Consider the following 57,447-nt stretch of genomic DNA (forward strand, 5'->3'; position numbering starts at 1 on the left):
CTGCTGGTGCTGGCACCGCGCAGGTTCCCGGTGCTGACCAAGGAGTGACCTGGGCTGGTCGAGGGCTGGCCCACGGCCGGCCAGGAGTGGAGCGGGATCGGCCCAGGGTCGGCCCCGAGTAGCCCCGGATCGCCCCAGGGCGGCCCCGAATGGCCCGGGATCACCCCAGGGCGGCCCCGAGGTGGCCCGGGATCGGTCCAGGGCCGGTCAGAGAGGACCGAAGAGGCATCGGGCGGCGACCCGCACAGGGCCCCTGCCCAAGGAAACGCCCCGCCGACTGGCACCCCGACCATTCCCCCTGTGGAAAACCTCCGCACCCCCAGGCCCCCGAGTAGCGTGCGTGGCTCCCCCCACCCTCCCTGCGGTCCGCCGCACCGGACCCGAGCCGCGCAAGGAGCCCCGGGATGTCCCACGACCCGCGCACATCGCACCGGTACCACCCGCCCCACGACTCCTCCCCGTCGTACCTCACCTACCCCTGGCAGCCAGGCCCGCCCCCGCCCCCGCACCGGCCGGCCGCTCCCCCGGCCGCCGCCCCGTCCCCGTACCGCACGCCGCTCGGCCACCACCGGGACCTGCGGCACCTGCGCACCGCCTACCGCCGGCAGCGGCGGACGGCCACCTTCGCCGCGCTCGGCTACTTCCTGGTCTTCCTCTGTCTCGCGGCCTTCGCCCCGGCCGCGCTGACCGGCACGGTCACCCCCGGCCTCTCCGTCGGCCTGCTGCTCGCCCTGCTCCAACTGCCCGTCACCTGGCTGGCGATCGCCCTGTACGAGCGCACCGCGCGCCGCCGCGTCGACCCGCTCTCCGACCGCATCCGCGCGGAGAGCGCCGGTCACGCGCACCGGGAGGCGGGACGGTGACGGGGTTCAGCGACGGCGCCCAGGCGATGGCGCTGGTGGGGTTCTCGGCCGTCGCCACGATCACGCTGCTGCTGTGCGTGATGACCGGCCCGGACCGCGACGACCTGGACGAGTTCTACACCGGCTACAGCTCCCTGTCGCCGATGCGCAACGGCCTGGCCATCGCCGGCGACTACATCTCCGCGGCGACCGTGCTGGGCACCGGCGGGGTGATCGCCCTGTTCGGCTTCGACGGGGTCGTCCTGGCCCTCAGCACCGCGCTCTCCCTGCTGCTGCTGATGTTCCTGATGGCCGAACCCCTGCGCAACGCGGGCCGGTTCACCATGGGCGACGTACTGGCCCGGCAGACCCCCGGCCGGGGCGTGCGCGTCACGGCCTGCGTGGTGACCATCGCCGCGCTGCTGCCGATGATGCTGGTGCAGCTCGCCGGCACCGGCCAGCTCATGTCGTTCCTGCTGGGCTTCAGCGGCGAGACCCTCCAGACCGGCTGCATCATCGGCGTCGGCGCGCTGATGATCAGCTACGCGGCGATCGGCGGGATGAAGGGCACCGCCCTGATCCAGATACTGAAGATCGTGATGCTGCTCGGCTCGGGCGCCGTGGTCACCGTCCTGCTCCTGTACCGCTTCGACTGGAACCCGGGCGCCCTCTTCGACGCCGCCGCCCGCAACAGCGGCGCGGGGCAGGCGTTCCTGCACCCCGGCCTGGAGTACGCCGCCGGACCGCGCCCCGGACTGGACATGCTGTCCTCCCAGTTGGCGGTGGTGCTGGGCGGCGCCTGCCTCCCGCACGTCACCATGCGCATGTACACCGCCTCCAGCGCCCGCCAGGTCCGCCGGTCGATGTCCTGGGCGGTCTCCCTCGTCGCGCTGTTCGTGCTGGTCGTCACCGTCGTCGGGTTCGGCGCGACCGCCCTGGTCGGCCGGGAGACGGTCGCCGCGACCGACGCGGCCGGCAACACGGCGTACCTGCTGGGCTCCCGCGCCGCCTTCGGCACCGACGTGACCATGGTGGAGACGGTCCTGTTCACCACCGTCGGCACGGCGATGTTCCTCACCCTGCTCGCCTCGGTCGCCGGCATGATCCTGGCCTGCGCCAACTCCCTCGCCCACGACGTGTTCGCCCAGCGGGCCCGCGCGCTGTCGCCCCGCCGGGAGATGACGCTGGCCAGGCTGTCGGCGGTCGCGGTCGGCATCCCCGCGATCGCCCTGGCCACGCTGGTGCAGCACCGCAGCCTCCAGCCGCTGGCCACGCTCTCCTTCTGCCTGGGCGCCTCCGCGCTGTGCCCCGCGCTGGTCTACAGCCTCTTCTGGCGCCGCTTCACCCGCACCGGCCTGCTGTGGACGCTGATCGGCGGCAGCCTCGCGGTGTTCGCCCTGATCCCGGGCACCAGCCTGGTCTCCGGCACCCCCGTCGCCGCCTTCCCCGACGCCGACTTCAACTGGTTCCCGTTCACCACCACGGCCCTGGTCTCCGTCCCGGCCGGCTTCGCCGCGGGCTGGCTCGGCACCCTCGCCTCCGGCCGCCGCCGCACGGAGGAACAACGCCGCAGGTACGAGGCGGAGGAGGCGGGCCTGCTGGCGGGAGCGGTACGGAAGGGGGGCTGAGGGGGCATCAGGGGCCGCCGTGCGCCGGTACGCCCGTGCGCCGGTACGCCCGTGCGTCGGTACGTCACTCCGCCGCGCGGCCCGTCAGTGCGCTGATGCGGCTGCGGACCTGGTCCATCTGGGCCTGGACGGCGTCCCACCGCTCACCGTGCTCGCGCAGCACCCGCTCGGTCTCCCGGGCGATCCGCTCTCCCCGGGCCCGTGCCTCGGCGACCACCTCGGCCGCTCGGGCGCGGGCCTGCGCCGGCCGGTGCCGGGCCCACTCCGCGGTCTCGGCCAGTTCCCGTTCGGCCTCGGCCGCCGCCCGCTCGGCCCGCGCCACCGCCTCCGTCTCCCATTCCTGAAGGGCGGCCACCCGCTCGGCCTCCTCGGTTTGGGCCGCCGCCCACCGCGCCGCGTGCTCCCGGGCCTGCTCGGCGAGCATCGCGGAGCCGCGCCGCCGCACTTCGCGCAGCGCGGCCAGCGCCTCGCCCCGGCCGGCCTTCACCTCGCGCCGGGCCGCGATCCGCGCCTCGTCGGCCTCGGCGCGCGCCGCGAGCAGCCGCTGCCGGGCCCGCTCGTCGGCCTCGGTGCGCACAGCGTCGGCGTGCGCCCGCGCGGCCTCCTCGACACCGGCGGCGTAGGCGCGGGCGTCCCGCTCCACCCCGGCGGCGTACGCCCGCGCGTCCTCCCGGAGGGCGGCGGCCTCCTCCCGGGCCAGCCGGAAGAACCGCTGGGCGCGTTCCCCCAGCGCCGCGTAGTCCTGCGGGGCGAGCCCGGCCACCACCTCCCGCAGCTCGGCCAGTTCCTCGTCCATCTCCCGGGCCAGCACGGTGAGCCGGGCGGCCCGCTCCCAGGCGGCGTCGCGCTCCTGGGAGAGGGCCGCGGCACACGCCTCGACCTGCTCGGGACGGTAACCGCGCCCCCGTACGGTCACGAAACCGTGGGGCGGCACCGGTGCGCTGCTCATACTGGGACCCCTGTTCGCCCGATCCGTCCAGCTTGCGTAGTTATTGTTCGGACTTTACGGACTTTATGGATCAGAGGCTGGTGTTCTTAACGCGACACTCCGCACGCGAAAAGGGCCGGGCTCCGGTCGTATCCGACCCGGCCCGGCCCCTCCCGTCCGCGCGCCTCAGCGGCGCCGGATCACAGCAGCCCGTCCCACATCTGCTCCAGCAGCACCGACCACCAGCTCTCCGGCGACCCGAGCGCCGCCGCGTCCAGCGCGGCCAACTGGGCCTGGAAGTCGACGGTCCAGCGGCCCGCCTGCTCCTGGTTCAGTCCGTACCGCAGCCGCCACATGCGGCCCAGCAGCGCCAGGCAGCGCGCGAACTCCGGCAGCCCGGTGTTCACGAACTGCGGCGGCACCGGCGCCCCGCCCGGACCGGCCTCCACCGGCACGGCCACGATGTTCGCCGTGCCGTACTGCACACAGATCGCCTTGCCGAAGTCGCTGCCGACCACCAGGTACGACCCCGCGTCCGAGGCCGGCTGCACCCCGCGCTCGGCCGCCAGCTCCGCCAGCGTCGGCACCGGACGGCCGGGCTGGGCCTGCGCCCAGAAGAACGGGCCCATGTCCATCGGCAGCCCCGCCACCACCAGGGTGTGCGCCACGATCGGCGGCACGCCCTGCCGGGACACCGCCGCCTGGTCGAACCGGAACACGCCCGGCCCGAACGCCGCGGCCAGCTCCTGCGCGATGCCCTCCGGCGGCACCGGCGGCGCGGGCGGCACCGGCGGCAGCGGCACGCGCACCGGCGCCGGACGCGCGGGGCCGTCGGCGACCTGGTGCAACTCGCCCTGGTGCGCCAGGAGTTCCCGCATCCCCTGCTGGCGGCTCGCGTGATCGGTGCCGTACGGGGCGATCGACGTGATCCGCGCCTGCGGCCACTGCTCACGGATCATCCGCGCGCAGTACGCGCCCGGCAGCTCGCAGGACTCCAGCTCCGTGTGCAGCTCCAGGACCTGGTCCGGGGGCACGTTCATGGCCCGCAGCTCGTGGAAGATCTGCCACTCCGGATGCGGGGTGCCCGGCGCGGAACGCCGGATCACCTGCTGCTCGGAACCGTCGTGCGCCCGGTACCGCAACACGGCCTGATAGCCGGGCCCGACGGTCGGCTGCCCCGGCACCTGCGGCGGATAGCCGTAGGCGGGAGGCATCCCCGGGGGCGGTACGGCTCCTGAGGGCGGTACGGCTCCCGGGGGCATCCCGGGATGCGGGGCGGCACCCGGGGGCACGGCACCGAAGGGGGGTGCGGCGGCCGCGGGGGGCACGGGGCCGGGGGCTCCGGGGGGCGGCGGTACGGCTCCGGGGGGCGGGGGCGTGCCGGGGGCGCCCGCGGGGGGCTGGGCCAGCACGGTCGCCGCGTGGTGCACACCGTCCTGCCCGGGGGCGGGGGCGGGGGCGCCGGGGGTTCCGGGAGCGCCGGGGGGCTTGGGGGCGCCGGGTACGCCGGGAGCGGCGGGGGCCCCGGGTACGCCGGGGGTGCCGGGGGCCCCGGGTACGCCGGGGGTGCCGGGGACGCCAGGGGTGCCGGGCGTACCCGGAGTTCCGGGTGCGCCGGGCTTGGCCGCCGCGCCGCCGGGGACACCGGGCGGGCCCGGCGGGGGCGGGGTGGTGCCCGGCCGGCCGGGGTCGGACAGCATCGTCGCGGCGTGGTGGACGCCGCCCGGGGGCGTCCCGGGCGTGTTCGGAGGGCCGGGCGGCTGCGGCGGTCCGGGGTTGTCCGGGCCGCCGAGGGCCGACGCGAGCTGCGTCGGCACATAACCGCCCGGCGCGGAGGCGGACGGCGGGGGCGTGCTGCCGGGCCGTACGCCCGGCGGCGCGCTCGGCGGAGGCGGCGTCGACGCGCCCCCGCCCCGCTGCGGCGAAGGCGCCGCCTTGCTGGTCGCGGCGTCGGCGATGTCCCCGGCATGCGGCGCGAGCGACCGACCGGGCACCCCCGGCGACGCGGGCGCGGGCGGCACGGGCGGCGTACCCGGCGCAACGGCACCACCGTCCACCGCTCCACCGGCACCACCGGCACCACCGGCCGTCCCCTGCTCCCGCTCCTCCACCGCCGGCGCCACCGCCGTGGGCGGAAGCTGGCTGCCGCCCGCCATCAGTGCCGTCCTGGCGTCCGGCGCGACCGACCCCTCCTCGGCCAGCGGCGGTGCGAACACCGTATCGGGCAGGGGTACGGAACGGTCGTCACCGTCGTCCCCGGTGGTGTCGGTCCCGGCCCAGGGCGTGGCCCCGGCCGGCGCCCCCGGCGCCGCGCCGCCACCGCTCCCACCGGCCACCGGCCAAGCGGCCCCGGAGCCCGGCACCGACGCACCGGCCCCGGAAGCCGAAGCACCGGAAGACGAGGCACCGGACGCCGAAGCACTGGACGCCGAAGCACCGGAGGACGAAGCACCGGACGCCGAAGCACCGGAGGACGAAGCACCGGACGCCGGAGTCGCCCCACCGCCCCCCGAAGCCGACCCACCGGCCTCCGAAGCCGACGCGCCACCCCCCGTCGCTGCCGTCCCCGTCCCCTCCCCCCGGCGGCCATCCGGAATGCCCAGCTTGTCCGCCGCCTCCTGCAACCACTCCGGAGGACTCAGCAGGAACGACGTCTGGTTGAGGTCGACCCGCGCCGAAGGGGCGGGCACCGGGGCCGGTTCCGCGTCGGCGCCGCCGTACTCCTCCTCGTACCGGCGGATCACCTCGCCCACCGGCAGCGACGGCCACAGCGTGGCCTCCCCGCTGTCCCGGGCGATGACCAGCTTCTGCGCGCCCCCGTCCGAGCGCGGCCCCTCCGCCCGGTCCTCGGCCCAGACCACGAACCCGAGCCCGAACTCCCGTACCCGCACCTCCCGGTGCTGGTACGCCGGCACGTCGCCGTTGATCCATTCCTCCGCGCGCTCCTGCGCCTGCGCGAACGTCACCATCAGTCAGCTCACTCCCCGGACACCGCGACGGACCGCGCGAACCCGCCGTCCACCATCAGGTTCGCCACCGTCTCCAGCTCCGGCGGCGAACCCGCCAACCGCGACAGGAACACGTCGAAGTCCTCACCGCACGGCATCAGCAACCGCTCCACCCGCTCCGCCGGCGACCACGCCGGATCGACGTCCCGCGCGTCGTCGTACGCGCAGAACCACACCGAACCGGTCCGCTCGCCCTTCACCTTCACCGCCAGCAGCCCGCCCTGCACGAAGGCGACACCGAGGTAGTCCTTGGTCAGGTGGTCGCGCAGACACTTGTTGACGTAGACCAGATCATTGACCGCCGCCTCCTCACGCACCGTGAAGAACGGCTGGTCGATCAGCAGCCCCAGCTCCGCGTCCAGCGCCGTCCCCACCGGCGCGCACCCGCCCGCCGCCTTCAGGAACGACCGGTACGCCCCCGGCAGCCGGTACCCGAGGTCCTCCTCGACCCCCAGCACCTGCTGCTCCGACACCGCCACCCCCGACTTCGGCAGCCCGAAGTGCGCCGGCCGCGTCTCCCGCAACGGCCGCGTCCCCCGCTTGCCCTGCTCCACCCGGGCCGTCGCGATCCCGCCGTGGTGCCGCAGCAGCGCCTTCACCTCGACCGGTACCAGTTCCAGCCGCCGGGTCCCCGCCACGTGGTGCCACGTCCAGTTGTGCGGTGTCGCCACCGCCGGCACCGTGTCCCACAACGGGTGCCCCGACGCCGACAGCGCCGCGTTCGCCGACACGTAGTCCGTCAGCCGCAGTTCGTCCACACCGAAACCCTCCGGCGGGTCCGCGATCTCGGCCGCAGCCCGCGCGTACGGGGAGAAGTCCGGGAACCCGGCCTCGTCCACCCGCACCCCTCGCGGATGGCGGGCCGCCCGCACCGGGTCCGGGAAGTGCACGACCTGTCCGGCGTAGGCCGCGTTCGGCGGCGCGGCCCGCTGCCCGAGCCGACCTGTCGTCATGGCGGTTGCCCCCTGCGGCGTGAAGTCCGTACGGACTGTCCTGTCGGTCCAACTGACCCGGTCCGGATCAACCCAGCCGACCCGGTCCGGATCACCGCCCGATCGCGGTGCCGACAGCCTATGCGGTACGACGACACCGGTCACCGGCACCGGCGACCGACCCCTCCGCTTCCGTGACCAGCCGTCACCCCACCGTGACGGAACGCCCATACCCGGGCGTGTCGCCACGCCCCAGCTTCCGCAGCCGCCACGCCATTTGGCACTCTGTGAACTCCGGGGGGATGCTCAGGAGGGGAAGATGATCATGAGTGCGACGCAGACGGGACCCCAGGCGGGCCGGTCCGACGACCCCCGGACCGGCGACCCGCGCATCAACTGGAGCAGCACCGACACCCTGGCCACCCCCGCCCTGCGCCACCGCCGCGACGGCATCCTCCCCACCGTCGCCGCCGCCCTCTCCGTCCGCGGCACCACCCTCACCGGCACCGCCGCCCGCGGCGACAACCCGCCCGCGCTGCACCCCCTGGTCCGCGACTTCCTCGACGCCCTCACCAGCGGACAGCGCGACCGGTTCACCGGCCGCTGCGCCGAGACCATCCTCATCTCCCGGCACATCACCGCCGCCGACGCCGCCCGCAGCAAGCGCGCCTCCCGCAGACCCATGACCAACGGCGAGGCCCGCAAGGCCCTCAAGCACGCCAAGCTCACCGCCCGCCGCATCCGCGAGGACGGCGACCCCCTCCACGGCACCTTCGCCGCCCCCTGCCGCGCCTGCACCGCCCTCGCCGCCCACTTCGGCGTCCGCGTCGTCGACCCCACGGCCACGGACGGCTGACCACCCCGCCCCACCGGCACGCACCACACCCACGGACGACGAACGAAGGCCGATGCACGCCGCCGACCGCACCTCCACCACCCGGTTCCCCGTCCCCGTCGACGCCGCCCTGCGCGACGCCGGCTGGCAGCCCGGACGCTGGGACATCAGACAGGCCGAGATCTGGGCCGACGCCCTGCGCGAGCACACCTCACCGGCCGGCCACCGGCACAGCGTCTTCCCCGCCGCCGTGGAAGCCTGGGCCGAGTTCGGCGGCCTGCACATCACCCCCACCGGACCCGGCCGCCAGGTCGCCCCCGCCACCCTGCACCTCGACCCGCTGCACGGCCTCCACCTCGCCCGCACCCTCGGCGACCTCGGCCGCGCGCTGGGCACCGAGGTCTGTCCGCTCGGCGCCGAGACCGACACCCAGGCCCTCATCGCCATCGACACCGGCAGCCGCGTCTACGCCCTCGACCACACCGGCGACTGGTACCTCGGCCCCGACCTCGACCACGCCCTCACCACCCTGATCACCGGCACCGAACCACCCCGCCTCACCACGAACTGACCCCCGGCACCCAGGACTCCGCCGGCCAGACGGGCACGACGGCCACCCCGGCAACGCGGTCACGCGGTCACGCGGTCACACCAGTCACACGGTCATCCTGGTCACCCGGTCACCCTGGTCACCCGGCAACGCGGCTACCCGGTCACGCGGTCACCCCAGTCACGCAGTCACCCTGGTCACCCGGTCACCCTGGCCACCCGGTCACCCTGGCCACCCGGCCACCCCAGTCACCCGGTCACGCCGCCCGCGGCGCCGACGGAATCACCGCCGACACCCGGTAACCCCCCGCGTCCGTCGGCCCGGACACGAACACCCCGCCCAGCGCCGACACCCGTTCCTTCATCCCCACCAGCCCGTTGCCCCCCGACGGCAACCGCGCCGAGGACGCGGACCCCGGCTCCGGCGGCGGCTCGTTCTCCACCTGCATCGCGATCTCCGACACCCGGTGCGCCAACCGCACATACGTCTTCGCCCCCGACGCGTGCTTGTGCACGTTCGTCAGCGCCTCCTGCACCACCCGGAACGCCGTCTGCTCCACCTCCGGCGGATACGGCCGCGCCTGCCCCTCCACCCTCAGATCCACCACCATCCCCGCCGCCGCCGACTGCCCGATCAACTCGTCCAGCTCCGACAGCGAGGGCCCCTCACCCTCGTCCAGCACCGCCCGCGAGGCCGCCGCCGCGGCCGCCGCCCCCACCGCCGCCAACGGCACCGACGCCCGATCCCGGCGCTCCTCGCCCCCGCTGCGCAGCACCCCCAGCATCTCCCGCAACTCGGTCAGCGCCTGCCGCCCCATGTCCCCCACCAACGCCGCGTTCTTCACGGCCTTCTCCGGGTCCTTGCGCGCCACCGCCTGCAACGCCGCCGCGTGCACCACCATCAGGCTCACCCGGTGCGCCACCACGTCGTGCATCTCCCGCGCGATCCGCGTCCGCTCCTCGTTCCGCGCCCACTCGGCACGCTCCTCCGCCCGCTCCGCGAGCAACTGAAGCTCCCGCTCCAGCGAATCCGCCCGCTCCCGCAGGCTCTCCATCAACCGCCGCCGCGCCCCGACGTACAGCCCCAGCAGCACCGGCGGAGCGGTCAGCCCCAGCGAGATCGTGATCGCGGCGAACGGGATGAACCAGTCCCCGATCCCCAGGTCCCCCCGCGCCATGTCCTGCCGCACCCGCACGAACGTCACGATCATCGAACCCAGCAGCGACATCCCCGCCAGCGCGCCGATGATCCGCCGCGGCAGCTCACACGCGGCCAGCGTGTACAGCCCCACCACGCCCATCAGGAAACCCATCTGCGCCGGCGTGACCGCGATCGCCACCAGCACCACCGCGATCGGCCACTTCCGCCGCACCGCCAGCACCGCACCGGCCAGCGCCCCGAAGACGACCCCCGCCGCCCACGGCACCCCGGCGTCCGCGGCGAACGGAATCCCCTCCACCGCGCACTCCAGCGCCGACACCGCGGCCAGGCCCGCATCGAGCACCGCACCGCGCCGCCGCTCCCACCACAAAGGCCCACCCCGGGCCGTTACATGGTCTTCCCCCGTCGTGGTCATGCCTCCAGCCTACGGGCGCGAGCCGCTCCGTTTCCGGGGACTTTTCCCGGACCGGCCTCCACCACAGAGGGTGACCGAACGGAAGCGATACGACGCGATACCCCTCGAACGATTGAACCGAACGCCGTTCACCCCCGGAGCCGCCCATTCCGCCCGGACGCTGGCCCCATGACCACACACCCACAGGGCAAGTACGCGGACTTCGAGGGCCTGCGGGAGCAGGCGCTGGGCCTGCGCCGCGCGGGCCTCAGCCGACGCCAGATCCGGGACCGCCTGCACGTCGACAACAACGACATCCTCAACCGCCTCCTGGAGGGCGAGCCCCCTCCGGAATGGACCAGGCGCCCCAACGCGAAGGACGACCTCCGCGACAAGGCGAGGGAGCTACGGCTCCAGGGCTGGACCTACGACCGCATCCAAGTCGAACTCGGGTGCTCGAAAAGCTCGATCTCCCTGTGGGTACGGGACCTTCCCAAGCCAGAACGCCGCTCCCCCTCCGAACAGGCCAGGCTGGCGGGCCGCAAACGATGGGAGCACGAGCTGGCGGTCCGGGACGAAGTCCGGCAACGCACCAAGGCCGCCGCGGAACAGCAGGTCGGCCGACTGAGCGAGCGCGATCTGCTCATGACGGGAGTTGCCCTCTACTGGGCCGAGGGCGCCAAGGACAAACCGTACGACCGCCGGGAGCACGTCCTCTTCGTCAACAGTGACCCCGGCGTGATCCGGCTCTTCCTCGCCTGGCTGGACCTGGTGGGGGTGGACCGCGAACGTCTGGCGTACCGCGTGATGATCCACATGACCGCGGACGCGGAGGGAGCCGAGCGCTACTGGGCGGACCTGGTGGGCGTCGACGTCTCCGGCTTCCAGAAGACGACGATCAAGAAGCACAACCCGAAGACGGTGCGCAAGAACGTCGGCGACGACTACCGGGGTTGCCTGGTGATCCGGGTGTCGCAGTCCGCCGAGCTGTACCGCAGGATCGAGGGCTGGTGGAAGGGAATGGTGGCCCAGGCGTCCGAACGTCTCAGGTAAGGTCTGACGCAGCGATCCGCCATGGGGTAACTGGTAGCCCGCGGGCCTTTGAAGCCCTGTAGTGCTGGTTCGAATCCAGCTGGCGGAGCTGCTTGGTGCGGGCCCTGACCGCCGGCGGTCAGGGCCCGTCAGGGCCCGCACCCATGTCCCTCACAAACCCCCCGGTATCCTGCGGATGTCCATCCCCTCCCCATGAAGCCGAAGGGCATCCCGTGAGTGCCAACCGCCCGGCAGCCGTCGTCGTCCTCGCAGCGGGTGAGGGCACCCGTATGAAGTCGGCCACCCCGAAGGTCCTGCACGACATCTGCGGCCGCTCCCTGGTGGGTCATGTGCTCGCCGCCGCCGGTGAGCTGGAGCCCGAGCACCTCGTCGTCGTCGTGGGTCACGCCCGCGAGCAGGTCACCGCCCATCTCGGCGAGGTCGCCCCGCGGGTGCGTACCGCCGTGCAGGAGCGGCAGAACGGCACCGGGCACGCCGTCCGGATGGCGCTGGAGGAGCTGGGCGGGTCGGTCGACGGGACCGTGGTCGTGGTCTGCGGGGACACTCCGCTGCTGACCGGCGGGACGCTGACGGACCTGGCCGCCACCCACTCGGCCGACGGCAACGCGGTGACCGTGCTGAGCGCCGAGGTGCCGGACGCGACCGGTTACGGCCGGATCGTGCGGGACGCGGCGTCGGGCGCGGTGACGGCGATCGTGGAGCACAAGGACGCGACCGAGGACCAGCGGGCGATCCGGGAGATCAACTCGGGGGTGTTCGCCTTCGACGGCCGGTTGCTCGCGGACGCGCTGGGCAAGGTGCGGACGGACAACAGCCAGGGCGAGGAGTACCTGACCGACGTGCTCGGCATCCTGCGGGAGGCGGGGCACCGGGTGGGGGCCTGTGTGGCCGCCGATCACCGGGAGATCGCGGGGATCAACAACCGGGTGCAGCTCGCCGAGGCGCGCCGGACGCTGAACGAGCGGCTGCTGACGCGGGCGATGCTGGCCGGGGTGACGGTGATCGATCCGGCGTCGACCTGGGTGGACGTCACGGTGACGTTCGAGCAGGACGTGATCGTGCATCCGGGGACGCAGTTGCACGGGGCGACGCATCTGGCCGAGGGCGCGGAGGTCGGGCCGAACTCGCGGCTGACGGACACCCGGGTGGGGGCCGGCGCGCGGGTGGACAACACCGTGGCGCTGGGTGCGGAGGTCGGTGCCGAGGCGTCGGTGGGTCCGTACGCGTATCTGCGGCCGGGGACGAGGCTGGGCGTCAAGGGCAAGATCGGTACGTACGTGGAGACGAAGAACGCGTCGATCGGCGAGGGTACGAAGGTGCCGCACCTGTCGTACGTCGGGGACGCGACGATCGGCGATCACACGAACATCGGGGCCGCGAGCGTGTTCGTGAACTACGACGGGGAGCACAAGCATCACACGACCGTCGGCTCGCACTGCAAGACGGGTTCGGACAACATGTTTGTGGCGCCTGTCACGGTCGGGGACGGTGCGTACACCGCCGCCGGCTCGGTGATCACCAAGGATGTGCCGCCCGGTTCGCTGGCCGTGGCCCGTGGCCAGCAGCGGAATATCGAGGGTTGGGTGGCTCGTAAGCGTCCTGGGAGCGCGGCCGCGAAGGCGGCCGAGGAGGCGGCCAGGGAGCCGGGCGCCGAAGGGTGACCGGAAACCGGTGCGTCGAAGTCGTCGTACCGTGATAGTGCAGACCCGCACCCTTACCAGCCGGGACGTCCGCTCCGCACCGGCTGAAAAGACCTCTGAGGAGACAGTGCTGTGACCGGGATCAAGACGACCGGCGAGAAGAAGATGATGTTCTTCTCCGGCCGCGCCCACCCCGAGCTTGCCGAGGAGGTCGCCCACGAGCTGGGTGTCGGGGTCGTCCCGACGAAGGCCTTCGACTTCGCCAACGGTGAGATCTATGTGCGTTACCAGGAGTCCGCGCGGGGCGCGGACTGCTTCCTGATCCAGAGCCACACGGCTCCGATCAACAAGTGGATCATGGAGCAGTTGATCATGATCGACGCGCTGAAGCGCGCGTCGGCCCGCTCCATCACGGTCATCGTGCCGTTCTACGGTTACGCGCGGCAGGACAAGAAGCACCGTGGCCGTGAACCGATCTCGGCGCGTCTGGTGGCGGATCTGATGAAGACCGCGGGTGCGCACCGCATCCTGGCGGTGGATCTGCACACGGACCAGATCCAGGGCTTCTTCGACGGGCCGGTGGACCACCTGTTCGCGCTGCCGCTGCTGGCGGACTACGTGGGCGCGAAGGTGGACCGGGCCAAGCTGACGGTGGTGTCTCCGGACGCCGGCCGGGTGCGGGTCGCGGACCGGTGGTGCGACCGGCTGGGCGCGCCGCTGGCGATCGTGCACAAGCGGCGGGACAAGGACGTGGCGAACCAGGTCACCGTGCACGAGGTCGTGGGTGATGTGGAGGGCCGGATCTGTGTCCTGGTCGACGACATGATCGACACGGGTGGCACGATCTGTGCCGCGGCGGACGCGCTGTTCGCGCACGGTGCGGAGGACGTCATCGTGACGGCGACGCACGGTGTGCTGTCGGGTCCGGCGGCGGACCGGCTGAAGAACTCGAAGGTGAGCGAGTTCGTGTTCACGAACACGCTGCCGACGCCGAGCGAGCTGGAGCTGGACAAGATCACGGTGCTGTCGATCGCGCCGACGATCGCGCGTGCGGTGCGTGAGGTGTTCGAGGACGGTTCGGTGACGAGCCTGTTCGACGAGCAGTAGGTCTCGTAGATCGTTTTGGGTGCGGCCTTCCGTGCCGAGTAGACTGCTGGAGTTGCTCGGCGAGGGAGGCCGCACTCGTGTGTTCGCGAGTGGGCTGTCCGTTATCGACGCGCTCTTCGTAGCAGGCCGTTCGTGGCCGGGTGACCACGTCCGTTTCTGGTTCTCTACGAGGAGTGATCATGTCCGAGGTGAAGATTTCCGCCGAGACGCGCACGGAGTTCGGCAAGGGTGCCGCCCGTCGTATCCGTCGTGCCGACAAGGTTCCCGGTGTGCTCTACGGCCACGGTTCCGACCCGATCCACCTGACCCTGCCGGGTCACGAGCTGCTGCTGGCGCTGCGTACGCCGAACGTGCTGATCGCGCTGGACATCGACGGCAAGAGCACCGAGCTGGCGATTCCGAAGTCCGTGCAGCGCGACCCGCTGAAGGGCTTCCTGGAGCACGTCGACCTGCAGTTGGTGCAGCGTGGCGAGACGGTCAGCGTCGAGATCTTCGTGCAGACCGAGGGTGAGCTGGCGCCGGGCGGGAACCTGCTGGAGCACGTGCTGAACGCGCTGCCGGTCGAGGCCGAGGCGACGCACATCCCCGAGTCGGTCACGGTCTCCGTCGAGGGCCTGGAGGCCGGTGCCTCCATCCTGGCGAAGGACATCCCGCTGCCGTCCGGCACCAAGCTGGCCGTGGACGAGGACACCGTGGTGCTCCAGGTGCTGGCCGCGCAGGCCGAGGAGTCCGCGGGTGAGGGCGAGGCCGAGGGCGACGAGGCCGCGGAGGCCTGAGCCCCGTAGATCACGCTGTGGCCAGCCGCTGTTCCCTTCGGGGGGCAGCGGCTGGCGCGTATGTGAGGAGACATGGACGTGACGACCGATTCTGACGCCCCCTGGCTGATCGCGGGGCTGGGCAATCCGGGGCCGGAGTACGCCGGGAACCGGCACAACATCGGTTTCATGGTGGCGGACCTGCTGGCGGAGCGGCTCGGGGCGCGGTTCAAGCGGCACGGGAAGGCGCAGGCGCAGGTGGTGGAGGGCCGGATCGGTCCGCCGGGGCCGGGCAGCCGGCGGGTGGTGCTGGCGAAGCCGATGTCGTACATGAATCTCTCGGGTGGTCCGGTGACGGCGCTGCGGGACTTCTACAAGGTGCCGACGGACCGGGTGGTGGCGGTGCACGACGAGCTGGACATCGACTTCGGGGTGCTGCGGCTGAAGCTGGGCGGCGGGGACAACGGGCACAACGGGCTGAAGTCGATGACGAAGGCGATGGGTGCGCAGTACCACCGGGTGCGGTGCGGGATCGGCCGGCCGCCGGGGCGGATGCAGGTGGCGGACTTCGTGCTGAAGGACTTCTCGTCGGCGGAGCGCAAGGAGCTGGACTGGTTCGTGGACCGGGCGGCCGATGCGGTGGAGTGTCTGGTGGCGGAGGGGCTGGAGCGGGCGCAGGGGTCGTACAACTCCTGACGTTTCCGCCGTCTCTTCGCGGCGAAGTTGACCCGTGGTGGAGGCATGGCCAAGGATCGCGGCCATGCCTTCTGCGGTGGTGTCGTTCGGGCGGGTCGTGGTGATGGGGACGGTCGCCGTGCTGATCCTCGTCGCCGGGGTGTGGGCGTCGTGGGGGTCGGCGCAGCACGTGATGCTGACCAAGGGGCGGGAGCGGGGCACGGTCGAGGTGACGCGGTGCGGCGGGGGGACGTGCGGTGGTCCGTACACGCCGGTGTCGGTGGGGTCGCGGGCGCGGGCGCGGGTGGTCCTGGAGGACTCGGTGGCCGTGGCGGCGGGGCGGACGTATCCGGTGGTGGTGAAGCCGGGCAGTGACGAGGCGGTGCGGTCGGGTCCGGCGGGGGTGCTGTACGCGTGGGTGCCGCTGGGCGGTGCTCCCCCAGTGCCTTAAGGGCCTGGGAGGTACCCCCATCTGCTGGCGTCGGTGGTGGTGGCGGGCGGGCTGCGGCGGACGCGGGCGGCGTGGGTGCTGGCCGGGTCGGGGGCGGTGCTGGTGACGGCGGCTTTCGTGGCGGTGTGACGGGCGATGCCCCCGGGCCGCGGGTGCGGCGCGGGGGCATCGTGCGGGTCGTGGGTCGTCAGCCGGTGTTGCGCAGGCCGGCGGCGACGCCGTTGACGGTGAGCAGCAGGGCGCGGGCGAGCAGCGGGTCGGGGTCGGTGCCCGCGGCGGCGGTGTCGCGCTGGCGCTTGAGCAGGGCGACCTGGAGGTAGGAGATCGGGTCGAGGTAGGCGTCGCGGATGCTGAAGGTCTGCTTCAGTACCGGCTGGGCGTCGAGGAGTTCGCTCTCGCCGGTGACGCGGAGGACCTCGGCGACGGTCAGCTCGTGCTCGGCCTTGATGGCGTCGAAGACGTGCTTGAGTTCGTCGGGGACGAGGGTGTCGACGTAGTGCTGGGCGATCCTGAGGTCGGTCTTGGCGAGGGTCATCTCGACGTTGGAGATGAAGTTCCGGAAGAAGTGCCACTGCTGGTGCATCTCGTCCAGGACGGTGTCGAGGCCGGCCTCGCGCAGCGCCTTGAGGCCGGAGCCGACGCCGAACCAGCCGGGGACGATCTGCCGGGACTGGGTCCAGCCGAACACCCAGGGGATGGCGCGCAGTCCGTCGAGGGAGACGCCGGAGCCGGGGCGGCGGGAGGGCCGGGAGCCCAGGTGCAGGTCGGCGAGCTGGTCGACCGGGGTGGAGGCGAGGAAGTACGCCGGGAGGTCGGGGTCCTCGACGAGCTTGCGGTAGGCGGTGTGGGCGGCGTCGGAGGCGACGTCCATGGCGGCGTCCCAGCGGGCGAGGGCCTCGTCGGACTGGCGGGGGGCGGTGTGCAGGGCGGACGCCTGGAGGGTGGCGGCGACGGTGAGTTCGAGGTTCTCGCGGGCCAGTGACGGGATGAGGTACTTGTCGGAGATGACCTCGCCCTGCTCGGTGACCTTGATCTCGCCTTCCAGGGTGCCCCAGGGCTGGGCGAGGATGGCGTCGTGGGAGGGGCCGCCGCCGCGGCCGACGGTGCCGCCGCGGCCGTGGAAGAGGCGCAGGCGGACGCCGTAGCGGTGGGCGACGTCGCGCAGCCGGCGCTGGGCGCGGTGGATCTCCCACTGGCTGGTGGTGATGCCGCCGAACTTGGAGGAGTCGGAGTAGCCGAGCATGACCTCCTGGACGTCGCCGCGCAGGGCGACCAGGCGCCGGTAGGAGGGGTCGGCGAGCAGGTCCTCCAGGATGGTGTCGGCGGCCTTGAGTTCGTCGGTGGTCTCCAGCAGCGGCACGATGCCGATCCTGGCCCAGCCGGCGTGCAGGTCGATCAGGCCGGCCTCGCGGGCGAGGACGGCGGCGGCGAAGACGTCGTCGGCGCCCTGGCACATGGAGATGATGTACGACTCGATGACCTCGGGTCCGAACACCTCCAGGGCCCGCTTGACGGTCCGGAAGACGCCGAGGGTCTTGGTGCCGGCCGCGTCGACCGGCGCGGGGGTGGGGGCGAGGGGGCGGCGGGAGCGCAGTTCCTTGGCGAGCAGCTTGGCGCGGTACTCGCGGGGCATGTCGGCGTAGCGCCAGGATTCCTCGCCGAGCCGGTCGAACAACTGGCCGAGGGCGTGGTGGTGGGCGTCGGCGTGCTCGCGGACGTCCATGGTGGCCAACTGGAGGCCGAAGGCGGCCAGGGTGCGGATGGTGCGGGCCAGCCGGCCGTCCGCGAAGAGGCCGCCGCGGTGGGCGCGCAGCGAGGTCTGCAGCAGGCGCAGGTCGTCGAGGAGTTCGGCGGTGCCGAGGTAGTCGCGGCCGTCCTCGTGCGGGGTGTTCCTCGCCAGCCGGGTCTTGGTGTTCTCCAGCTTCTGGCGGATCGCGGTGGCCTTGAGCCGGTAGGGCTCCTCGGCGTTGAGCCGCTTGTAGCGGGGGCTGATCTCCGGCAGGCGGTCGAGGTCGGCGGTCAGGGAGTCCAGCAGTTCCTGGGTGGCGCCGGTGTAGCGGATGGAGTTGGAGAGGAAGCCGCGCAGTTCGTCGATCATCTCCAGGGCGTCGTTGATGCCGTGTTCGTGCTGGAGGATGAGGACGTCCCAGGTCACCTCGGGGGTGACGTTGGGGTTGCCGTCGCGGTCGCCGCCGATCCAGGTGCCGAAGGTGAGCGGCCGGGTGTCGTCGGGGAGCTTGACGCCGACGCGCTCCAGTTCGGCCGTGAGGTCCTCCAGGACGTCGCCGACGGCGCCGGCGTGCAGTTCGTCCAGGTAGTAGATGGCGTTGCGGGCCTCGTCGGCGGGCTCGGGGCGGACCACCCGGAGTTCGTCGGTCTGCCAGACCAGGTCGATGTTCTCGGCCAGCCGGGTGTCCAGGCGGCGCCGGTCGGTCTCGATCACGGGGGTGTCGAGGAGGGCGGCGATCCGGCGCAGCTTGTTCAGCACCGAGCGGCGGGCGGCCTCGGTGGGGTGCGCGGTGAAGACGGGCCGGACGTTGAGGTTGGCGACCGTCTGGCGCAGGTGCTCGGGGTCGGCGTCCTTGAGCCGGTCGGCCGTACGGGCGAGCAGACTGCCCTCGGCGGCGCGACGGGCGCGCAGTTCCCGGCCGCGGTGCACCTGCTCGGTGACGTTGGCGAGGTGGAAGTAGGTGGAGAAGGCGCGGACCAGCTTGGCCGCGGTCTGGAGTTCGGTGCCGCGCAGCAGCTCCGCGGCGGCCTCGCCGTCCTCGCGGGTGAGGCGGCGTACCTTTTCGACGAGTTCCAGCAGCTCCGGGCCTTCCTGCCGGACCAGGGTCTCTCCGAGGAGATCCCCCAGCCGGCGGATGTCGGCGCGCAGTTCGGTGCTGCTCGTCGTGGTCTGGTCGTCGGCACTGCTCACAGGTGCGGCTCCTTGCAGTGTTGAAGCTCGTCTGGGAGGGAACCCGGACGAACGTCTCGCGCGGCGGGTGCCGCTTACGGGGCCGGGCGTCCGGGAAAGAGTCAGAGCGGACCGCGCTGTCCGACCGACTCCCAGGATAGGTGTCCACCGGGACGCGCAGGCTCACGGGCTCTTGCCGCGGGGCTACGCACTGCCATACTTACGTCGCCGTAGGTTACGGAACCGTAGGAAACCGGTACGGCTCCGCCACCCGGTACCCCCGTCTCTGCCCCCGACCCCCCTGAGGACGCGCATGACCACGAGTTCCGATGTGATTCCGGATGCACCGAAGACACCGGACGGCTCCCCCGTCCCCTCCGCGACGCTCGGCGGTGAGCGGAAGCGGTCGATCGAGCAGATCACGCTGCTGCTGTTCATCACCGTGCCGTTCCTGGCCCTGGTGGCGGCGGTGCCGCTGGCCTGGGGCTGGGGCGTGAGCTGGCTGGACCTCGGCCTGCTGGTCTTCTTCTACTTCCTCGGCTGCCACGGCATCACCATCGGTTTCCACCGTCACTTCACCCACGGCTCGTTCAAGGCGAAGCGGCCGCTGAAGATCGCGCTGGCGATCGCGGGCTCGATGGCGGTCGAGGGGCCGCTGGTGCGCTGGGTCGCCGACCACCGCAAGCACCACAAGTTCTCCGACGCCGAGGGCGATCCGCATTCGCCGTGGCGGTACGGGGAGACGGTCCCGGCGCTGCTGAAGGGCCTGTGGTGGGCGCACCTCGGGTGGATGTTCGACGAGGAGCAGACGCCGCAGGAGAAGTACGCGCCGGATCTGATCAAGGACCCGGCGCTGCGGGCGGTCTCCCGGCAGTTCGTGCTGTGGACGGCGGTGTCGCTGGCGCTGCCGGCGGTGATCGGCGGTCTGGTGACGATGTCCTGGTGGGGCGCGTTCACCGCGTTCTTCTGGGGGTCACTCGTCCGGGTGGCGCTGCTGCACCACGTGACCTGGTCGATCAACTCGATCTGCCACGCGGTGGGCAAGCGGCCGTTCAGGTCGCGGGACCGGTCGGGCAACGTGTGGTGGCTGGCGGTGCTGTCCTGCGGGGAGTCCTGGCACAACCTGCACCACGCGGACCCGACCTCGGCGCGGCACGGGGTGGAGCGGGGGCAGCTCGACTCCTCGGCGCGGCTGATCCGCTGGTTCGAGCTGCTCGGCTGGGCGTACGACGTGCGCTGGCCGTCACGCTCGCGTATCGATTCCCGGCGTCACGAGGGTGAAGACAGCTCCCGCCGCCGGAGGGAGACGGCCGAGGCGGCATGATTGACGCCGTGGCGACCGACTCCAGCAGTACCCCGAGCAACGAGAAGCCGCGGCGTGCGCGTCGCACCCGGATGACCGGTGCCGAGCGCCGCCAGCAACTGCTGGAGATCGGTCGCACCCTCTTCGCCTCGAAGGGCTTCGAGGGCACGTCGGTGGAGGAGATCGCCGCGAAGGCGGGCGTCTCCAAACCGGTGGTGTACGAGCACTTCGGCGGCAAGGAGGGGCTGTACGCGGTGGTGGTCGACCGCGAGATGCGGCGGCTGCTGGACATGGTGACGTCGTCGCTGACCGCGGGGCATCCGCGGGAGCTGTGCGAGCAGGCCGCGTTCGCGCTGCTGGACTACATCGAGGAGTACACGGACGGTTTCCGCATCCTGGTCCGTGACTCCCCCATCCCGCAGTCCACGGGTTCCTTCGCCTCCCTGATCTCGGACATCGCCACGCAGGTGGAGGACATCCTGGGCCGGGAGTTCAAGAACCGCGGCTTCGACTCCAAGCTGGCCCCGCTGTACGCGCAGGCCCTGGTCGGCATGGTCGCGCTGACCGGCCAGTGGTGGCTGGACGTCCGCAAGCCGAAGAAGGCGGAGGTCGCGGCGCACCTGGTGAATCTGGCCTGGCACGGCCTGGACGGCCTCAATCAGAAGCCTCGGCTGATCGGGCATCGGAAGTACTGATCTTCGGGGCCGCCGCCGCGGGCGGCCCCGGCACGATGCAGATCCCCGTGGCCGACGGCCTGGATCACCGGCCGGCCTCCTTCCGGGCCACCGCGAAGACCCGGCGGAACGGGAACGGGGTGCCGTGGGGACCGGCCGGATAGGCGGCGCGCAGGGCGGTGCGGTAGGCGGTGAGGAAGGCGTCGCGTTCCTCCGGGGCGTCGGCGAGGGCGTCGAGGGCGGGGCGCAGTCCGGTGCCGCGCACCCAGTCCAGGACCGGGTCCTCGCCCGGCAGCAGGTGGACGTAGGTCGTCTCCCAGGCGTCGGTCGCGCAGCCGAGGCCGGTGAGGAGCGTGAGGTACTCCTCCGGTGTGCGGACGGCGTCCTCGTGGCGCAGGACGCCGCCGAGGCGGGGGTACGAGGACGCCAGCTCGCGCATCAGGCGGTGGCTGGGGGCGTCGAAGTTGCCGGGGACCTGGAAGGCGAGGGTGCCGCCGGGGGCGAGGGCGTCGATCCAGGCGGGGAAGAGGCCGGTGTGGCCGGGCACCCACTGGAGGGTGGCGTTGCTGACGATCAGGTCCAGGGGCGCGTCGGGCGTCCAGGTGCGGACGTCGGCGCGGGCGAAGCCGAGGCGGCCGCCGCCCGGGGTGGGCCCGGCGTGGGTCCGGGCGCGTTCCAGCATCTCGGGTGAGGTGTCGTAGCCGGTGACGCGGGCGGTGGGCCAGCGGTCGGCGAGCAGGGCGGTGGCGTTGCCGGGGCCGCAGCCGAGGTCGGCGATGCGGGGCGGGTCGCCGGGCAGGCCGGGGACGCGGGCGAGCAGGTCGGCGAAGGGGCGGGCGCGCGGGCCGGCGTGCCGCAGGTACTGGGCGGGGTCCCAGGTGGGGGCGGTGGCGGGCATGGAGACCTCCCGGGGGTGGCCGCGAGGGGCGGGTACCCAGCCTCACCGGGCAAGTATCTCGATGTCAAGAGACTTTACGTCGACAGAACAACTACACTGATCGTCATGGAGGACGAGGTCGATCGGCTGGTCGCAGCGTGGCGCCGGGAGCGCCCTGACCTCGACGTGGAACCGCTCGAGGTGCTCAGCCGGGTCAGCAGGCTGGCCCGGCACCTGGACCGTGCGCGCCGGCTGGCGTTCGCCGAGCACCACCTGGAGCCGTGGGAGTTCGACGTGCTCACCGCGCTGCGCCGCGCGGGCACGCCGTACCAGCTCTCGCCCGGCCAGTTGCTGACCCAGACCCTGGTCACCTCCGGCACGATGACCAACCGGATCGACCGCCTGGCGAAGAAGGGCCTGGTGGAGCGCCTCCCCGACCCCAGCGACCGGCGCGGGGTGCTGGTCCGGCTGACCGACGAGGGCCGGGACCGCGCCGACCAGGCGCTGGCCGGACTGCTGGAGCAGGAGCGGGCCATCCTCGGGGAGCTGTCCCGCACGCAGCGCGGGGACCTGGCGGGACTGCTGCGCCGGCTCACCGCGCCGTTCGACAACATCCCCGGCTAGGGCCTGTTCTCAAGCGCTGTTGCTCTCCTCGGAGCCGATCCGTCCGCCGGTCCGGAGGTCGACCGGGCCGACGCCGGCCCGCCGGGCGAGGGCGACGGCGGCGAGGGTGGAGTGCACGCCGAGCTTGCCCAGGACGTTCTGCATATGGGTGCGCACGGTGTGCGGGGAGAGGTACAGCCGCTCGGCGACGGCCTTGCGGCCGAGCCCGGCGACCATGCAGCGCAGGACCTCCCGCTCGCGCGGCGTCAGCGACTCCACCAGCCGCTCGCTCTCCGTGCGGTGCCTGCGGGCGGCGGTCAGCTCGCGCAGTACGCCGGTGAGCAGGGCGGGCGGCAGATGCGTCTCGTCGCGGAGCACGCCCCGGATGACGGTGAGCAGCCGGGAGAGCGAGCAGTCCTTGGCGACCCAGCCGGAGGCGCCCGCCTGCAGGGCGAGGGCCGCGCGCTGCGGGTCGTCCTTCTCGGCCAGGACGACGGTCCGTACGCCGGGGTGCGCGCCGCGCACGCCGGTGACCAGGGAGATGCCGTCGACCAGCCGTTCCTCGTTGCCGTCGCGGACCGGCACCGCGGGCCGGGCGGGCGGCACATCGCCGCCGAGGTCGGCGTCGACGAGCAGCACGTCGAACCGCCGGCTCTCGGCCGCGGCCCGCTCCAGGCAGCGCAGGGCGGCCGGGCCGCTGCCCGCCGCGGAGACGTCGACGTCGGGCTCCGCCGCCAGGGCCGCGGCGAGCGACTCGGCGAAGATGCGATGGTCGTCGACGACCAGGACTCGGATGCGAACCACGTAACCCCCTTCCCCGTGCTCCTGGGAGCCGGGGATTCCCGATACCGGAGGACGACGAGGACGACCACCGCGCGGGTACGGCGCCCGGACCCCGTGGAACCGTCCGTGCGTCCGACACCGGGGTCCGGGACGGGCCGCCACCACCGCACGGCCGCCGCCGTGCTGGACCGCTGCCCCCACCCGAGGCGTCGTACCCGGCTGTCTCGCCCCCTGATCGGCACCGACCCCCACCGGTGCTGCTCATCAGGGTACGGACGAGGGGCGGCAGCGGAAGGTTATTTGCAGAACTGGCACCCCGGCCCGTTTATGGTGAGCCGCATGTTTCGCCTTGAGACGGAAGTCGACCCGGTACGACGCGACATCCTGCACAGTCGTCTGCGCGAGACGAACACGGCGGCCTCGGCCGTGCTGCGCGCACTGCGCGGGACCCCTCACGAACGCGAAGTCCCGCTGCACGTCTGGCTCATGGACGGACGCGACCAGGTGGCCGGCGGCCTGGTCGGCCACACCTGGGCGTCCTGGCTGCACGTCACCTACCTCTGGGTCGACGCCCGCCACCGGGGCGCGGGCCTCGGCTCCCGGCTCCTGGCGGAGGCGGAGCGGCTCGCCGCCCGCCACCGGGGCTGCCGCTCCGTCCGCCTGGAGACCTGGGACTTCCAGGCCCCCGACTTCTACCGCCGGCACGGTTACGAGGTGGTCTGCGTGATCGAGGACTATCCGCCGGGGATCACGGAGTACACGCTGGTCAAGCGCCTGCGCTAACCGAGCCGCCGCGCCCCCGCCTCCGGTACCGCCGCGAAGACCCGGGGGGCCTCGAAGCCGGCGGCGGCGAAGGCGTCTTCGACGGCCCCGGTGACGCGGGGCACGTCGGCCGCCTCGGTCAGGACGATGGCCGAGCCGCCGAACCCGCCGCCGGTCATCCGGGCGCCGAGCGCGCCGGCGCCGACGGCGGTGTCCACGACCAGGTCGAGTTCCGGGCAGGAGATCCGGAAGTCGTCGCGCAGCGAGGCGTGGCCCTCGGTGAGGACCGGACCGATGGCGCGGGGGTCGCCCGACTCCAGCAGGGCGACGACCCGTTCGACCCGCTCGTCCTCGGTCACCACGTGCCGGACCAGCCGGAGGATCTCCTCGTCGTCGGCCAGGCGTTCCAGGGCCGCGTCCAGTTCGGCGTACGGGACGTCCCGCAGGGCGTCGACACCGAGCAGGGCGGCACCTTTCTCGCAGCCGGCGCGGCGCTTGCCGTACTCGCCCTCGCTGTGGGAGTGCTTGACGCGGGTGTCGACGACCAGCAGGCGCAGGCCCTCGGCGGCCAGGTCGAAGGGGATCTGCCGCTGGGAGAGGTCGCGGGTGTCGAGGAAGAGGGCGTGCCCGGCCTCGCAGCAGGCGGCGGCGGTCTGGTCCATGATGCCGACGGGGGCGCCGACGTAGACGTTCTCCGCGCGCTGGCAGAGCCGGGCCAGTTGCCGGCGGCGCAGGCCCAGTCCGTACAGGTCGTTCAGGGCGAGGGCGATGACGACCTCCAGGGCCGCCGACGAGGACAGGCCCGCGCCCGCGGGGACCGTGGAGGCCAGGTGGACATCGGCACCGGTGATCTCGTGCCCGGCCTCGCGCAGCGCCCAGACCACCCCGGACGGGTACGCCGTCCAGTCCTTGTCGGTCCCCGGCTCCAGGCCGGCCACCCGCAGCTCGGTGACGCCGCCCTCGACGTCGGCCGAGTGCAGGCGCAGCACGCCGTCGTCCCGCCGGGAGACGGCGGCCACCGCGGTGTGCGGCAGGGCGAACGGCATGACGAAGCCGTCGTTGTAGTCGGTGTGCTCGCCGATGAGGTTGACGCGGCCGGGTGCCGCCCACACTCCTTCCGGCGCCGACCCGTACAGCTCGCCGAACCGCTTCGCGACGGCCTCGCTCATGTGCTGCTCCCTCACCCTTCCGATGTGTTGCGCCGCGCGAACTCCCAGGCGTCCGCGACGATTCCCGCGAGGTCCGCGCGGGTCGGGTTCCAGCCCAGCTTCTCGCGGGCGGTGGCGGCGGAGGCCACCAGGGCCGCCGGGTCGCCGGCCCGGCGGGGGGCGGTGACCTCGGGGACCGGGTGGCCGGTGACCCGGCGGACGGTGTCGATGACCTCGCGGACCGAGAACCCGTTGCCGTTGCCGAGGTTGCAGATCAGGTGCTCGCCGGGCGCGGCGGCGGCCAGGGCCAGCAGATGGGCCTCGGCCAGGTCGGCGACGTGGATGTAGTCGCGGACGCAGGTGCCGTCGGGGGTCGGGTAGTCGTCGCCGTAGACGGAGATCGCCTCGCGCCGGCCCGCGGCGACCTGGAGGACCAGCGGGATGAGGTGCGACTCGGGGTCGTGGCGCTCGCCGTACTGCCCGTAGGCGCCCGCCACGTTGAAGTAGCGCAGCGAGACCGCGCCCAGGCCGTGGGCCTTCGCCTCGCCGGTGATCATGTGGTCGACGGCGAGCTTGGAGGCGCCGTAGGGGTTGGTCGGCCGGGTCGGCGCGGTCTCGACGATGGGGACCTGCTCGGGCTCGCCGTAGGTGGCGGCGGTGGAGGAGAAGACCAGCCTGCCGACGCCCGCCGCGCGCATCGCGTCGAGCAGCGCCATGGTGCCGCCGACGTTGTTGTCCCAGTACTTCTCGGGCTTCGCGACGGACTCGCCGACCTGGGAGAACGCGGCGAAGTGCAGGACGCCGTCGTAGGAGGCGTCCAGCCACTTGGCGGCGTCGCGGATGTCGCCCTCGATGAAGGCGGCTCCGGCGGGGACGCCCTCGCGGAAGCCGGTGGAGAGGTTGTCAAGGACGGTCACCTCGTGGCCGGCCTCCAGGAGGTGCTGGGCCACCACGCTGCCGACATAGCCCGCGCCGCCCGTCACCAGGTACTTCCCGCTCATGAACTCGCTACCTCTCGCAGTCGCTCGGCCGCGCGCTCCGGCGGCACGTCGTTGATGAAGACGTTCATGCCGGACTCGGAGCCCGCGAGGAACTTCAGCTTGCCGGACGTGCGGCGGATGGTGAAAAGCTCCAGGTGCAGCGCGAAGTCGTCGCGCGTGACGCCGTCGAACCGCTCCAACTGCCCGAACGGGGCCTGGTGCCAGGCCGCGATGTACGGGGTCGGAGGCTCACCCTCGCCGAAGATCCGGTCGAAGCGCTGCAAGAGTTCCAGGTAGACCTGTGGGAACTCGGTGCGCGCCGCCTCGTCCAGGCCGAGCAGGTCGGGCACCCGGCGCTTGGGGTAGAGGTGCACCTCGTAGGGCCAGTGCGCGGCGTACGGCACGAAGGCCGCCCAGTGTTCACCCTCCAGGACGACCCGCTCGCCCGCCAGTTCCCGCTCCAGGACGGCGTCGAAGAGGTTCTCCCCGCCGGTCGCCTCCTTGTGGGCGGCCACCTGGCGGAGCATCAGGGCGGTGCGGGGGGTGGTGAAGGGGTAGGCGTAGATCTGCCCGTGCGGGTGACCGAGGGTCACACCGATCTCGGCGCCCCGGTTCTCGAAACAGAAGACCTGCTCGACGGAGGGCAGATGCGACAGCTCCGAGGTGCGGTCCGTCCACGCGTCCAGGACGAGCCGGGCCTGCTCCTCGCCCAGCGAGGCGAAGGAGGCGTGGTGGTCGGAGGTGAAGCAGACGACCTCGCAGCGGCCGGAGTCGCCGGCCAGCGAGGGGAAGCGGTTCTCGAAGACCACCACGTCGTACGAGGAGTCCGGGATCTCGCTCAGCCGCTCGCCCCGGGAGGGGCACAGGGGGCACTCGTCGGCGGGCGGGTGGTAGGTGCGGCCCTGGCGGTGCGAGGCGATGGCGACCGCGTCGCCCAGCAGCACGTCCTCCCGGATCTCGGAGGAGGTGACCGTCGGCTCCAGCGGGCGGCGGTCGGGCGCGTCGCGCACGGTGTCGTCGCGCAGGTCGTAGTAGATCAGCTCACGACCGTCGGCCAGCCGGGTCGAGGTCTTCTTCACTGCCGGACTCCTCTGCGCCTCTACAACAGCCCGCATCCAACACAATCAAACATAACACATCACAACTCACCAGCCTCGGCTTTCATCACAATCAAACAAAGAACACCTCGTGAAGTGTTCAATTACTGAACACGGAGGCGTAGGTTCCGCTCCGGATCAGTTCGCGCAACGAAGCGAGTGCTTATGCATACCCCCACATACCTGGCGGCGGAGCTACGGCTCCCCACCAACTGGCTCGACTACTCGATCCTCGCGATCTACTTCGTCGTCGTCCTGGGCATCGGCTTCGCCGCCCGCCGCTCGGTCAAGACCAGCCTGGACTTCTTCCTGTCCGGCCGGTCGCTGCCCGCCTGGGTCACCGGCCTCGCCTTCGTCGCGGCCAACCTCGGCGCCACCGAGATCCTCGGCATGGCCGCCAACAGCGCCCAGTACGGCGTCTACACCACGCACTGGTACTGGATCGGCGCCATCCCGGCCATGGTCTTCCTGGGCCTGGTGATGATGCCGTTCTACTACGGCAGCAAGGTGCGGTCGGTCCCGGAGTTCCTGCTGCTCCGGTTCGACAAGGCCGCGCACATGCTGAGTTCGATCCTGTTCGCCTTCGCGGCGATCCTGATCGCCGGGGTCAACCTGTACGCCCTCGCGATCGTCGTGGAGGCGCTGCTCGGCTGGCCGGAGTGGGTGGCCATCGTGGTCGCGGGCTTCTTCGTGCTCGCCTACATCACCCTCGGCGGCCTCTCCTCGGCGATCTACAACGAGGTCCTCCAGTTCTTCGTGATCCTGGCGGCCCTCATCCCGATCACCATCCTCGGCCTGCGCAAGGTCGGCGGCTGGGACGGCCTGTCCGACACCCTCTCCGGCCGGCACGGCGGCGACTTCATGACCTCGTGGGGCGGCACCGGCATCGGCAGCGCCAACCCGCTGGGCGCCAACTGGCTGACCATCGTCCTCGGCCTCGGCTTCGTCCTCTCCTTCGGCTACTGGACCACCAACTTCGCCGAGGTGCAGCGCGCGCTGTCCGCGAAGAACCTCTCGGCGGCCCAGCGCACCCCGCTGATCGCCGCGTTCCCGAAGATCTTCATCGTCTTCCTGGTGATGATCCCGGGACTGGTCGCGGCGGCGCTGGTGCCGAAGATCGGCACCCCCGGGTCCGACCTGCAGTACAACGACGCGATCCCGTACCTGATGGAGCAGTTGCTGCCCAACGGTGTGCTCGGTATCGCGGTGACGGGTCTGCTGGCCGCGTTCATGGCGGGCATGGCGGCGAACGTGTCCTCGTTCAACACCGTGTTCACCACCGACATCTGGCAGAAGTACGTGGTCAAGGACCGCGAGGACGCGTACTACGTGCGGTTCGGGCGGCTGATCACCGCGATCGGTGTGCTCGCCTCGATCGGCACCGCGTTCCTGGCGTCGTCGTTCTCGAACATCATGAGCTACCTCCAGACGCTGTTCTCCTTCTTCAACGTGCCGATGTTCGTGGTCTTCATCATCGGCATGTTCTGGAAGCGGGCGTCCATGAAGTCCGGGTTCTGGGGGCTGGTCGCGGGCACCGGCGCGGCGATGGTCAACTACTTCTGGATCTACAAGCAGGGGATCATCGACATCCCCTCCGACCAGGGGGCCAACTTCGTCTCCGCGATCGCGGGCTTCGTCGCGGGCGCGGTGGTCATGGTCGCGGTGTCGCTGTTCACCCGGCCCAAGCCGGCCGAGGAACTGCGCGGGCTGGTCTACGGCACGCGGTCGCCCGGCATGGCGGAGGCGCCGGCCGTGGGCGACGACGCGTGGTACCGCAAGCCCGCGCTGCTGGGCTGGGGTGCGGTCGTGCTGGCCGCCGTCTGCTACATCCCGTTCTCGTTCTGATCGCGGGAGGATTGAGGAAGCATGTCCGAGAGCTACTCCGAGAAGGACGTCCACCGGCAGGTCTCCGAGCTGGAGACCGAGTCGGCGACGGCCGCGCGGCTGTTCGACATCCGGCGGATCATCGGCGGGTTGTTCGTGGTGTACGGGGTGATCGTGACCATCGCGGGGATCGTGGCGTCCGACGCGGACATCGACAAGGCGGAGGGAGTGAACATCAACCTCTGGACCGGGCTGGGGATGCTGGTCCTCGGGGTGTTCTTCCTGGCGTGGCTGAAGATCCGGCCCACGGTCCCGCCGGCGGTCGAGCCGGAGGGCGCGGGGGACTGACCTCGCGGCGCCGGGGCGGGTGCGGCGGACCACCGCCCGCGCCCGCCCGTGCCGCCCGTGGCCGGGAGATCAGCTCGGCGGCGGGGCCGCCCGGTCCAGTAACCCGGTCCTGGCCGCCAGGGCCGCCGCCTCCAGGCGGGAGCCCACTCCCAGTTTCATCAGGACGCGCTGGACGTGGGTGCGGGCCGTGGACGGGGCGATGCCCATCCCCGCGGCGATGAGGCGGGTGTCCTCCCCGTCGGCCACCCGGACCAGGACCTCGACCTCGCGGGGGGTCAGCATCCGGAGCAGGCGCTGGCCCTCGTCGTCGGGCTGGGCCGCGGGGTTGAGGAGTTCGGCGAACGCCCCCTGGAGCAGGGCCGGCGCCACCGCCGCCTCGCCCGCCCGCGCCTTCATGATCGCCCGCTCGACGCCCTCTATGCGCTCGTCGTGCCGGACGTACCCCGACGCCCCGGAGGCGAAGGCCGCCGCGATCCCGCGCGGATTGGGCACCGGCCCGAGCACCAGCACCGCGACCTGCGGACGCTCCCGCTTGATGCGCGCCACCGGGTCGAAGATGCCCGGCTCGGCCGGTGTCGCCGTGCCCATCAGGCACACCTCGGGCGCCCGGCTGATCACCAGCTCCGCCGCCCCCGCGGCGGGTGCCGCCGCGGCCAGCACCCGGTGCCCCCGCAGCTTCAGCGCCGAGGCCAACGCCTCGGCGAGCAGTCGGTGGTCGTCGACCACCATCAGCCGCACTCCCACAGCGCAACCCCCCAGTCCCCCTCGACCTGACCCCGGAAGCTACACGCTTGTTCGACATCGCGCTGCCCCTACCGGTGAGAACTGCCCCGGATCGCCGAATTTCCATGCAATACGGCCCCGCCCCTGACCAGGGACGGGGCCGTACGCCCGGAGGGCCCGGCGGCGGCCGGTCAGCCGCCCGTGCCGAACGCCACCGCGAGGTACTCCTTGTCGTCCGTGCCGGACGGCTCGCTGGCGTACACCTGCGACATGTACAGGCGGCCCTTGCGGTAGAGGATCTCGGCGTACTCCGGGAGCATGCTGGTCTCCACGTCCCGCACCGCCTCCGTGGCCGGGTTCTCCAGCAGCTTGCTCTCCTTGAACGAGCCGCTGTCGATGCTGACGATCTGCCCGCCCTTGTCGTACGGCGGCCGCTTGTACGCCAGGATGCTGTCGCCGTCCATGCGCAGCGGCGTGATGGTGTAGCCGTCGCCGGCGTCGGCGCGCTGGCCGGTCTGCTTGCCGGTGGACAGGTCGAAGGCGACGACCTCGTTGGTGCGGCTGTAGGACTCGCCGCCGCCCTCGTGCTCCTCGGTGGGCAGATAGAGCCGGTCGTTGCCGACGACGAGGCCGGTGCACTGCTCGATCCGGGAGATGGTGTCGCAGCGGGCGGCGAACTTCTCGCCCGGCGCGGAGATCCGGGTGCGCAGTTCGCCGGTCTTGTTGTCCACGGAGAAGAAGTCGGAGATGCCGCTGCCGTCCCCGGCGGAGTCGCCGACGTCGGCGGCGACCACCAGCGGGTCGGTGGAGACGATCCCGGCGTACTCGATGCCCTTGGCCATCTTGTACTCCGAGAGCACCTTGCCGGTGCCCGGGTCGATGGTCTGGATGCCGAGCTGCCGGGCCTCGTACGTGCCGCACTTGCGGACCGCGACCAGCTTCGGGCCGCCGCCGTAGCCCGCGTCGTAGCAGGAGTCGGTGCCCTTGGGCGCCCAGAGCTGCTTGCCGGAGGCGATGTCCCAGGCGACGCCGCCGCTGGTGCTGCCGGCGGCGACCGTGCCGCCGCTGAGGGTGACGTTGTCGAAGGAGATGAGCTGGTCGCCGGTCTTGGCGGTCTTCGTCCAGACCTTCTTGCCGGTGCCGAGGTCGATCACGGCGACCTGGCTGCAGCCGTGCGAGGGGTCGGCCTTGGTCGGCATGTCGGGCTGGTAGACGACGGCCGTCAGGTTGTCGGCGGTGACGTGCCGGGTGGCGGTGCAGACCGGGCCGTCCAGCGGGACGGTCCACAGCTCGGTGCCCTTGCCGGGGTCGTAGCCGGTGATCTCGGCGATGCCGCTCTTGGCGTACACCGTGTCGGTGGCCCAGGAGCCGGAGACGACGACGCTGTTGTCGTCCTTGCTCACCTCGGGCGCCGGGACCTGGAACAGCACCTTGGACGCGGGGTCGGCGGGCACCTTCTCCTCGCCCCCGGCGGACGTGCCGCCCTTGGCGTCGCCGCCGGTGCTGCCGGTGGTGCCGGTGGTGCCGCCGGTCGAACCGGCGGTGTCGTCCTTGCCGCCGGGCTCGTCGGAGGAGCGGGCGTACCAGACCCCGCCGCCGATGATCAGGGCGATGGCGACGACGGCGGAGACGATGATCGCGACCTGGGCGTTGATCTTCCGCCCGCCGCCACCGCCGCCGGGCGGCGGGCCCGACGGGGCGTGCATGGGCACGGTCGGCTGCTGGTAGCCGTAGCCGGGGGTCTGGCCGGGGTAGCCGTAGCCGGGCTGGGCGGGCTGCGGGGGGCCGTAGCCCGGCACCGGGGGCGGCGGGGTGGGGGGAGCCCCCGGGGGCGGCGGGGTCTGCGGGGTCTGCGGGGTCTGCGGGTAGCCGTAGCCGGGCTGCGGGGCGGGCGGGGTCGGCGGGCCGAAGCCGCCTTGCTGCGAAGGCTCGTGGGGCGGCGGGGGCGGCGGCTGGGTCATGGCGGGGTCACCTCGGGGGACGGGCGGAACGGGCGGCGGGGGACGCTCACTTGCCGTAGGCGAGCATCAGCTTCTCCTTCGAGTCGTCGTTGCCGGTCAGCCGGGTGGTGGAGAGGTAGAAGCGGCCGTCGACCCAGTCGATGTCCTTGGAGAAGAAGCCGTTCTCGACGTCGGCCGCGCCCTGCGGGTGCTGGAGCAGCTTGGCCGGCTTGTGGCCGCCGCCGCCCGTGGGAATGGACAGCACCTGGCCGCCGGCGTCGTAGGACGGCTCGACGTACGCGATCAGGTTCGCCCCGTCCGCGCGGACCGGGATCATCGACTCCTCGGCGGGGGACTTCACCCGCCACTTCTCCTTGCCGCTGGAGAGGCTGATCGCGACGATCTCGTTGGCGCCGGTGGCGGCCTCGGTCGGCAGGTAGAGGGTGTCACCGGCGACGACGACGCCCTGGCAGCCCTGGAGGTCGCGTTCGAGGATGGCCCAGCCGCACTCGGGGGCGAAGTCCTCCTGGACGTCGACCTGGGAGGTGATCCGGCCGCCGGAGAAGGTGGAGATGTTCCAGGTCTTCTCGTCCTCGTTGGTGGCGTAGAAGACGACGGGGTCGACGGAGTACGCGCGGGCCACCCGCCAGCCCTTCTCGTACTTGTACGTCCACTTGACCTTGCCGGTCCTCGGGTCCAGCTCCTGCAGCTCGTCGTGCTCCTTGGCACCGCCGGCGCCGCAGGAGGCGACCTGGACCAGCCGCTCGCCGCCCGCGTACCCGGCGGGGAAGCAGGTCTCGCCGTACCGCTTCTTGTCGTAGAGCTTGGTGCCGCTCCTGACGTCGTAGGCGGTGCCGGACTGGGAGCGGCCGACCATCAGGGTGTCACCGGTGACGGAGAGTTCGACGGAGAGGGTGGAGTCGAACAGCTCGCCGTCGGCGACCTCCTCGCTCCAGCCCTTCTCGCCGGTGGCGAGGTCGATCTCCTGGAGCTGGTTGCACTTGGCGCGGTCGCTGGAGCCGCTCATGTAGGCGACGACGATGCGGTCGTCGGCGGTCTTCTCGGGGGTGACCGCGCAGATCTTCTGCGGGAAGGCGACCGGGTCCCAGGCGGGCCGCCCGTCGGCGGTGCCGTACGCGAAGAGCTGCTTGTACGCGGCCTTCACCGCGGTCTTGCCGGTGATCCACATGCCGGGGGCGTCGGCGCCGGAACCGGGGGCGTCGGGGGCCTCCTTGTACCAGAGCACCCGGGCCTCGCCGGCCTGGCGGCCCTCGTTGAGGTCGTCCGGGTCCTCGCCGCCGGCGCCCTTGCCGTCACCCGGGTCGAGCGGGCCGCCGGAGGCGGACGGCTTCGGGCTCCCGCTGGGGCCGGCCACCGGCTTGTCGTCCTTGCCGTCGTCGCCGCCGGTGCCGGTGACCGCCCAGACCGTGCCGCCGATGACCAGCAGCGCGGCGACGGCGGCGACGATCGCGAGGGCGGGCTTGCGCTTGAAGACGTTCCCGGAGCCGGGCGGCGGGGTGCCGGGGGCCCCGGGAGCGCCGGGGTACGGCTGGGCCGGGTGGCCGTAGCCGGGCCCCGGTCCGTAGGGGCCGGGCTGCGGCGGTCCGTACGGGCCCGGCTGCTGGGGCTGGGAGTAGGGGCCGGAGGCGTACGGGCCGGAAGCGTAGGGGCCGGGGGCCTGGCCGGGCTGCTGGCCGGGCTGCTGGGGCTGCGGGGCGTACGGTCCCGGGGTCCGGCCCGGCTGCTGCGGGTGGCCGTAACCCGGCTGCGGGGGCTGCTGGGCGGGGCCGAAGCCGCCGCCCTGCGGTGGCGGGTCCTGCGGTGCGCCGAAGCCGCCCCGCGGCGGCGGGTCGGACGGCGGACCGGACGGCGGACCGGGCGGCTGGGTCATCGGTGGTTCCCCCTTGTGACGGATGTGGCGCCGCGCCGGACAGCGCCGCGTTTCCGCCACACCCCTGTTCTCAGACGGTTCTCAGACAGGCTCGTGCGGCCCTTTTTATCACCCGGCCCGGACAGCACACCGGGCCGATCCCGCCCCTGTTCCCAAGGTCGGACCGGCCCGTGATACCGCTGTTACGGTCCTGCACGCCCCCTTCACGCCGGGGCGCGCGGACTACGCGTCCTCGGCGAGTTCCAGCCAGCGCAGCTCCAGTTCATCGCGCTGGCCCGCCAACTCGCGCAGCTCCGCGTCGAGTTCGGCGACCTTCGCGAAGTCGGTGGCGTTCTCGGCGATCCGCGCGTGCAGCTTGGCCTCCTTCTCGGAGATCTTGTCCAACTGCCGCTCGATCTTCTGGAGTTCCTTCTTGGCGGCCCGCTGGTCGGCGGCGCTGCGCTCGGGGGCCTCCGCCGCGGTCTTCGCGGGGGCGGGGGTGGCCGCGGCGGCCGCCTCCTCCATCCGCTGCCGCCGCTCCAGGTACTCGTCGATGCCGCGCGGCAGCATCCGCAGGGTGCCGTCGCCGAGCAGGGCGAAGACCCGGTCGGTGGTGCGCTCGATGAAGAACCGGTCGTGGGAGATGACGATCATCGAGCCGGGCCAGCCGTCGAGGAGGTCCTCCAACTGGGTCAGGGTCTCGATGTCGAGGTCGTTGGTGGGCTCGTCGAGGAAGAGGACGTTGGGCTCGTCCATCAGCAGCCGCAGGATCTGCAGGCGGCGGCGCTCACCGCCGGAGAGGTCGCCGACCGGCGTCCACTGCTTCTCCTTGCCGAAGCCGAAGGTCTCGCAGAGCTGTCCGGCGGTCATCTCCCGGCCCTTGCCGAGGTCGACGCGCTCACGGACGCTCTGCACGGCCTCCAGGACGCGCCAGGCGGGGTCGAGTTCGCCGACCTCCTGGGAGAGGTAGGCCAGCTTCACGGTCCGGCCGACGTTGACCCGGCCGCCCGCGGGCTGGTGCTCGCCCTCGCTGCGGGCGGCGTCGGCGAGCGCGCGCAGCAGGGAGGTCTTGCCGGCGCCGTTGACCCCGACCAGGCCGATGCGGTCGCCGGGGCCGAGCTGCCAGGTCAGGTGCTTGAGCAGCACCTTGGGGCCGGCCTGGACGGTGACGTCCTCCAGGTCGAACACGGTCCGGCCCAGCCGGGAGGAGGCGAACTTCATCAGCTCGCTGCTGTCCCGGGGCGGGGGTACGTCGGCGATCAGCTCGTTGGCGGCCTCGACGCGGAAACGGGGCTTGGAGGTGCGGGCCGGGGCGCCGCGGCGCAGCCACGCCAGCTCCTTGCGGACCAGGTTCTGCCGCTTGGCCTCCTCGGTGGCGGCGATGCGCTCGCGCTCGGCGCGGGCGAAGACGTAGTCGGAGTAGCCGCCCTCGTACTCGAAGACGTCGCCCTTCTGCACGTCCCACATGCGGGTGCAGACCTGGTCGAGGAACCAGCGGTCGTGGGTGACGCAGACCAGGGCCGAGCGGCGCTCGCGCAGGTGGCGGGCGAGCCAGGCGATGCCCTCGACGTCCAGGTGGTTCGTGGGCTCGTCCAGGACGATCAGGTCCTGTTCGTCGATGAGCAGCTTGGCCAGCGCGATCCGGCGCCGCTCGCCGCCGGACAGCGGTCCGATGACGGTGTCCAGGCCCTGCGGGAAGCCGGGCAGGTCCAGGCCGCCGAAGAGGCCCGTGAGCACGTCGCGGATCTTGGCGTTGCCCGCCCACTCGTGGTCGGCGAGGTCGCCGATGACCTCGTGCCGGACGGTGGCGGCGGGGTCGAGGGAGTCGTGCTGGGTGAGCACGCCCAGGCGCAGCCCGCCGGAGTGGGTGACGCGGCCGGTGTCGGCCTCCTCCAGCTTGGCGAGCATCCGGATCAGCGTGGTCTTGCCGTCGCCGTTGCGGCCGACGACGCCGATGCGGTCGCCTTCGGAGACGCCGAGGGAGACCCCGTCGAGCAGGGCACGGGTGCCGTACACCTTGCTGACGTTCTCGACATTGACCAGGTTGACGGCCATTTCTCTCCTGCCTGGGGGAACGATCAGCTATCCAGCGTAGGCCCTGCGGGGGGCGGGGCGACGCGGACGGGTGCGGTCACTCTTCGGAGTGACGCCCGTCGGAACGCCCGGCTACCGTGGAGGGCGGACAGCAGGGTCCCGTCCGGCTCCGAGCCTCACACCAGCGTCGCCCCCGGCGCCGGGCCCTCCGCCACGCGGGCCGAGGCGCAGGTGCCGGAGGCGCGCAGGACCGAGGCGATGACGGCGGCGGAGTCGGCGTCGCCGGCGAGGAACGCCGTGGTGGGGCCCGAGCCGGAGACCAGGGCGGTCAGGGCGCCGGCCGCGCGTCCGGCCGCGAGGGTGTCGGCGAGTTCCGGGAAGAGGGAGAGCGCGGCGGGCTGGAGGTCGTTGGAGGCGGCCACCGCGAGGGCGCCGGGGTCGCCCGAGGCGAGGGCGTCGAGGACGGCCTGGGAGGCGACCGGGCCGGGGATGTCGGCGTCGGCGCCGAGCCGGTCGAACTCGCGGAAGACGGCCGGCGTGGACAGGCCCCGCGCGGCCATCGCGAACACCCAGTGGAAGGTGCCCGCCACCTCCAGCCCGGTCAGCTTCTCGCCCCGCCCGGTGCCCAGCGCCGCCCCGCCGAGCAGGCTGAACGGCACGTCGCTGCCCAGCTCGGCGCAGAGGGCGAGGAGTTCGTCGCGGGAGGCGCCGGTGCCCCACAGGGCGTCGCAGGCCAGCAGCGCGCCCGCGCCGTCCGCGCTGCCGCCCGCCATGCCGCCGGCGACGGGGATGTCCTTGTCGATGTGGATGTGGACGGCGGGCTCGCGGCCGTGGCGCTCGGCGAGGGCGATCGCCGCGCGGGCGGCGAGGTTGGTGCGGTCCAGGGGGACCTGGGCGGCGTCCGGGCCCGCGCAGGTGACGCGGAGGGTGTCGGCCGGGGTCACGGTGATCTCGTCGTACAGGCCGACGGCGAGGAAGACGTTGGCCAGGTCGTGGTAGCCGTCGGGGCGGGCGGGGCCCACCGACAACTGGACGTTGACCTTGGCGGGGACGCGGACCGTCACACTCACGTGCTCGTCACTCTCCGTCACTGCTTGTGCTCGGCGATACGGGAGAACTCTTCCACGGTCAGGGACTCGCCCCGGGCCTGCGGGGAGACCCCGGCGGCGACCAGGGCGGCCTCGGCGGCGGCGGCCGAACCGGCCCAGCCCGCCAGCGCCGCCCGCAGCGTCTTGCGGCGCTGCGCGAAGGCGGCGTCGACCACGGCGAAGACCTCCTCCTTGGCGGCGGAGGTCTTCGGCGGCTCGGCTCGGCGGACCAGGGAGACCAGTCCGCTGTCGACGTTCGGCGCGGGCCAGAAGACGTTGCGGCCGATGGAACCGGCCCGCTTGACCTCGGCGTACCAGTTGGCCTTCACCGACGGCACGCCGTACACCTTGGAGCCGGGGCCGGCGGCGAGCCGGTCGGCGACCTCGGCCTGGACCATGACCAGGGTGCGCTCGATGCTCGGGAAGGTGTCGAGCATGTGCAGCAGGACGGGCACGGCCACGTTGTACGGCAGGTTGGCGACCAGGGCGGTCGGGGCGGGGCCCGGCAGTGCGGTGACCCGCATCGCGTCGGAGTGGACCAGCGCGAACCGGTCGGCGCGGCCGGGCAGCCGGGCGGCGACGGTGGCGGGGAGCGCGGCGGCCAGGACGTCGTCGATCTCGACGGCGGTGACCCGGTCGGCGGTCTCCAGCAGGGCCAGGGTGAGCGAGCCGAGGCCCGGTCCCACCTCGACCACCACGTCGTCGGGGCGGACCTCGGCGGTGCGGACGATACGGCGGACCGTGTTCGCGTCGATCACGAAGTTCTGGCCGCGCTGCTTGGTGGGGCGGACGCCGAGGGCCGCCGCCAGCTCACGGACGTCGGCGGGGCCCAGCAGGGCGTCGTGCGGGGTGGGGCTGCTCACCCGGTAAGGGTAGCCGGGGGCGTGCGGGACCCGGGCCGCGCGGGCGCGCACGGGGCCACCGCGTCCGGTGGGCGGGCTCGCGGGGGTCATCCGCGCAGCCGGGCGCCGCAGTGCGGCCAGGCGGCGGCGCCGCTGCGGGCGTACAGCTTCTGGGCCCGGTAGGTCTGTTCGGCGGCCGGGGCGTCCTGCGGGCGGCCCCGGCCGCCGAGCCGCTGCCAGGTGCGGGTGTCGAACTGGTAGAGGCCGCCGTACGTCCCCGAGGGGTCGACCGCGTCCGCGCGTCCGCCGGACTCGCAGGCGGCCAGGCCCTGCCAGTCGAGGTGGCCGGTGCCCCGCACGGAGGCCGGCCGGGGCCGGGTGCCGACCCGCACCACCTGGTCGCGGGGCTCGCGCACGAGCACGCTGCCGGTGCGCACCGGCCTCCCGGCGACGCCGTTGACGGTGCGCAGCCGGTACGTGGTGCGGCGCAGGCCCGGCCGGCCGGGGCGGTCGACGATCTCGGTGCCCCGGTAGAGCGCCGGGTCCTCGGTGCGCCGCACCTGGAAGGGGACCCGCTCCTCGTGGACCTGCTCGGCGTTCCTGATCCGCAGCACGGTGACGGTCTGCCCGTCGCGCGGGAAGCTGCCCGGCGGGACGGAGGTGGTGTCCTCTCCGCGCAGGACGACCCCCGCCTGCGCGACGGCCTCCCGGACGGTGGCCGCGTTGGTGCGGACGGCGCGGGCCCGGCCGTCGGCCATGACGGTGACGATCCGCTCGGTGCGCACGTCGAGGGCGAGGCCCTCGCGTCCGATGCGCCGGGAGGGCGGTGCGGACAGGTGGGCGCCCTCGGCGCGGACCCCGAGGCGGCGCAGCGCGTCCGCGACGGTGCGCGCGGTCGTCCAGACCTGGTGGCGGTGGCCGTCGAGGGTGAGCAGCAGGGGGCGGCCGTAGCGGACGGCGATCTCGTCGCCGCTGGTCAGCGGGGTGCCGGGGGCGGGGGCCACGACGTCGTGGGCGCCGACCTCCACGCCCTGGTCGGCGAGGAGTCCGGTGACGTCGTCGGCGAAGGTGTGCAGGGTGCGCGGGCTGCCGTCGACGGTCAGCTCGACGGCCTTGTCCTCGGCGACGAAGGCGGTGGTGCCGCCGGCGAGGAACGCCACGACCAGGGCGCGTGGCAGCAGGCGGCGCATCGGGCCGTCCGCGCGCTGGACGCGCCGGGCCCGGCGGCGACGGGCGGCGCGTCCGCCGTGGGCGGGGCCGAGGGCGGAGGGGGGCTCGGGGGCGGGCGCGGAGGCGGGCGCGGGGCGCGGGGCGGTCCGCCGGGGCGGCGTCGGCACACCGGGCTCACCTTGCACACCACGGGCATCACGGGCATCACGCGCACCATGCGCACCGTCGTACATCAGGCCGTACGGATGGCCGTACGGATGGCCGTACGGCTGGTGGTACGTCTCGAACTGCGACTTGCTCACGCCGACACGCTCCAGCGGTGCGGATGGGTCCCGGATCGGGCTCCCAGAACCTAGCCGAGCGGCCGTCACTCTCCAAAGCGACGCGGCTACTGAGCGTGTGTTCGGTAGTCGAAGGCCCGTGCGGTGTTGGCGGCGAGGGCGGCGGCGAGGGCGTCCTCGCCGATGCCCCGGACGGCGGCCATCGCGCGCACGGTGACCGGCACCAGGTAGGGCGCGTTGGGCCGCCCCCGGTAGGGCGCCGGCGTCAGGAACGGCGCGTCGGTCTCCACCAGGACCAGCTCCAGCGGGGCCACGGCGAGCGCGTCGCGCAGGTTCTGGGCGTTCTTGAAGGTGACGTTGCCGGCGAAGGACATGAAGTACCCGGCGCGGGCGCACACGGCGGCCATCCCGGCGTCGCCGGAGTAGCAGTGGAAGACGGTGCGCTCGGGGGCGCCCTCCTCCTTCAGCACGCGCAGCACGTCGTCGTGGGCCTCGCGGTCGTGGATGACGAGGGTCTTGCCGTGCCGCTTGGCGATCTCGATGTGGGCGCGGAAGGACCGCTCCTGCGCCTCCTTGCCCTCGGGTCCGGTGCGGAAGTAGTCCAGTCCCGTCTCGCCGACGCCTTTGACCTGGGGCAGGGCGGCGAGCCGGTCGATCTCGGCGAGGGCGTCGTCGAGAGCGGCGTCCCCGCCGGGCTGCCGGGCACCTCGCGGGGACCGGCCTCCCCCCGGGTCGCCGTGCACGATGCGGGGAGCCTCGTTGGGGTGCAGGGCGACGGTGGCGTGCACGCTGTCGTACGCCGCCGCCGTCTCGGCCGCCCACCGTGATCCGGCGAGGTCGCAGCCGACCTGGACGACGGTGGTCACGCCCACCGACGCGGCCTTCGCGAGGCCCTCCTCGACCGTGCCGGACTGCATGTCGAGGTGGGTGTGCGAGTCGGCGACGGGGACGCGCAGGGGCTCGGGGAGCGGCGGCGCCGCGTGCTGGTCGGCCGGGGCGTTCGAAGGCATGCCCCGATCCTACGGAAGGCTCCGGTCAGGTGGCCCTGCGGTGCAGGTGGAGGGCGTGCAGCAGGTCGCCGAGGTGCCAGTGGTGCCGTCCGGCGGCCGGCGCCGGGACCCGGGCCGGGCGGGCCGGGGCGGGCACCTGGGGGCGGGCGGCGTCGCGGGCGGAGGCGACCCGGCCCGGCCCCATGATCCGTACGACGTGGGCGTCGCAGTTCTGGCAGGTGGGGCGGCTGAGCGGGGAGGGCACGACCAGCCCGTCCGCCATGTACACCACGAACCGCCGGCCCTGGGCGTCGGTGTGGTGCTCTATCTCGTACGACTGCTCCCAGCCGTTGCCGCAGCGCATGCAGGCGAAGGAATACGACTCATGGACGGCAGCGGTGGCTCCCGCTCGCGGTCCGGGCTGTCCTGGGTGCTCGCTCATCTCGCTCATGCCGACTCCCGTGATCCTCTGGAGATGGGGGGTGGACGTCCCGTTCCTCCAGTGGATGCCCGTATCGGCATGAAAGCAGCAGAACTGTCAAGTGTTGGCCCTGATTTGGGGCTTCCTTGCCGAAGCCGCCGCACGGGGTGCCGGGGCCTTTGCCTGGCCGACCGGGCGTTTGCCGGCCCATGGGGCGCAGGCGCGCGCCCGGGGCCGGTTCACGCGCCGGCGTTCTTCGCCGCCACCACCGCGTCGAACACCTGCCGCTTGGGCAGCCCCGCCTCGGCGGCCACCGCGGCGATCGCCTCCTTGCGGCGCTCCCCCGCCTCCTCGCGGACCCGGACCCGGCGGACCAGTTCCTCCGCGCCGATCTCCTCGGGGCCCGGTTCGGGGGCGCCCTCGACCACGACGGTGATCTCGCCGCGCACCCCCTCGGCGGCCCACGCGGCGAGGTCGCCCAGCGGGCCCCGCTTGACCTCTTCGTACGTCTTGGTCAGCTCGCGGCAGACGGCGGCCCGGCGGCCGGCGCCGAAGACCTCGGCCATCGCGGCGAGGGTGTCGTCCAGGCGGTGCGGGGCCTCGAAGTAGACGAGGGTGCGGCGCTCGGCGGCGGTCTCGCGGAGCCGGGAGAGGCGTTCGCCGGCCTTGCGGGGCAGGAAGCCCTCGAAGCAGAAGCGGTCCACCGGCAGCCCGGACAGGGCGAGCGCGGTGAGCACGGCGGACGGGCCGGGCACGGCGGTGACCTTCACGTCCCGCTCGACGGCCGCGGCGACCAGCCGGTAGCCGGGGTCGGACACCGAGGGCATCCCGGCGTCGGTGACCAGCAGCACCCGGGCGCCGGCGAGAAGTTCTCCGACCAGTTCGGGGGTGCGGGCGGACTCGTTGCCCTCGAAGTACGACACCACCCGGCCTTTGGGGGTGACGCCGAGCGCCTGGGTGAGCCGGCGCAGCCGCCGGGTGTCCTCCGCGGCGACGACGTCTGCGGCGGCCAGCTCCGCGGCGAGCCGGGGCGGGGCGTCCGCGATGTCCCCGATGGGGGTGCCCGCGAGGACCAGGGTTCCGGTTGCGACTGTCACGTTTCCATCCTCGCAGGGGCAAGGACGGGACTCGCACAGACCGGTTCCCTACGATGGCGCGGTGACCAGTACAGCGTCGTCCACGGACTCCGCGGACACCCGGCAGGACCAGGCGCCGCACGACGGGCGGAACGCCTGGCGGCAGAGGCTGCGCCGCTTCGGCTACGCGGCGGGCCCGACAGGCGATGTCCGGGACCGCCTGGTGCCGCCGTACACGCGGCCCAGCTCCCGGCTGTGGGCCTCCCTCGGGCTGCGCGGGCCGGTGGTCGACCGGATCACGCGCTGGTCGGGCTGGGGCGGGCCGCTGCTGGTCACGCTGCTGGCGGGGGTGCTGCGGTTCTGGAACCTGGGCAGTCCGAAGGCGGTCATATTCGACGAGACGTACTACGCCAAGGACGCGTGGGCGCTGATCAACCGCGGGTTCGAGGTCAACTGGGACAAGAACGCCAACGACCTGATCCTGAACTCCGGCGGTGACGTCCCGGTCCCCACCGACCCGTCGTACGTCGTGCACCCGCCGGTCGGGAAGTTCGTGATCGGCGCCGGGGAGTGGCTGTTCGGGTTCACGCCGTTCGGCTGGCGGTTCATGACGGCGCTGCTCGGCACCCTGTCGGTGCTGCTGCTGTGCCGGATCGGGCGGCGGCTGTTCCGCTCGACGTTCCTGGGCTGTCTGGCGGGCGGGCTGATGGCGGTGGACGGCCTGGCCTTCGTGATGAGCCGGACCGCGCTGCTGGACAGCGTGCTGGTGTTCTTCGTGCTGGCCGCGTTCGGCTGCCTGCTGGCCGACCGGGACCGGGCGCGGGCCCGGCTCGCCGCCGCGCTGCCGGTGGACGCCGACGGCCGGGCCCGCCCGGACGCGCACATCGCCGAGACCACCCGGCTCGGCCGGCGGCCGTGGCGCTGGGCGGCGGGGCTGATGCTGGGCCTGGCCATCGCCACCAAGTGGAACGGCCTCTACATCCTGGTCGCGTTCTGCGTGCTGACGGTCCTGTGGGACGTGGCCGCCCGCCGGGTGGCCGGCGCGGTGCGGCCCCGGACGGCGGTGCTCCGGCACGACCTGGGCTGGGCGTTCCTGTCCACCGTCCCGGTCGCGGTCGGCACGTACCTGCTGTCCTGGCTGAGCTGGATTCTGTCCCCCAGCGACGGCACGGGCGGCTACTACCGCGACTGGGCGGCGACCGACGGCCGGCACAGCGGCTGGTCCTGGCTGTTCCCGGACTGGTGGCGCAGCCTGTGGCACTACGAGTCGCAGGTGTACGAGTTCCACACCCACCTGACCTCGCCGCACACGTACCAGTCCAACCCGTGGAGCTGGCTGGTCCTGGGCCGCCCGGTCTCCTACTTCTACGAGTCCCCGGCGCCCGGCACCGACGGCTGCCCGGCGGACGCGGGCGGGAAGTGCGCCCGCGAGGTACTGGCGCTGGGCACGCCGCTGCTGTGGTGGGCGGGCTGCCTCGCGCTGGCGTACGTGCTGTGGCGGTGGGCGCTGCGCCGGGACTGGCGGGCGGGCGCCATCGCCTGCGGCGTCGCGGCGGGCTACCTCCCCTGGTTCGTCTACCAGGAACGCACGATCTTCCTCTTCTACGCCGTGGTCTTCCTGCCGTTCCTGTGCCTGGCGGTGGCGATGCTGCTGGGTGCGGTGATCGGCCGGGCCGGCTCCAGCGACACCCGCCGGGTGGCGGGCGCGACGGCCGCGGGCCTCCTGGTCCTGCTGATCGTCTGGAACTTCATCTACTTCTGGCCCCTCTACACCGGCACGGCGATCCCCATGGACGACTGGCGGGCGAGGATGTGGCTGGACACCTGGGTCTGAGCCCGGGGGGGATCTCCGTCAGGTCGGCCGGGAAACGCCGGTTTTTCGTACCGCTGGTCACCCCTGGCGCATAGAGTGCCGGGGGTGACCGTTTTCTGAACGCGTTCAATCGAGGGGACTGCCGGATGGGCAAGGGGGTGAAGGCCGCCGTCATCGGCGGTGTGTTCGCCGTACTGGTGGGCGGGGCCGGGTACGGCGCGTACCACTTCGTGTCGGGGGTGAACGGCGACGCCGGGGACGAGGTGCGGACCGGGCCGCCGAGCGCCGAGGAGGTCGAGGAGGCGTCGGCCGGGTTCTTCGCCGCCTGGGAGAAGGGGGACCCCCGCCGGGCGGCCGCGTTCACCAACGCCGCCGCGGCGGCGACCCGGCTGCTGACCGACTACGCCGAGGAGGCGCGCATCGGCGACGTCGCCGTCACGCCCGGCACGCGGACCGGCCGGACGGTGCCGTACACCGTGCGGGCGAAGGTGACCTTCGAGGGCGTCACCAAGCCGCTCACCTACAAGAGCGAGCTGACCGTGGTGCGCGGGGAGACCACCGGGCGGGCCCTGGTCGACTGGCAGCCGTCCGTGGTCCACCCCGAGCTGGAGAAGGGCGACACCCTGGTCACCGAGGAGTCGGTGAACCCGCCGATCGAGGCCGTCGACCGCGACGGCAAGGTGCTGACCAAGGAGAAGTACCCCTCCCTCGGCCCGGTCCTGGACACCCTGCGCGAGAAGTACGGCGAGCAGGCGGGCGGCGAACCCGGTGTCGAACTGGTCGTCCGGCACGCCTCCGCCGAGGTCGCCGACACCCCGCTGCTGACGCTCGCCGAGGGCGAGCCCGGCAAGCTGCGCACCACGCTGAGCGCCGGTGTGCAGAGGGCGGCGGAGCGGGCGGTGAAGGAGTTCGACGAGTCCTCGGTGGTCGCGGTCAAGCCGAGCACCGGCGAGGTGCTGGCCGTGGCCAACCACCGCGCCGACGGCTTCAACGCGGCGTTCCAGGGCCGGGTGGCGCCCGGCTCCACCATGAAGATCATCACCGCGGCGATGCTCATAGACAACGGCGTGACCTCGATGAACGAACCGGCGCCCTGTCCGGACACGGCGGTCTGGCAGGGCCAGTCCTTCAAGAACCTCACCGGCATGGAGCCCGACGAGTCCGCCACCCTCGCCAACAGCTTCCTGCGCTCCTGCAACACCGCCTTCATCAAGCTCGTCGACGAGAAGCCGCTGACCGACGCCTCGCTGACCGCGGAGGCCGAGGAGCGGTTCGGGCTGGGCCGGGACGACTGGAAGACCGGCATCGTCTCCTTCGACGGCAGCGTGCCCGCCTCCGGGGGCCCGGACCGGGCGGCCAACGCCATCGGCCAGGGCCAGGTGCAGATGAACCCGCTCAACATGGCCTCGGTGACCGCCACCGCCGTCACCGGCACCTTCCGCCAGCCCTACCTGGTCTCCCCCGACCTGGACGACCGGGAACTGGCCACCGCCAAGGGCCTGCCGCAGAGCACCTCCGCCCAGCTCAAGCAGATGATGCGGCTCACCGCCACGCAGGGCACCGCGGCCGACGCGATGGCCGGGCTCGGCGGGGACATCGGCGCCAAGACCGGCTCCGCGGAGGTCGACGGGCAGCAGACGTCCAACAGTTGGTTCACCGGCTTCCGCGACGACCTCGCGGCGGCGGCGATGACCGAGGAGGGCGGCCACGGCGGCGACGCGGCCGGCCCGATCGTCGCGGACGTGCTGCGCGCGGGAGGCTGAACTCGTCGCCCCGGGGCGGGACTTCAGGCTGGGTGCCGTCGTTGGACATCCCTGACGGCACCGAGGGAACGGGAAGCAGTGGGCAACAGAAGGCACGTGGCCGAGCGCCGGAGGACCGGACCCGCCGTGATCGGCGCGGCGTTCGCCGCGGTCGTCGCCACGGCGGCCGGGGTCGGCGCCTACGCGCCGGCCGGCGGCGAGGAGGACGGCGCCGGGGCGCGGACCGCCGCCGCCGAGCGGGTGCGGACGGGCCCCCTCACCCCGGCCGAGGTCACCTCCGCCGCCCGGCGGTTCCTCACCGCCTGGCAGTCCGGCCGCGTCGCCGCGGCGGCCGGCGCCACCGACGCCCCCGGCGCCGCGAAGGCCCTGCTCACCGCCTACGGCAAGGACGCCCGGATCGAGGACGTCACCCTCACCCCGGGCACCCCCGCCGGCGCCGAGGTCCCCTTCTCCGTCAAGGGCACGGTCGTCTGGCAGGACACCCGGGAGCCACTGGCGTACGACAGCGAACTGACCGTCGTGCGCCGGGACGGCGACGGCGAACCCCGGGTCGGCTGGCGGCCCTCCGTCGTCCACCCCGACCTCCGCGCCGGCGACCGGCTGGTCACCGGCGAGTCCGGCACCCCGCCGGTCACGGCCCTGGACCGGGCGGGCGGGAAGATCACCACCGCGGAGTACCCGTCGCTGGGCACCGTCCTGGACGGACTGCGCGACAAGTACGGCGCTGAGGCCGGCGGCACCGCCGGGGCCGAGCTGCGGGTGGTGCGCGGCGAGCGGTCCACGGCGCGCAAGCTGTCCGGCAAGACCCTGCTGGAGCTGAGCGAGGGCACCCCGGGCACGGTCCGGACCACCCTCGACCCCCGGCTCCAGGCCGCCGCCGAGCGGCAGGTCGCCGAGAGGGCCGGGGCGTCCGTGGTGCTGACCCGCGCCTCGACCGGTGAGATCCTCGCGGTGGCCAACAGCGGCCACGGATTCAACACCGCCTTCCAGGGCTCCCTGGCGCCCGGCTCCACCATGAAGGTCATCACCGCCTCGCTGCTCATCGACAAGGGCCTGGCCTCCGCCGACGAGCCGCACCCCTGCCCGAAGTACGCCGGCTACGGCGGCTGGAAGTTCCAGAACGACGACAAGTTCTCCATCAAGGGCGGCACCTTCAAGGCGAGCTTCGCCCGGTCCTGCAACACCGCCTTCATCAGCCAGGCCCCGAAGCTGGCCGACGACGACCTCACCCGTCAGGCCAGGGAGGTCTTCGGCCTGTCGAGGAACGACTGGGCGATCGGCGTGCCCTCCTTCGACGGCGCGGTCCCGGTGCAGCGCGACGCCCCCAAGGCCGCGTCCCTCATCGGCCAGGGCGGGGTGCGGATGAACCCGCTGAACATGGCCTCGGTCGCGGCGACCGTGCGGTCCGGCGCCTTCCACCAGCCCTACCTGGTCGCCCCGTCCGTCGACGGGCGCAGGCTCGCCACGGCCCCGCGCACCCTGCCGGCCGGCACGCTGGCGCAGTTGCGGGAGCTGATGGGATACACCGCCCGGTACGGCACGGCGGCGGAGGCGATGGCCTCGGTCCCCGGAGACGTCGGCGCCAAGACCGGCTCGGCGGAGGTCGACGGCCAGCAGAAGCCGAACGGCTGGTTCACGGCGTACCGCGGGGACCTGGCCGCGGCGGGCGTGGTGCGGTCCGGCGGGCACGGCGGCGACACGGCGGGCCCGATCGTGGCGGCCCTGCTGAAGGCGGGCGGCTAGGGCCTGCCGTCCGGATCAGGTCGCAGGCACTCGGCCGCGCCCCGTCATGCCCCGCGTCTGCGGGCTGATCCACCCGACAGGCCCTGGCGGCGGGCCCGGACGCGCCTCACCGCGCGACGGGCTCCGCCGCCACCGCGTACGTCTTCCGCACGAAGCGCATCAGGACCTGCGCGTCGAACTGCACCACCGAGCAGCCCTGCGCCGAGTGGAACTCCACCACCGTCCGCACCCGCCCGCACGGCCAGACGCGCACCTCGCCGGTGCCGGCCGGCCCGCGCAGCCCGCGCTCCAGCAGCTCACGCGCGAAGACGAACTCCCGGACCCGCGCGCCGGGGCCGCGGCCGGGCAGGCCGACCAGCACCGAGCGGGGATCGCCGCCGGGGTCGTAGCGCAGCACCACCGGTACGGTCGAGCCGTCCTCGTCGCCCGGGGCGTCCGCGTCGGTCAGGACATGGACCCGGGCGTACTCCTCCACCACCGGCATCGATCGGCCCTTCACGCTGCGTCACCTCACGGAACCTCTGCGTCCACCCCCTCCAATGTCGCACATTCCCCGGAACGCGCGCTTCGGGCGGGACACCGCATGTGAGATGGGCCTCGGCCTCGCTCTTGCACATGGGTCGCAACTACTCTCTATCATCGGTACGTGCATGTACCTGACGGATTCATCAACGCCCCGACCTCCGCAGTCACCGGCGTCGTCGCCGCGGGCGCCATCGCGGTCAGCCTGCGCGGCGCGCGCCGCGAACTGGACGAGCGGACCGCCCCGCTGGCCGGTCTGGTCGCGGCGTTCATCTTCGCGGTGCAGATGCTGAACTTCCCCGTCGCCGCGGGGACCAGCGGACATCTGCTCGGCGGGGCGCTGGCGGCGATACTCGTCGGCCCCTACACCGGCATCCTCTGCGTCTCCGTCGTCCTGCTGATGCAGGGCATCCTCTTCGCGGACGGCGGCCTGACCGCGCTCGGCGTCAACATCACCGACATGGCGATCGTCACCACGGTCGTCGCCTACGCCCTCTTCCGCGGCCTGGTGAAGGTCCTGCCGCGCGGCCGCCGGTCGGTCACCGCCGCCTCCTTCGTCGCCGCGCTGGTCTCCGTCCCCGCCGCCGCCCTCGCCTTCACCCTCCTGTACTGGATCGGCGGCACCACCGACGTCGCCATCGGCAAGGTCGCCACCGCCATGATCGGCGTACACGTGCTGATCGGCGTCGGCGAGGCCGCGATCACCGCGCTGACCGTCGGCGCCGTCGTCGCCGTCCGGCCCGACCTGGTGTACGGGGCCCGCGGCCTCCAGCAGCGGCTCCGGCTCCGGGTGGGCGGCGAACTCGTCGACGCCCCCGCCGCCGAACCCGCCCCGGCCCCCGCCGCCGCCCGCTCCCACCGCAAGCTGTGGATCACCGGCCTGGTCACCTCCCTGGTCCTGGCCGGGTTCGTCAGCTTCTACGCCTCCGCCAACCCCGACGGGCTGGAGAAGGTCGCCGCCGACAAGGGCATCGACAAGACCGCCGAGGAGCACGCCGCCGCCGACTCCCCGCTCGCCGACTACGGCGTCAAGGACGTCTCCGACGCCCGGCTGTCCGGCGGTCTGGCGGGCGTGATCGGCGTCGGCGTCACGGTCGTCGCGGGCAGCGCCGTCTTCTGGGCGGTCCGCCGGCGCCGCGGCCAGGACGTCTCCCCCAGCAGCACGGGCGTGTGATGGGTTCCGGGCACGCGCACCGGCTCTACCGGCACGGGCACTCCCCCGTGCACTCCCTGCCGCCGCACACCAAGCTCGCCGCCGCGTTCGCCTTCGTGGTCGTCGTGGTCTCCACCCCCCGCGAGGCGATGTGGGCGTTCGGCCTGTACGCCGTCCTCCTCGCGGCGGTGGCGTACGCCGCCCGGGTCCCCGCCGGGTTCCTGCTCAAGCGGCTGCTCATCGAGGTCCCGTTCGTCGCCTTCGCGGTGCTCATGCCGTTCGTCGCCGAGGGCGAACGGGTCAGCGTGCTCGGGCTGTCCCTGAGCGTGAACGGCCTGTGGGGCGCCTGGAACGTGCTGGCCAAGGGCACCCTGGGGGTCGCCGCCTCCGTCCTGCTGGCCTCCACCACCGAACTGCGCGAACTCCTGCTCGGCCTGCAGCGCCTGAAGCTCCCCCCGCTGCTCGTGCAGATCGCCTCCTTCATGATCCGCTACGGCGATGTCATCACCGACGAGATGCGCCGGATGCGGATCGCCCGCGAGTCGCGCGGCTTCGAGGCCCGCGGCGTACGGCACTGGGGGGTGCTCGCCAAGTCCGCGGGCGCCCTGTTCATCCGCTCCTACGAACGCGGCGAACGCGTCCACCTGGCCATGGTCAGCCGCGGCTACGCCGGGTCGATGCCGGTCATCGACGAGGTGACCGCCTCCCGGGCCCAGTGGTCGTACGCGCTGGCCCTCCCCTGTGCCGCGCTCGCGGTCTGTCTGCTGGGATGGACGCTGTGACTGCTTCCCTGGAGGTCTCCGGCCTCGCCTTCGCCTACCCCGACGGCCACCAGGCCCTGTTCGGCGTCGACTTCCGCGTCGCCCGCGGCGAGCGGGTCGCCCTGCTCGGCCCGAACGGCGCCGGCAAGACGACCCTCGTGCTGCACCTCAACGGCATCCTCACCGGCGGCGCGGGCACCGTGCGGGTGGCCGGGCTGCCGGTGGACAAGAAGAACATGGCCGAGATCCGGCGCCGGGTCGGCATCGTCTTCCAGGACCCCGACGACCAGCTCTTCATGCCGACCGTCCGCGAGGACGTGGCGTTCGGCCCGGCGGCGGCCGGTCTGCGCGGCGCCGAGCTGGAGGCCCGGGTGGACCGGGCGCTCGCCCTGGTCGGCATGGGCGACTTCAAGGACCGCCCCCCGCACCACCTCTCCTTCGGCCAGCGCCGCCGGGTGGCCGTCGCGACCGTGCTGGCGATGGAACCGGAGATCCTCGTCCTGGACGAGCCCTCCTCCAACCTCGACCCCGCCTCCCGCCGCGAACTCGCCGACATCCTGCGCTCCCTGGACGTCACCGTCCTGATGGTCACCCACGACCTGCCCTACGCCCTGGAGCTGTGCCCCCGCGCCCTGGTCCTCAGCGACGGCGTGATCGCCGCCGACGGCCCGACCGGCGAACTGCTCGCCGACGACGCGCTGATGCGGGCGCACCGCCTGGAGCTGCCGTTCGGCTTCGACCCCCGCTCGGTGGCGACGGGCGCCTGACCGAGGAATCGCCGGGGGTCGATGGTGGTTGCACCCACTGTCACCGGCGAGCGTGGGAAGGGACTGACGGGCGTGGACGTGCACGGCACAGTGGCCGAGGGATTCGAACCGGTCAGGGACGCGTTCGCGGCCAACTTCACCGGCCTCGGCGACCGGGGCGCCGCCGTCGCCGTCTACCGCCACGGACGCCGGGTCGTCGAGCTGTGGGCCGGCACCCGGGACATCGACGGCACCGGACCCTGGCGGCGGGGCACCGCCCAGGTCGTGCGCTCCGCCACCAAGGGCGTCGCCGCCGCCGTACCCCTGCTGCTGCACCAGCGCGGGCGACTGGACCTGGACGCGCCGGTCGGCACGTACTGGCCGGAGTTCAAGGCGCACGGCAAGGAGCGGGTCCTGGTCCGGCACGTGCTCGGCCACCGGGCCGGGCTGCCCGTCCTGGACCGGCCGCTGACCCCCGGGGAGGCCCTCGACCCGGCGCGCGGGCCCGAGGCCGTCGCCGCCCAGGCCCCCGCCTGGGAGCCCGGCACCGACCACGGCTACCACGCGCTGACCTACGGCTGGCTGGTCGACGAACTCGTGCGCCGGGTGACCGGCCGGAGCACCGGCGCGTGGCTCGCCGACGAGGTCGCCCGGCCCCTCGGCCTCGATCTGTGGCTGGGCCTGCCGCCCGCCGAGGAGGCGGCCGGGCGGGCGGGCCGCGTCGGGGCCGCCCCGGAGACCGAGCCGGCCCGCGGGCTGCGGATGCGGCCCAAGCGGGCGGTCACCGCCGCCTACGAGGACCCCGGCTCCCTCACCCGGCGCGCCTTCGCCGCGATCACGCCCTTCCCCGACCAGAACGACGCCGCCTACCGCGCGGCGGCGCTGCCCGCGACCAACGCCGTCGCCACCGCCGAGGCGCTGGCCCGCTTCTACGCCGCGCTGATCGGCGAGGTCGACGGCGTGCGCCTGTTCGCGCCGGGGACGCTCGCGCTGGCCCGCGCCGAGGAGTCGGCGGGCCCCGACCGCGTCCTGGTCGTGAACACCCGCTTCGGCCTCGGCTACATGCTGCACGGCAGCGCCTCCCCGATGCTCGGCCCCGGCTCCTTCGGGCACCCCGGCCGCGGCGGCTCGCTCGGCTTCGCCGACCCGGAGACGGGCATCGCCTTCGGTTACGTCACCAACGGCTTCCGCAAGACGGTGACGGCGGACCCGCGGGCCCAGGCGCTGGTCCGGGCGGTGCGCACGGCCCTCGACGCGGGCTGAGCGGGCGTCACCCGGCGGGGGCCTCGCGGACGTCCGCGAGGGTGGCGCCGGCGTGCGCGACCAGGTCCCGGGGGGCCATCGGGAAGACCGAGTCGGGGGTGCCGGCGGCGGCCCAGACGATGTCGTGGGCGAGCAGCGAGCGGTCGGCGAGGACCCGGGTGCGGGTGCGGTGCCCGAAGGGCGGGACGCCGCCGATGGCGTACCCGGTGGTCTCCCGTACGACGTCGGCCTCGGCGCGGGTGACCCGCTGGGCGCCGAGTTCCTTGCGGACCAGCTCCACGTCGACGCGGGAGGCGCCGTCCATGAGGACCAGCACCGGCACGCCGTCCGCCGCGAAGATCAGCGACTTGCAGATCTGGCTCAGCTCGCAGCCGATCGCGGCGGCGGCCTCGGCGGCGGTGCGGGTGGCCTCCGGGAAGGCGCGTACCTCCTCGGTGAGGGCGGCCAGGCCGAGGGCGGTGAGGGCGTCGGCGAAACGGGGGTGGACTGCGGTCGTCATGGGGGCACGCCAGCGGCGCGGGCGCGCGGCGGGCGAGCCGGTTTCCCACGGCCCGCCGGGGTCCCGGGGCCGGGTGCGCGGAAGGCCGGTGAGGGCCGCCCCGTCCCCACGGGAGCCCTCACCGGCCGGTCGTTCCCGGGTGCGCCCGGGTCAGACGCGGACCACGTCGCGGTCCTCGTCCCTGGTGTCGAGGGCCTTGAGTCCCTCGCCCTCGACGTCCACGTTGGGCAGCGCGCGGTCCAGCCACTTCGGCAGCCACCAGGCCCGCTTGCCGAGCAGGGCGAGGACGGCCGGGACCAGCGCCATGCGGACCACGAACGCGTCGAAGAGGACCGCGATCGCCAGGCCGAAGCCGATCATCTTGACCATGGACTCGCTGGAGCCGATGAAGCCCGCGAAGACCGCCATCATGATGACCGCGGCGGCGGTGACGACCCGGGCGCCGTGCTTGAAGCCGGTGACGATCGCCTGGCTGGGCGACTCGCCGTGGACGTACGCCTCGCGCATCCGGGTCACCAGGAAGACCTCGTAGTCCATCGCGAGGCCGAAGACCACGCCGACCATGAAGATCGGCATCATCGACATGACCGGGCCGGTCTCCTCCACGCCCATCAGGCCGGACAGCCAGCCCCACTGGAAGACGGCGACGACGGCGCCGAGCGCGGCCAGCACGCTGAGCAGGAAGCCGAGGGCGGCCTTCAGCGGGACCAGGATCGAGCGGAAGACGACGATCAGCAGCAGGAAGGCCAGTCCGACGACGAGCACCAGGTACGGGATCAGCGCGTCGTTGAGCTTCTGGCTGACGTCGATGTTCATCGCGGTGGAGCCGGTGACCAGCGTCTCGGCGCCGGTGTCGGCGCGGACGTCGGCGCCCGCGTCGCGGATGGCGTGCACCAGGTCCTCGGTGGCGACGGAGGACGGCTTGGAGTCGGGGACGACGGTGATGGTGGCGGTGTCGCCGGCCTTGTTGGGCGCCGGCGGGGTCACCGTGACGACGTCCTTCAGGTCCTTGATCCCGTCGGAGACGGCGGTGAACGCGGCCTGCGGGTCGGCGCTGCCCTTGGCGTCGACGACGACCATCAGGGGGCCGTTGAAGCCGGGGCCGAAGCCCTCGGAGAGCAGGTCGTAGGCGCGGCGCTGGGTGGTGTCGGTGGGCTGGGAGCCGTCGTCGGGCAGGCCCAGTTCCAGGGAGGTCGCGGGGATCGCGGCGGCGCCCAGGCCGATCACGCCCAGCAGCAGGACGGCCAGCGGGCGGCGGACGACGAAGCTCGCCCAGCGGGTGCCCATGTTGGCCTTGGCGGGCTTCGGCGCGGTGTCCGCGGTGCCGCGCCGCCCGCGCCTGGCGCCGGCCGGCTTGACCCGGCGGCCGGCGTAGCCGAGCAGGGCCGGGACCATGGTGAGGGCGATCAGGACGGCGATGGCGACGGTGCCGGCGGCGGCGACGCCCATCTTGGTCAGCATCGGGATGTTGACGACGGCGAGGCCGACCAGGGCGATGACCACGGTGAGCCCGGCGAAGACCACCGCCGAACCGGCGGTGCCGACGGCCCGGCCCGCGGCCTCCTCCCGCTCGCGGCCCTCGGCGAGTTCCGCGCGGTAGCGGGAGACGATGAACAGGGCGTAGTCGATGCCGACCGCGAGGCCGATCATCATCGCCAGGATGGAGGTGGTGGAGCCCAGGTCCAGGACGCCGGCCAGCGCGGTGATGGAGGACACGCCGATGCCGACGCCGATCAGGGCGGTGAGCAGCGGCAGTCCGGCGGCGACCAGCGAGCCGAAGGTGATCACCAGGACGACGGCGGCGACCGCGATGCCGATGACCTCGGTGGCGCCGGTGTGCGGGGCCGCGGAGAGCGCGTCGCCGCCGATCTCGACGGTCAGTCCGGCGTCCCGGGCCTGCTGGGCGGCGGCCTCCAGGGCGTCCTTGGTGGACTCCTCCAGCTCCATGCCGGAGACGTCGTACTTGACGGAGGCGTAGGCGATGGTGCCGTCCTTGCTGACGGCCTTGCCCTGGTAGGGGTCGGCGACCGAGGCGACCTCGGAGCCGTCGGAGAGGTCGGCGACGGTCTTCTCGACGGTCGCCTTGTTCTCGGCGTCCGTCATCTTCTCGCCGCCGGGCGCCTTGAAGACGACGCGGGCGGTGGCGCCGTCGGCGCTCTGGCCGGGGAAGCGCTGTTCCAGCAGGTCGAAGGCTTTCTGGGCCTCGGTGCCGGGGATGGAGAACGAGGTGTTGCCGGCGGGCGGCGCGCTGGCCGCGCCGACTCCGGCGAGGGTCAGCAGCGCCACCCATATCAGGGCGACGAAGTGCCGTCGCCGAAAGGCGAGCCGGCCGAGTTTGTAGAGCAACGTGGCCACGAGGGCGTACTCCCGGTCAGGTCGTGGGGTCTTCAGGGCAGGGGTGACCAGCCCGACGACGTGAGCGGTGACGTCAGGTAGGGGCTAGCTGGGGGGGGCGTGTCAGGAAGGGGTGACGCCGAGAGCGGGGAGGATCACGGCGTCGATGTAGGAGATGAGGAAGTCCCGCGTCGGCGGCTGGTCCTCCAGCAGCGTGCGGGTGGCGAAACCGCCGACCATCATGTGCACCAGGAAGTCCAGCGCCGGGCAGTCCGGTCTGGTCTCCCCCCGGTCGACGGCGCGCTGGAGCACGCGCCGGAACTCCGCCGTCTCCGGTTCGATGAGCTGTTCCCGGAACGCCTGGCGCAGGTCCGGGTTCTGGTGCAGCGCCATGGCCAGGCCCCGCATCAGCGCGGAGTTCTGCTCCATGGTGCAGTCGTCCTCGCGGGCCAGCAGGGCGTGCAGGTCGCCGCGGAGCGAGCCGGTGTCGATGTCGCCGGTGCGGCCGGGCTTGCCGTGCCGGACCGCCTTGACGACCAGCTCGGCCTTGCCGCCCCACTGGCGGTAGAGGGTGGCCTTGCTGGACCGGGTGCGGGCGGCGACGGCGTCCATGGTGAGGGCGTCGTAGCCGACCTCCCGGAGCAGGTCGAGCACGGCACCGTACAGCTCGGCCTCGCGCTCGGGAGTGATCCGGCTGCGGCGGACCGTCGCGACCTGAGTCATCTCCCCGTCACCTCTCGCTCCGAACGGCACGGTGTGCGTACGTGACGAATGTATCCCACCCGGCAAGCGAAACGAAACGGTTTCGTACGTGGCTTGGGTCACGGTTGTCGGCGCGGCGTAAACACCGTCACGAGTTGCTGGGGTCCGGGGCCCGGAAAAGCATGGGGAGGGTGAGCTACCCGCGCTTCCCGCACCTCCACTCGGACCTGCTCTGCTTCGTCGCCGAGGACGACCTCTGGCTGGCCCGGCTCGACGATCCCGGCCGCGCCCGGCGGCTCACCGTCGACCGCACCAAGGCCGGGCAGCCGCGCTTCTCGCCCGACGGCCGCCACCTCGCGTACACGAGCTGGCGCACCCTGGTGCCCGAGGTCCACCTGGTGCCGGTGGACGGCGGCCCGGCCCGGCAGCTCACCCACTGGGGCAGCCTCGACACCCGGGTCTGCGGATGGACGCCGCCGGAACCGGACGGCACGGCGGCGGTCCTCGCCGTCACCTCCCAGGGCGAGCCGTTCTCCCACCTGACCTGGGCCTACAAGATCGATCCCGACGGCGGCCCCGGCCGCAAGCTGCCCTGGGGACCGGTCGCCGACCTCCAGGCCGCCGACCTCGACGGCGAGCGCCGCACCCTGCTGCTCACCGGCACCCCGCCGCACGAACCCGCCGCCTGGAAGCGGTACCGGGGCGGCGCCACCGGCCGCCTCTGGCTGCACGGCGAACGGCTGCTGCCCGGCCTCGGCGGACACCTGCACTCCCCCATGTTCGTCGGCGGCCGGATCGCCTTCCTCTCCGACCACGAGGGCGTCGGCAACCTCTACTCCTGCGCCTACGACGGCTCCGACCTGCGCCGGCACACCGACCACGACGCCTTCTACGCCCGGCACGCCGCCGGCGACGGCACCCGGGTGGTCTACCAGTGCGCCGGCGACCTCTGGCTGGTCGAGGACCTGTCCGCCGGTTCCGTACCCCGGCGCCTGGACGTGCGGCTGAACGGGCCGCGCGCCGGACGGCGGCCCTACCAGGTGCCCGCCGCGCAGCACCTGGACGGCCTCGCCGTGGACGAGACCGGCCGGGCCAGCGCCGTGGTCGTCCGGGGCGGCCTGTACTGGCTCACCCACCGGGACGGGCCGGCCCGCACCCTCGCCGACACCCCCGGGGTACGGGTGCGGCTGCCGGAGATGCTCGGCGGCAGCGGCCGGATCGCCTACGTCACGGACGCCGAGGGCGAGGACGCGGTGGAGATCGTCCACCTTCCCCGGGCCACCGGCGGCCGGGCGCCCCGCAGGCTGGCCGCGGGACGCCTCGGCAGGGTGCTGGAGACGGTCTCCGACCCGCTGGGCGAACGGCTGGCCGTCGCCTCCCACGACGGCAGGCTGCTGCTGCTCGACGTGACCGAGCAGGAGACGGACCCCGCGGCGGACGCCGGCGACCGCGTCACCGAGCTGATCAGGTCCGCCAACGGGCCCGTCCGCGACCTCGCGTTCTCCCCGGACGGGGCCTGGCTGACCTGGTCCCACCCCGGCATCGGGCGCACCCTGCGGCAGATCAGGCTGGCCCGGATCGGCGACCGGTTCGTCATCGACGTCACCGACGGCCGGTTCGAGGACGAGAACCCGGTCTTCACCCGCGACGGCCGCTATCTGGCCTTCCTGTCCTGGCGCGGCTTCGACCCCGTGTACGACGTGCACACCGGCGACCTGTCCTTCCCCCTCGGCTGCCGCCCCTACCTGGTCCCGCTCTCCTCGGCCACCCCCTCCCCGTTCGCGCTGAACCCGGAGGGCCGCCCGGCCGCCGGCGGCCTGGACCCGGACGAGGACGGGCCCGGCGAGGGCGGCCCGGTCACCGTCGAGGTGGAGGGCCTGGCCAGCCGGGTGACACCGTTCCCGGTGACCGCCTCCAAGTACTCGGCGCTGTACCCGGTCGCCGGCGGCGGACTGGTCTGGCTGCGCTGGCCGATCTCCGGCGCGCTGGGCGAGACCTTCGCCAACCCGGACGACCCGAGCGAGCGGCCCACCCTGGAGCACTTCGGCCTCGCCCGCGCCAAGAAGTCCGAACTCGTCGGCCACCTCGACGCGTTCGGGGTCAGCGGCGACGGCACCCGCCTGGTCGTCGTCGACGAGGGCGAGCTGCGCGCGGTACCCGCCACGGAGGCCGGCGACGGGGACACCACCACCTGGATCGACCTGCGCCGCGTCCTGCACCGGGTGGACCCGGGCGCCGAGTGGCGGCAGGCGTACGAGGAGGCGGGGCGGCTGACCCGGGCCTACTTCTGGGAGCCGGGCATGTGCGGCATCGACTGGGACGCGGTGCTGGCGCAGTACCGGCCGCTGGTGGACCGGGTGGCCACGCCGGACGAGTTCGCCGACCTGCTGCGCGAGGTCCTCGGCGAGCTGGGCACCTCGCACGCCTACGTAGCCGCCGCCCGCCGCAACGAGGGCC

The 57,447-nt window shown here is 73.2% G+C and carries 48 protein-coding genes, 1 tRNA gene and 1 pseudogene (2 of these 50 cut by a window edge); 26 read left to right on the forward strand and 24 right to left on the reverse strand.

The annotated features are described in order from the left end of the window. From ACFY32_RS02940 to ACFY32_RS02950, 3 genes are all read left to right on the forward strand, one after another. On the forward strand, positions 1–48 hold the 3' end of the coding sequence (locus tag ACFY32_RS02940) for an MFS transporter (protein ID WP_390673277.1). It extends 1,452 nt beyond the left edge of the window; 48 of the gene's 1,500 nt are visible here — the last part of the coding sequence; its start codon lies off the left edge, out of view; the stop codon is at positions 46–48. Between the two features lie 356 nt (positions 49–404). Beyond that, the gene (locus ACFY32_RS02945; protein ID WP_390673278.1) at positions 405–863 is read left to right on the forward strand and encodes a DUF485 domain-containing protein; all 459 of its coding nucleotides are present in this window, start codon (positions 405–407) and stop codon (positions 861–863) included. 26 nt (positions 864–889) lie between these two features. Then, complete coding sequence (locus ACFY32_RS02950) at positions 890–2,470, forward strand: cation acetate symporter (RefSeq protein ID WP_359195959.1); 1,581 nt, start codon at positions 890–892, stop codon at positions 2,468–2,470. A gap of 64 nt (positions 2,471–2,534) precedes the next feature. Here the strand turns inward: ACFY32_RS02950 and ACFY32_RS02955 are convergent, their stop codons facing one another. The 3 genes from ACFY32_RS02955 to ACFY32_RS02965 all read right to left on the reverse strand — a co-directional run bounded on the left by ACFY32_RS02955 (position 2,535) and on the right by ACFY32_RS02965 (position 7,359). Then, complete coding sequence (locus tag ACFY32_RS02955) at positions 2,535–3,419, reverse strand: cellulose-binding protein (RefSeq protein ID WP_390673279.1); 885 nt, start codon at positions 3,417–3,419, stop codon at positions 2,535–2,537. 179 nt (positions 3,420–3,598) lie between these two features. Beyond that, positions 3,599–6,367, reverse strand: a complete 2,769-nt coding sequence (locus ACFY32_RS02960; protein ID WP_390673280.1) for an SUKH-4 family immunity protein — start codon at positions 6,365–6,367, stop codon at positions 3,599–3,601. An 8-nt stretch (positions 6,368–6,375) separates the two neighbouring features. Continuing rightward, positions 6,376–7,359, reverse strand: a complete 984-nt coding sequence (locus tag ACFY32_RS02965) for an SMI1/KNR4 family protein (RefSeq protein ID WP_359195529.1) — start codon at positions 7,357–7,359, stop codon at positions 6,376–6,378. 304 nt (positions 7,360–7,663) lie between these two features. Here ACFY32_RS02965 and ACFY32_RS02970 point away from each other — a divergent pair, with 304 nt between their 5' ends. Then, positions 7,664–8,194, forward strand: coding sequence for a YwqJ-related putative deaminase (locus ACFY32_RS02970; RefSeq protein ID WP_359195532.1), 531 nt, complete (start codon positions 7,664–7,666; stop codon positions 8,192–8,194). Between the two features lie 52 nt (positions 8,195–8,246). Further along, complete coding sequence (locus tag ACFY32_RS02975) at positions 8,247–8,744, forward strand: SUKH-3 domain-containing protein (RefSeq protein ID WP_359195535.1); 498 nt, start codon at positions 8,247–8,249, stop codon at positions 8,742–8,744. A 235-nt stretch (positions 8,745–8,979) separates the two neighbouring features. Here ACFY32_RS02975 and ACFY32_RS02980 read toward each other — a convergent pair whose 3' ends face one another. After that, positions 8,980–10,299, reverse strand: coding sequence for a histidine kinase (locus tag ACFY32_RS02980; RefSeq protein ID WP_359195538.1), 1,320 nt, complete (start codon positions 10,297–10,299; stop codon positions 8,980–8,982). A gap of 168 nt (positions 10,300–10,467) precedes the next feature. On the opposite strand from ACFY32_RS02980, the gene ACFY32_RS02985 reads away from it, so the two are divergent. From ACFY32_RS02985 to ACFY32_RS03015, 7 genes and pseudogenes are all read left to right on the forward strand, one after another. Next, the gene (locus ACFY32_RS02985; protein ID WP_359195541.1) at positions 10,468–11,331 is read left to right on the forward strand and encodes a hypothetical protein; all 864 of its coding nucleotides are present in this window, start codon (positions 10,468–10,470) and stop codon (positions 11,329–11,331) included. A gap of 15 nt (positions 11,332–11,346) precedes the next feature. Then, positions 11,347–11,419: transfer RNA gene (locus ACFY32_RS02990), tRNA-Gln, on the forward strand. A gap of 124 nt (positions 11,420–11,543) precedes the next feature. Next, positions 11,544–12,992: a bifunctional UDP-N-acetylglucosamine diphosphorylase/glucosamine-1-phosphate N-acetyltransferase GlmU gene (gene glmU, locus ACFY32_RS02995; protein ID WP_359195544.1), complete on the forward strand. Its 1,449-nt coding sequence runs from the start codon at positions 11,544–11,546 to the stop codon at positions 12,990–12,992. Between the two features lie 111 nt (positions 12,993–13,103). Beyond that, positions 13,104–14,078 carry a ribose-phosphate diphosphokinase gene (locus ACFY32_RS03000; protein ID WP_359195547.1) on the forward strand — a complete coding sequence of 325 codons (975 nt, stop codon included), beginning with the start codon at positions 13,104–13,106 and terminating at the stop codon, positions 14,076–14,078. Positions 14,079–14,257: 179 nt separating this feature from the next. Then, the gene (locus ACFY32_RS03005; protein ID WP_359195550.1) at positions 14,258–14,854 is read left to right on the forward strand and encodes a 50S ribosomal protein L25/general stress protein Ctc; all 597 of its coding nucleotides are present in this window, start codon (positions 14,258–14,260) and stop codon (positions 14,852–14,854) included. Positions 14,855–14,926: 72 nt separating this feature from the next. Further along, positions 14,927–15,529, forward strand: a complete 603-nt coding sequence (pth, locus tag ACFY32_RS03010; RefSeq protein WP_359195553.1) for an aminoacyl-tRNA hydrolase — start codon at positions 14,927–14,929, stop codon at positions 15,527–15,529. 64 nt (positions 15,530–15,593) lie between these two features. Beyond that, positions 15,594–16,088: pseudogene (locus tag ACFY32_RS03015) on the forward strand (hypothetical protein). A 58-nt stretch (positions 16,089–16,146) separates the two neighbouring features. Here the strand turns inward: ACFY32_RS03015 and ppc are convergent. Then, the gene (gene ppc / locus ACFY32_RS03020) at positions 16,147–18,879 is read right to left on the reverse strand and encodes a phosphoenolpyruvate carboxylase (RefSeq protein ID WP_359195556.1); all 2,733 of its coding nucleotides are present in this window, start codon (positions 18,877–18,879) and stop codon (positions 16,147–16,149) included. A gap of 292 nt (positions 18,880–19,171) precedes the next feature. On the opposite strand from ppc, the gene ACFY32_RS03025 reads away from it, so the two are divergent. Further along, positions 19,172–20,182 carry a fatty acid desaturase gene (locus tag ACFY32_RS03025; protein ID WP_359195559.1) on the forward strand — a complete coding sequence of 337 codons (1,011 nt, stop codon included), beginning with the start codon at positions 19,172–19,174 and terminating at the stop codon, positions 20,180–20,182. After that, complete coding sequence (locus tag ACFY32_RS03030) at positions 20,179–20,856, forward strand: TetR/AcrR family transcriptional regulator (RefSeq protein ID WP_359195562.1); 678 nt, start codon at positions 20,179–20,181, stop codon at positions 20,854–20,856. The genes ACFY32_RS03025 and ACFY32_RS03030 overlap by 4 nt, the downstream gene beginning before the upstream one ends. Positions 20,857–20,920: 64 nt before the next feature. Here ACFY32_RS03030 and ACFY32_RS03035 read toward each other — a convergent pair whose 3' ends face one another. Continuing rightward, positions 20,921–21,733: a trans-aconitate 2-methyltransferase gene (locus ACFY32_RS03035; RefSeq protein WP_390673281.1), complete on the reverse strand. Its 813-nt coding sequence runs from the start codon at positions 21,731–21,733 to the stop codon at positions 20,921–20,923. 105 nt (positions 21,734–21,838) lie between these two features. On the opposite strand from ACFY32_RS03035, the gene tamR reads away from it, so the two are divergent. Next, positions 21,839–22,336, forward strand: a complete 498-nt coding sequence (gene tamR / locus ACFY32_RS03040; protein ID WP_390673282.1) for a MarR family transcriptional regulator TamR — start codon at positions 21,839–21,841, stop codon at positions 22,334–22,336. A gap of 9 nt (positions 22,337–22,345) precedes the next feature. On the opposite strand, the gene ACFY32_RS03045 is transcribed toward tamR, so the two are convergent. Beyond that, the gene (locus tag ACFY32_RS03045) at positions 22,346–23,119 is read right to left on the reverse strand and encodes a LuxR C-terminal-related transcriptional regulator (protein WP_390673283.1); all 774 of its coding nucleotides are present in this window, start codon (positions 23,117–23,119) and stop codon (positions 22,346–22,348) included. Between the two features lie 306 nt (positions 23,120–23,425). Here ACFY32_RS03045 and ACFY32_RS03050 point away from each other — a divergent pair, with 306 nt between their 5' ends. Further along, positions 23,426–23,881: an N-acetyltransferase gene (locus ACFY32_RS03050; protein ID WP_359195962.1), complete on the forward strand. Its 456-nt coding sequence runs from the start codon at positions 23,426–23,428 to the stop codon at positions 23,879–23,881. Here the strand turns inward: ACFY32_RS03050 and galK are convergent. The 3 genes from galK to galT are packed head-to-tail and all read right to left on the reverse strand — an operon-like array spanning position 23,878 to position 27,067. Beyond that, positions 23,878–25,029, reverse strand: coding sequence for a galactokinase (galK, locus tag ACFY32_RS03055; protein ID WP_390673284.1), 1,152 nt, complete (start codon positions 25,027–25,029; stop codon positions 23,878–23,880). The genes ACFY32_RS03050 and galK overlap by 4 nt on opposite strands. Before the next feature lie 11 nt (positions 25,030–25,040). Next, positions 25,041–26,009 carry a UDP-glucose 4-epimerase GalE gene (galE, locus tag ACFY32_RS03060; RefSeq protein WP_359195577.1) on the reverse strand — a complete coding sequence of 323 codons (969 nt, stop codon included), beginning with the start codon at positions 26,007–26,009 and terminating at the stop codon, positions 25,041–25,043. Continuing rightward, a complete protein-coding gene (galT, locus tag ACFY32_RS03065) occupies positions 26,006–27,067 on the reverse strand; it encodes a galactose-1-phosphate uridylyltransferase (RefSeq protein ID WP_359195580.1) in 1,062 nt (353 codons plus the stop codon). Before galT ends, galE begins: the two co-directional genes overlap by 4 nt. Positions 27,068–27,250: 183 nt before the next feature. Between galT and ACFY32_RS03070 the strand changes: the two genes are divergently transcribed. Further along, entirely contained in the window at positions 27,251–28,930 is a 1,680-nt protein-coding gene (locus tag ACFY32_RS03070) for a sodium:solute symporter family protein (protein ID WP_390673285.1), read from the forward strand. Positions 28,931–28,951: 21 nt separating this feature from the next. Further along, on the forward strand, positions 28,952–29,257 hold the full coding sequence (locus ACFY32_RS03075) for a hypothetical protein (protein ID WP_390673286.1): 306 nt from the start codon (positions 28,952–28,954) through the stop codon (positions 29,255–29,257). A 69-nt stretch (positions 29,258–29,326) separates the two neighbouring features. Here the strand turns inward: ACFY32_RS03075 and ACFY32_RS03080 are convergent, their stop codons facing one another. The 10 genes from ACFY32_RS03080 to rsmI form a co-directional block, all read right to left on the reverse strand. Then, positions 29,327–30,001, reverse strand: a complete 675-nt coding sequence (locus ACFY32_RS03080; protein WP_359195587.1) for a LuxR C-terminal-related transcriptional regulator — start codon at positions 29,999–30,001, stop codon at positions 29,327–29,329. A 170-nt stretch (positions 30,002–30,171) separates the two neighbouring features. Then, positions 30,172–31,941, reverse strand: a complete 1,770-nt coding sequence (locus ACFY32_RS03085) for a PQQ-binding-like beta-propeller repeat protein (RefSeq protein WP_390673287.1) — start codon at positions 31,939–31,941, stop codon at positions 30,172–30,174. A 46-nt stretch (positions 31,942–31,987) separates the two neighbouring features. Further along, on the reverse strand, positions 31,988–33,811 hold the full coding sequence (locus ACFY32_RS03090; protein WP_390673288.1) for a PQQ-binding-like beta-propeller repeat protein: 1,824 nt from the start codon (positions 33,809–33,811) through the stop codon (positions 31,988–31,990). Between the two features lie 222 nt (positions 33,812–34,033). After that, positions 34,034–35,845, reverse strand: coding sequence for an ABC-F family ATP-binding cassette domain-containing protein (locus ACFY32_RS03095; RefSeq protein WP_359195595.1), 1,812 nt, complete (start codon positions 35,843–35,845; stop codon positions 34,034–34,036). 155 nt (positions 35,846–36,000) lie between these two features. Further along, complete coding sequence (locus ACFY32_RS03100) at positions 36,001–36,894, reverse strand: 4-(cytidine 5'-diphospho)-2-C-methyl-D-erythritol kinase (protein ID WP_359195598.1); 894 nt, start codon at positions 36,892–36,894, stop codon at positions 36,001–36,003. A gap of 17 nt (positions 36,895–36,911) precedes the next feature. Continuing rightward, entirely contained in the window at positions 36,912–37,775 is an 864-nt protein-coding gene (gene rsmA, locus ACFY32_RS03105; protein WP_359195601.1) for a 16S rRNA (adenine(1518)-N(6)/adenine(1519)-N(6))-dimethyltransferase RsmA, read from the reverse strand. Positions 37,776–37,861: 86 nt separating this feature from the next. Then, positions 37,862–39,226 (reverse strand): ubiquitin-like domain-containing protein, encoded by a 1,365-nt coding sequence (locus tag ACFY32_RS03110; protein ID WP_390673289.1) that lies wholly within the window; start codon positions 39,224–39,226, stop codon positions 37,862–37,864. An 86-nt stretch (positions 39,227–39,312) separates the two neighbouring features. Then, positions 39,313–40,215: a TatD family hydrolase gene (locus ACFY32_RS03115; RefSeq protein WP_359195607.1), complete on the reverse strand. Its 903-nt coding sequence runs from the start codon at positions 40,213–40,215 to the stop codon at positions 39,313–39,315. A gap of 25 nt (positions 40,216–40,240) precedes the next feature. Beyond that, positions 40,241–40,636: a hypothetical protein gene (locus ACFY32_RS03120; protein WP_359195965.1), complete on the reverse strand. Its 396-nt coding sequence runs from the start codon at positions 40,634–40,636 to the stop codon at positions 40,241–40,243. Between the two features lie 218 nt (positions 40,637–40,854). After that, positions 40,855–41,712, reverse strand: a complete 858-nt coding sequence (gene rsmI / locus ACFY32_RS03125) for a 16S rRNA (cytidine(1402)-2'-O)-methyltransferase (protein ID WP_390673290.1) — start codon at positions 41,710–41,712, stop codon at positions 40,855–40,857. Between the two features lie 61 nt (positions 41,713–41,773). On the opposite strand from rsmI, the gene ACFY32_RS03130 reads away from it, so the two are divergent. From ACFY32_RS03130 to ACFY32_RS03140, 3 genes are all read left to right on the forward strand, one after another. Continuing rightward, positions 41,774–43,525, forward strand: coding sequence for a phospholipid carrier-dependent glycosyltransferase (locus ACFY32_RS03130; protein WP_359195613.1), 1,752 nt, complete (start codon positions 41,774–41,776; stop codon positions 43,523–43,525). 125 nt (positions 43,526–43,650) lie between these two features. Continuing rightward, the gene (locus ACFY32_RS03135; protein WP_359195615.1) at positions 43,651–45,267 is read left to right on the forward strand and encodes a penicillin-binding transpeptidase domain-containing protein; all 1,617 of its coding nucleotides are present in this window, start codon (positions 43,651–43,653) and stop codon (positions 45,265–45,267) included. 78 nt (positions 45,268–45,345) lie between these two features. After that, entirely contained in the window at positions 45,346–47,010 is a 1,665-nt protein-coding gene (locus ACFY32_RS03140) for a penicillin-binding transpeptidase domain-containing protein (RefSeq protein WP_390673291.1), read from the forward strand. Positions 47,011–47,116: 106 nt separating this feature from the next. Here the strand turns inward: ACFY32_RS03140 and ACFY32_RS03145 are convergent, their stop codons facing one another. Further along, entirely contained in the window at positions 47,117–47,494 is a 378-nt protein-coding gene (locus ACFY32_RS03145) for an SsgA family sporulation/cell division regulator (protein ID WP_390673419.1), read from the reverse strand. Between the two features lie 162 nt (positions 47,495–47,656). Here ACFY32_RS03145 and ACFY32_RS03150 point away from each other — a divergent pair, with 162 nt between their 5' ends. From ACFY32_RS03150 to ACFY32_RS03165, 4 genes are all read left to right on the forward strand, one after another. Then, complete coding sequence (locus tag ACFY32_RS03150) at positions 47,657–48,706, forward strand: energy-coupling factor ABC transporter permease (RefSeq protein WP_359195621.1); 1,050 nt, start codon at positions 47,657–47,659, stop codon at positions 48,704–48,706. Beyond that, a complete protein-coding gene (gene cbiQ, locus ACFY32_RS03155; RefSeq protein WP_390673292.1) occupies positions 48,706–49,467 on the forward strand; it encodes a cobalt ECF transporter T component CbiQ in 762 nt (253 codons plus the stop codon). The genes ACFY32_RS03150 and cbiQ overlap by 1 nt, the downstream gene beginning before the upstream one ends. Continuing rightward, a complete protein-coding gene (locus ACFY32_RS03160; protein WP_359195627.1) occupies positions 49,455–50,213 on the forward strand; it encodes an ABC transporter ATP-binding protein in 759 nt (252 codons plus the stop codon). The genes cbiQ and ACFY32_RS03160 overlap by 13 nt, the downstream gene beginning before the upstream one ends. A 72-nt stretch (positions 50,214–50,285) precedes the next feature. Beyond that, entirely contained in the window at positions 50,286–51,455 is a 1,170-nt protein-coding gene (locus ACFY32_RS03165) for a serine hydrolase domain-containing protein (protein WP_390673293.1), read from the forward strand. 7 nt (positions 51,456–51,462) lie between these two features. On the opposite strand, the gene ACFY32_RS03170 is transcribed toward ACFY32_RS03165, so the two are convergent. The 3 genes from ACFY32_RS03170 to ACFY32_RS03180 all read right to left on the reverse strand — a co-directional run bounded on the left by ACFY32_RS03170 (position 51,463) and on the right by ACFY32_RS03180 (position 55,011). Next, complete coding sequence (locus tag ACFY32_RS03170; RefSeq protein WP_390673294.1) at positions 51,463–51,954, reverse strand: YbaK/EbsC family protein; 492 nt, start codon at positions 51,952–51,954, stop codon at positions 51,463–51,465. 150 nt (positions 51,955–52,104) lie between these two features. Next, positions 52,105–54,309, reverse strand: coding sequence for an MMPL family transporter (locus tag ACFY32_RS03175; protein WP_390673295.1), 2,205 nt, complete (start codon positions 54,307–54,309; stop codon positions 52,105–52,107). A gap of 102 nt (positions 54,310–54,411) precedes the next feature. Beyond that, complete coding sequence (locus ACFY32_RS03180; RefSeq protein WP_359195636.1) at positions 54,412–55,011, reverse strand: TetR/AcrR family transcriptional regulator; 600 nt, start codon at positions 55,009–55,011, stop codon at positions 54,412–54,414. Positions 55,012–55,181: 170 nt separating this feature from the next. Here ACFY32_RS03180 and ACFY32_RS03185 point away from each other — a divergent pair, with 170 nt between their 5' ends. Beyond that, a protein-coding gene (locus tag ACFY32_RS03185; RefSeq protein ID WP_359195639.1) for a S41 family peptidase crosses the window boundary here: on the forward strand, positions 55,182–57,447 show its 5' portion. The gene runs 998 nt beyond the window's last position; the window shows 2,266 of its 3,264 coding nt (coding positions 1–2,266); its start codon is at positions 55,182–55,184; its stop codon lies off the right edge, out of view.

It is taken from the genome of Streptomyces sp. NPDC000134 (genome assembly GCF_042899225.1).
Lineage (GTDB): Bacteria > Actinomycetota > Actinomycetes > Streptomycetales > Streptomycetaceae > Streptomyces.

Coding starts and splice junctions, on each gene's coding strand:
- ACFY32_RS02955 (WP_390673279.1), bottom strand. CDS start 3,419: ATGAGCAGCGCACCGGTGCCGCCCCACGGTTTCGTGACCGTACGGGGG.
- ACFY32_RS03145 (WP_390673419.1), bottom strand. CDS start 47,494: ATGCCGGTGGTGGAGGAGTACGCCCGGGTCCATGTCCTGACCGACGCG.
- ACFY32_RS03035 (WP_390673281.1), bottom strand. CDS start 21,733: ATGCCCGCCACCGCCCCCACCTGGGACCCCGCCCAGTACCTGCGGCAC.
- ACFY32_RS02945 (WP_390673278.1), top strand. CDS start 405: ATGTCCCACGACCCGCGCACATCGCACCGGTACCACCCGCCCCACGAC.
- ACFY32_RS02975 (WP_359195535.1), top strand. CDS start 8,247: ATGCACGCCGCCGACCGCACCTCCACCACCCGGTTCCCCGTCCCCGTC.
- galE (WP_359195577.1), bottom strand. CDS start 26,009: ATGAGCGGGAAGTACCTGGTGACGGGCGGCGCGGGCTATGTCGGCAGC.
- ACFY32_RS02950 (WP_359195959.1), top strand. CDS start 890: ATGGCGCTGGTGGGGTTCTCGGCCGTCGCCACGATCACGCTGCTGCTG.
- ACFY32_RS03030 (WP_359195562.1), top strand. CDS start 20,179: ATGATTGACGCCGTGGCGACCGACTCCAGCAGTACCCCGAGCAACGAG.
- ACFY32_RS03050 (WP_359195962.1), top strand. CDS start 23,426: ATGGTGAGCCGCATGTTTCGCCTTGAGACGGAAGTCGACCCGGTACGA.
- ACFY32_RS03095 (WP_359195595.1), bottom strand. CDS start 35,845: ATGGCCGTCAACCTGGTCAATGTCGAGAACGTCAGCAAGGTGTACGGC.
- ACFY32_RS03085 (WP_390673287.1), bottom strand. CDS start 31,941: ATGACCCAGCCGCCGCCCCCGCCGCCCCACGAGCCTTCGCAGCAAGGC.
- ACFY32_RS03170 (WP_390673294.1), bottom strand. CDS start 51,954: ATGACGACCGCAGTCCACCCCCGTTTCGCCGACGCCCTCACCGCCCTC.
- ACFY32_RS03070 (WP_390673285.1), top strand. CDS start 27,251: ATGCATACCCCCACATACCTGGCGGCGGAGCTACGGCTCCCCACCAAC.
- ACFY32_RS03135 (WP_359195615.1), top strand. CDS start 43,651: ATGGGCAAGGGGGTGAAGGCCGCCGTCATCGGCGGTGTGTTCGCCGTA.
- ACFY32_RS03090 (WP_390673288.1), bottom strand. CDS start 33,811: ATGACCCAGCCGCCCGGTCCGCCGTCCGGTCCGCCGTCCGACCCGCCG.
- ACFY32_RS03025 (WP_359195559.1), top strand. CDS start 19,172: ATGACCACGAGTTCCGATGTGATTCCGGATGCACCGAAGACACCGGAC.
- ACFY32_RS02980 (WP_359195538.1), bottom strand. CDS start 10,299: ATGACCACGACGGGGGAAGACCATGTAACGGCCCGGGGTGGGCCTTTG.
- ACFY32_RS03075 (WP_390673286.1), top strand. CDS start 28,952: ATGTCCGAGAGCTACTCCGAGAAGGACGTCCACCGGCAGGTCTCCGAG.
- tamR (WP_390673282.1), top strand. CDS start 21,839: ATGGAGGACGAGGTCGATCGGCTGGTCGCAGCGTGGCGCCGGGAGCGC.
- ACFY32_RS02965 (WP_359195529.1), bottom strand. CDS start 7,359: ATGACGACAGGTCGGCTCGGGCAGCGGGCCGCGCCGCCGAACGCGGCC.
- ACFY32_RS02985 (WP_359195541.1), top strand. CDS start 10,468: ATGACCACACACCCACAGGGCAAGTACGCGGACTTCGAGGGCCTGCGG.
- ACFY32_RS03120 (WP_359195965.1), bottom strand. CDS start 40,636: ATGAGCGAGCACCCAGGACAGCCCGGACCGCGAGCGGGAGCCACCGCT.
- ACFY32_RS03005 (WP_359195550.1), top strand. CDS start 14,258: ATGTCCGAGGTGAAGATTTCCGCCGAGACGCGCACGGAGTTCGGCAAG.
- ACFY32_RS02960 (WP_390673280.1), bottom strand. CDS start 6,367: ATGGTGACGTTCGCGCAGGCGCAGGAGCGCGCGGAGGAATGGATCAAC.
- ACFY32_RS03115 (WP_359195607.1), bottom strand. CDS start 40,215: ATGCCTTCGAACGCCCCGGCCGACCAGCACGCGGCGCCGCCGCTCCCC.
- ACFY32_RS03160 (WP_359195627.1), top strand. CDS start 49,455: ATGGACGCTGTGACTGCTTCCCTGGAGGTCTCCGGCCTCGCCTTCGCC.
- cbiQ (WP_390673292.1), top strand. CDS start 48,706: ATGGGTTCCGGGCACGCGCACCGGCTCTACCGGCACGGGCACTCCCCC.
- pth (WP_359195553.1), top strand. CDS start 14,927: ATGGACGTGACGACCGATTCTGACGCCCCCTGGCTGATCGCGGGGCTG.
- ACFY32_RS03180 (WP_359195636.1), bottom strand. CDS start 55,011: ATGACTCAGGTCGCGACGGTCCGCCGCAGCCGGATCACTCCCGAGCGC.
- galK (WP_390673284.1), bottom strand. CDS start 25,029: ATGAGCGAGGCCGTCGCGAAGCGGTTCGGCGAGCTGTACGGGTCGGCG.
- ACFY32_RS02970 (WP_359195532.1), top strand. CDS start 7,664: ATGAGTGCGACGCAGACGGGACCCCAGGCGGGCCGGTCCGACGACCCC.